Source organism: Mariniflexile sp., assembly GCF_041583155.1.
Lineage (GTDB): Bacteria > Bacteroidota > Bacteroidia > Flavobacteriales > Flavobacteriaceae > Mariniflexile.
The window spans coordinates 1-44,779 of the sequence record NZ_JBFHGK010000034.1 but is presented as its reverse complement, the minus strand read 5'-3'; the positions used below and the strand labels follow the sequence as shown (position 1 = coordinate 44,779).

Genomic DNA, 44,779 nt, shown 5'->3' with positions numbered 1-44,779 from the left:
GTCAAAGGTTTCTTTAGCCATGTCTGAAAATCCTCAATTTAGTTTAATATTAATTACTTGTTTTTTACTGTCTTTATAAGCTGTGCTCAGAGCCAACGACGGGATTTGAACCCGTGACCTCTTCCTTACCAAGGAAGCGCTCTACCCCTGAGCTACGTCGGCCTGGAGCATGCCAGGTTCACATCGCTTTCAGTACTCAATATTCACGATCCGTCTGACCGTGTAACTGAGCGGGCGACGAGGCTCGAACCCGCGACCTACAGCTTGGAAGGCTGTCGCTCTACCAACTGAGCTACACCCGCATCTAATGATCCATCACGTGGGGGGAGCAGGATTCGAACCTGCGAAGGTAAAACCAGCAGATTTACAGTCTGCCCTCGTTGGCCGCTTGAGTATCTCCCCAATTAACTTATATTTCACTCTTTTTAAAGAACTTGAAATGAAACATTAAAATTTCATTTCTTTAATTTTATTGAGCCGATGGAGGGACTCGAACCCACGACCTGCTGATTACAAATCAGCTGCTCTAGCCAGCTGAGCTACATCGGCGTTTTTTACTCTTTTTATGCATAAAAAAAGCCCGCTATTTCTAACGGACTGCAAATGTATAGAATTATTCTTTTAATCAAAACATTTTTTAATAAATTTTATTATAAATGTGCTCTTAATTTTTCTTTTCTCTTTTTTAATTGTCTTTCTAACGACGCTGCTGCCATATCTGCTCCTTCTTCAAAGCTTTTACATTGCTTTTTTACCACAAAACTATCTCCAGGCACACTTACCCTAGCTTCAAATATTTTATTTTCTTTATCACTTGTGTTTTCAACTTTCAAAAAAACATCCGACTGAATAACTTTGTCATAAAACATATCCAATTTATCCATTCGTTTTTGAATGAATTCTATTAACTTTTTGTCGGCATTAAAATTAACTGATTGCGTGATTACTTTCATACTTTGAAATTTTTGGTTAAACAATAACTGTTAATACTATTTTTTACTTCTTGGATGCGCCTTTACGTGCACCTTTTTCAACTCTACGATACTATTATGAGTATAAACCTGGGTTGCCGCTAAACTTGAATGACCTAGAAGCTCTTTAACAGCATTTAAATCGGCACCCTGATTAAGCAAATGAGTCGCAAAAGAATGCCTTAATATATGCGGGCTCTTTTTTACCTTGGTAGATGCATTACTAAAATACTCATTTATTATTCTATAAACAAGTGTTTCATATAATTTAACTCCTTTTTGGGTTAAAAACAAATAGTCAACGTCAGTAATCCTTTCTAAAGCATTTCGTTGTTTAATATATAGGTGTAATGTTTCTATCACAGTCCCCAGCAATGGAATAATACGTTCCTTATTTCGCTTACCTAATACTTTTAAAGTTTTATTTTCTAAATTAAAATTTAAAAGTTTCAGTTCTATTAATTCAATTCTTCTAATGCCTGTAGAATAAAAAAGCTCAATTATCAATTTGTTACGTATACCTTCAAAATCGTTTTCAAAATTGAAATCGTTTAAAACATGAGACACTTCAGCTTCTGAAAAAGGTATTTGTATTTTTTTACTTGTTTTCAGAGCTTTGTGTTTAACTAACGGATTTGCTTCAATAGATTTTGTTTTGAGAAGGAATTTATAATAGGAGTTTAAGGATGAAATTTTCCTGTTAATACTTCTATTAGAAATTCCACTTTCAACTAAATTAACAATCCATGTTCGAATTTGGGCATAGTTAACTTGGTTGATGTTTTCAACCTCATATTCAAGATTTATAAACTTTAAGAAACTTTCCAAATCTTTCTGATAGGCATTAACAGTTAATGCGGAATAATTTTTTTCCAACAATAGATAATCTGTAAATGATTTGAATGGCATAATAAGGGGATTAAAAGCTAAAGTTAAAAGTTAAAAAATGAAACTGCAACTTTAACTCATAAATTATGGCGCAAAAAAAATCCCGCTGGTTGCGGGATTTTAATTTTATATAAGTGACAGATTAGATATCTTCTGCGTCTCTTAAACCTTGAATGTATTGTGCTTTTTGTATTTGCGCTCTACGCTCTACTGAAGGCTTTGTGAATTGTTTACGAGTCTGTAATTGACGCTTAACGCCAGTCTTATCAAACTTTCTTTTAAAACGCTTTAGCGCTCTATCTATATTTTCTCCTTCTTTAATTGGTATTATTAACATAGTGTCTTAACCTCCTCTCTTTTAGATTTTGTGGCTGCAAAAATAAAAATAATTTTCAATTTGCAATTATCAATTAGCTTTTTTTTTAAGTTGACGGTTTGTATTCTTTTTTATCGATGATAATCTTCGCCAAAATCTCTCTTAAAATCTCTGAAGTCCCACCTCCAATAGGCCCTAACCTACTGTCGCGCAGCAATCGTGCCATAGGATATTCCTCCATATAACCATAGCCACCCAGAAATTGCAAACATTGGTAAATAACCTCATCGGCCATTTTTGTAGACTTTAACTTAGACATGGTAGCGTGTTTTACAGCATATTCACCTTTATTTAATCTATAAGCTACCGAATAATTAAACTCCTTACAAATTTCCATCTCGGTATACAGATCGGAAATAGTGTGCCTTAAAGCTTGAAATTTGTTAATTGATTTCCCGAATGCTTTACGTTCCGACATGTATTGCAAAGCATATTCCAAGGCATATTCTGCTCGGGCGTGTGCATTAATGCCCATAATTAAACGCTCGGAAGCAAAGTGCTGCATGATATAGGGAAAGCCCTTGTTTTCTTCACCTAATAGGTTACTAAGTGGAATTTTAACCTCATCAAATGCAATTTCTCCAGTATCGGATGCGCGCCAGCCTAACTTGTCTAATTTTGTAGCGGATATTCCTGGGGTTTCTCTATCTACAAGTAATATACTAATGCCTTTGTTACCCAACTCTGGTGCCGTTTTAGCTGCAACTAACAAATAATCGCTGTAAACACCATTGGTAATAAATGTTTTTGAACCATTAATAATATAGTGATCGCCCTTCTTAACTGCCGTTGTGCGCATGCCCGCCACATCACTACCTCCAAAAGGTTCCGTAATACATAAACATCCAATTTTATCACCCGTAATACTGGCGGTTAAATATTTTTGCTTAATTGATTCACTTCCTTCAGCATTTAAATGCGTCATTGCCAAATAAACATGTGCCCATATTGCGGCCGCAAAACCACCTGAATTTATTTTTTGTAGTTCTTCTAAAAGGATAACGGTATAAAACAAATCTAAATTTAATCCGCCATAAGCTTCCGGATAATTGATTCCAAAGAATCCCATTTCTCCAAACTTTTTCCAAATAAATCTATCTATAACACCTGTTTGTTCCCAAGCATCAATATGAGGAACAACTTCCTTTTTTAAAAAATCTTGTAGACTCTTTCTAAAAAGCTGATGTTCTTCAGTGAAGTACATACTATTCATTAATGTTTCTTTTTCAATAGAGGGACAAATATAATTTAATTATATCGATTTTATTTACCGGAAAGTCTTTTACTTTTTTTAAATCGTCTAAAGATTTAAAGCCATCTCTAAGTTGACGTTGTTCTACAATATTAAAAGCTAGTTTATAATCAATATGTTGCACGGTCACCAACTCATCGATTGTGGCGTTATTCAATATTATTTTTTTAAATGTTCGAGGCGTCTTTACTGCAAAATCTTCACTGATACGCTGCATAACTTCTGGAGTAATCCCATATACATCTTGCAATTGAACCATATCAATAAAGCCTCCAACAAATTTATTTCTATACTTTATGATTCTTTCAGAAAGCACCTCCCCAATACCATTAACGCTTTGTAGTTGTTGAGCTGTTGCGTTATTTAAATCTATTTTTTGTTCGAATGTTTTTGGCTTTTTATCGGAATAAAAATTTGTGGCAGGCTTTTGTTTTGCTTCCGTAACCCAATCCGGAAATTTAAACAAAGGGGCTAAGGCTGCCAAAAGGGAATCGGATATTTTAGTAACTTCCTGAAATTGTTTGGATGAATTTATCCATTTATTTTGCTTTCTAAACGCTAGTAATCTGTCAATTTCTTCATTAGTCATACCTAATGAAGCACCTTTAACATCGGTAATATAATTGGGATTGAATGGATATACTTTTGGTTTGCGTTCTTCTAATTGAATTAATCTGAGCGAATCCACTTCTTTTTGAAATTTTGCAAGTTCGACTTGGTTTACGTTAATTTCACTTGAAGACAGTTCAACATAAAAATACAATCCCTGAAAAATAATGATGAGTAGTATTAATAAAAAAATCCCATTCCGTTGGTTTTTAGAAAACTTGAAATGGGATTTCATATATATTTTGAGTTAGTTATTACATATGTTTAGTAAGATCTTCTGCTCCGTCCTCTAATGCTTCATGTTTAATGTTTATAGCCTTTAAATAACGTTTTAATTCTTTACTAATAACTGGAGATAAAATTACAACGCCAATAATGTTAGGAACTACCATTGCAAAAATCATAGCATCGGAGAAATCGATAACCGCACCAAGGCTGATAGACGATCCCACAATTACAAAAAATAAAAATAATATTTTATAAATTAAATCGCTAATTTTTCCTTTACCAAATAAAAACACCCAACCTTGCATACCGTAATAAGACCAAGAAATCATCGTTGAAAACGCAAATAGGATTACTGCGATTGTTAAAACAACCGAGAAATGAGGAATTACGGTATCAAAAGCAATAGCGGTTAATTCTACTCCTTCTTTAATTGGCACGCCGTATTCCATAAAATGACCATCAAAATTTGTAATTACAAGTACTAATGCTGTCATGGTACAAATTACAACCGTATCAACAAATGGTTCTAAAAGCGCTACGATACCTTCACTCGCAGGATATTTTGTTCTTACCGCTGAATGTGCAATAGCAGCACTACCTACACCAGCTTCATTAGAGAAAGCCCCTCTTCTAATACCCTGAATCATTACGCCAACCAATCCACCTGCAATTCCTAAACCAGAAAATGCACCGTAAAAAATAAGACTAAAAGCGTCATCAATTAAATTCCAATTAGCTACAAGAATAATTAAAGCAGCCAACACATAAATACCCGCCATAAAAGGCACAACTTTTTCCGTTACCGCTGCAATTCGTTTAATCCCACCAATTATAACAATAGCAACTATAATTGCCATCCCAATACCAAAATACATACCTGCATTGGAACTTTGAAAATCGAATAATTTCACAAACTGTGCTGCTGCTTGGTTTGCTTGGAACATATTACCACCTCCAAAAGAACCACCTATTACGAAAATGGCAAACAGCACTGCTAGTATTTTTCCGAAACCGCCCATGTTTTTTTCTTTGAAACCTTTGGTTAAGTAATACATCGGACCACCGTAAACCGTTCCATCTTTACCAACATCTCTATACTTAACACCCAAAGTACATTCGGCAAACTTGGAGGCCATACCTAACAGACCCGCAAGAATCATCCAGAAGGTCGCACCAGGTCCACCAATAGACAAGGCAACCGCTACACCTGCAATATTACCCAAACCTACAGTTGCCGACAAAGCAGCCGTTAAGGCTTGAAAATGAGATACTTCACCGTGCGCACCATCATCTCTTAATGTTTCAATGATATTATGTTCTTCATTCGGTGTCATATCACCATATAACGTATCAGCTCCATGTTTTTCTATATCTTCATATTTCCCTTGAACCACACGTAAAGCAGTTCTAAAACCAGTGAAGTTTATAAATTTAAAATAAAAGGTGAAAAATACCGCCCCTCCAATTAAGACAATAAGCACCCATGGAATTTTATAAGTTTCAGAAAATGGAATTTCATAAAATATGCCTTCCACAAACCATCCCGTATAGTCTTTAAAAACCCTATCGATTTTTTCAGAGGTTGATTCTTGAGCAAAAGTTAAAAATGGTGCTATTAATGTAAAAATTGAAAGAAGATATTTCTTCATAGGAGAATAGATTTGATTAGTTTTATTGAAGGATTCTTACTAAAAGTCGGCAAGATGCTAAAAAAAAATGGTTTTTTAAAACATACGTTGTAAAAAACAAAAAAAAAACTATTTTATATTATATTGAGAATTTAGAGATTCAATTTGCTCTGGTCTTCCTAAGACTATAATTTTAGAATTAGGCACTAGCAATAACTCCGCTTCTGGGTTCACGGTGTAATCCCCTTTTTCATCTTTGTAACCAATTATAGTACAACCTGTTTTTTTACGAAGGTCTAAATCTTTTATGGTTTTTAATTCACCACTACTAAATAGCTTTTCAACAGCCACTTCTTCAACATTTATATCTGATTTACCCACAATTGAAAGGTTATCTAAAAATTCCATAAGGCCTGGAACAACAACTAAAGACGCCATATGGTCTCCGCCAATTTTATCGGGTAAAATAACGTTATTGGCTCCTGCAAATTTCAATTTATCGTATGAAGATTCGTGGGAAGCACGGCTTATAATATTTATATTTTTATTTATTTGTCTTGTAGACAGTACAACAAACAAATTATCCGCATCATCTGGTAAGGCAGAAATAAAACTACTTGCTCGATTGATACCCGCTTGCAACAACACCTCATCTTCATTTGCATTTCCAATGACATAAGGCACCTCATCTAATTGCAAGCGTTCTTCCATCTCTCTGTTTTTATCGATTACTACAAATTCTTTATTATGAGCTAACAACTTTTTTGCTGCCTGTTTCCCATTTCTACCATAGCCACAAATAACCACATGGTTTTTAAAACTATCAATTTGTTTTTGCATTCTTCTATATTTTAATTCTTCAATGTTATTTTTGCTTAAAATATACTCTGTAATAATGGAAAGGGCATAACCCATAATTAAAACACTTCCCAATATTAAAATTATAGTAAATATTTTAGATCCCTGATCTAGAGGTACTACCTCACCAAAACCAACAGTGGTCATGGTTATAACGGTCATATAAATAGCATCCACCCAAGAATAGCCAGAAATTAACCTGTAGCCTACCACTCCAACTAATAATATAAAAACCATTAAAAAAACGGCCGTGTATATTTTGGTTCTAAAGAATCTTATTAGTGGGTTCATATATTATAAATCGAAAACAGAAGATCGTTTGGTGTAAACTAAATCTTTAATGCGCATCCAAAATGCTAAAAACAAGTATAGGGCAAAACCAAAACCAAGAGTTACAAAGGTTAGATACATGAACGTAGTTCTTACTACTTTTGCTCTAATACCCAAACGCTCGGCTATACGCTGGCATACGTAATAACCATGTTTTTGAAAAAATAATAGTGGTTTATAAATTCCGTTCATGCTGCAATTTAGTATTAAGTTTATTTGTTTAAAAGTTTATTTGTTCAAAAATTACATTAAATCGCTCGTTACTTAATTAGTTGTGCGCCAATTGCACACTGTAAGCACTTATTTTTATTACAATACTCATTTTTTAATTGAATTAATGCCTGAGAATGCAGTGAAGAGTCGGAAACTTTTTTTAGCCTTTTAAAGGCATCCACGATACTGTTTTTTTCTGAAGTAATTTTAGTGGCAATATTTAGAACAACACTATCAATTTCATATCCATTTTGCATCGCATAACTAAATTTTATTGGCAAAACCGTGTTAATTAATAATAAATCTATAAACGATTTGGTAAGCTTTTTGGAAGAGACTTTGGATGTTTTCCCAAAAGAAAAATGACTGTCCCAATAGATTGAAGCTGACACATTAAACAATGTATAAAATGTTTCTAAATCATTTGTTTCTATAAGCTTAGAGAATAAACTTTGATGGGTATTATATAAACGCCCTAATTGCGCCAGTCGGATGGTTGGGAAATTAGGTGGCCGTAACCTAAAAAACTGTGGCGAAATGACGTTTTTATTTTCTAAATTAAATTTTTGTTTTAAAAAACAATATTCTTTGTTTAACGCCAAATAATAGGTATCTTCTAAATCCTGTTGTAAAAACCCTGCCTGTCCAAAAAGCAAGGCTTCTAATGCTTGATTATTGGATTGTACTTTCCTTACTATTGAAAAATCTAAAGATTTAGCAATGCTAAAAAACGATTCTCCATTTACTTTTAATCCGAAATTTTTAGCAAGCATCATAAACAAAACGGCTTCCCAATCGTTTTTTGTGAATTCTAAGAGTTTTTGGATTTCAAAGGATTTTCGTTCTAATCGTTCAAAATAAAGACGTTCCAGCCAATTATTCATTAGAAAATCATCAACCTGGGCGAAATCAGTTTCGCAATTAATCCACTTTCCGTTTCTAGAAAACAGTTTTTCATAATTGTTTAATACCGTTTTGCAAACAAAATCTTTTAATGGCAAGGTTGAAATTGGGGTATTATCTTTTCTGAATACGTCTGTATCATGTTCCCAAACTACATGCAAAATCACACTATCATAAGCTTCATCCAATTCATGATTGTGCAAAAACCAGTCTGAAGATTTTACATGAATCTCTACATTACCCGCCCACAGTTGATTCCCAATTGTAAGTTGTGCATTAAAAAAATCGGGACCCGAATTAAAATTATGCTGACCAACATTTGAAACTAAAATAGCTTCACCTTGAGTTGTTCTTAAATTAGTAAGATCAAACTTTTTATGTTTCCATATGTAGTGTAGAAAATCTTCTTGCATACACCTAAAGTAAAAAATAAATTGAAACGAAATATACCTTAAAAAACTTTAAAGTTTTTAAATTTGATTAAACTGTAAAAAACAACTGCAAACTTTAGCATTTAATTTATTGAAGTTATTTTTTTAGCGATAGAGCTAAAATTGTATTTTGTTTGCACAGTGAAAATTTGCGATATTGCATTTAATGAATAATAAAAACAACAACATGATAATTGACGTTCACACACATATAAATAACTACCACGAAGACAGAGTCGTATCTTTAGATGATTGCCTAAACAAACTTACTGATACCATGTTGGAAAATAAGGTAGATTATTCTTTAGTGCTTACATCATATAAAGTAAATGAACACCGTCCGAGTACCAAAAAAGTAGTAGAAGCCATTAGCGGACGAAACAATTTAGGTGTGGTTGCTGGTATTAGTTACTTGAATTATAATCATCGTGATTTAAGGGAGATTAGTGAGTATCTGGAATCGGGATTAATAAAAGGATTAAAGTTTTACCCTGGTTATGAGCCATTTTATCCAAATGATATCCGCCTAAAGGTGGTTTACGAAATGGCCATTGAATACGATGTTCCTGTTATGTTTCATTCCGGAGATACCTATGCCCCTACAGGAAAGGTCAAGTTTTCTCATCCTATTCATATTGATGACCTGGCCGTAGATTACCCTGAATTAAAAATCGTGATTTGCCACGTTGGAAATCCTTGGATTAAAGATTGTATGGAAGTGGTTTATAAAAATGAGAACGTGCATGCCGATATTTCTGGATTGGTATTGGGTGATTTCACCGATAAGTTTGAACGTTATATGAAAACAGAAATTGAAGAAATGATTACCTATGTTGGCAACCCAAAGTATTTGCTGTATGGAACCGATTGGCCAATTAGTAACATGAAATCGTATTTGAAGTTTATGAGTCAAATAGACTTACCTCAAGAAAAAAAGGAATTAATTCTTTGGAAAAATGCCGCTGAATTATTTAAAATTGATGTTTCAAAACTTTAATAACGATTAATAAAAACCAAAAGGATTTTTAAAAGTTAAAAGCACAGCACAAAAAACATACACTCGACACTTAATAAGCAAATCAAAAAAAGGAGGGCATTACATGATTAAGTTTATAATTTAGGGGTTTGCTTATGCTTTTTTAATTTCATGTAACGGGATTGAATACCAATTAATGGGCCAGCAAGAATGGAAGACAGAAGAGCAGCAAATACGATTGCCACAAATATGGCCTGCCCTATCAACTGGAGTTCCAGAGCCAAAGTTGCAACTACAATTTCCATTGCGCCTCCTGGAATAAAAATCAGTCCCATTAAAACGGATGTTTTCTGAGATTTTTTACCCAAAACTGCCCCAAGCCAAGCCCCTATAAATTTACCAAAAATCGCAATAAGCGTAAATATGAGTGTCGGCCATAATTCCAGCCCTACTAAAAAATCAATTTTAAGACCGAGGGTAGCAAAAAAAAGAGGTACAAAGATGGCATGAAGGGTATCAGAAACACTATTGCGTAAATCCTTAGAAACACCTTTAGCACTTGCCACAATTATACCCGCTAGAAAGAAGCCAAGAATGGCATGAATTCCTAACCATTGTGTGATGGCTCCACAAAGCAATCCTACACTTACAATTAACGACATTGTCGCTGCCGGCTGCTTTAATGCCGTCGATTTAACGCGTTGTAATGCCACACCGAATACTTTAGCACCAAAAGTTACACTTAAAAAAACAAAACCAACTACACCTAAAGCAGCTCCAACCATTTCCACAACACTTGTGGTTTCTGAAGTAGCTAGTGAAATTACAAGTGTAAATAAAAGCCATCCAAACAAATCGTTAATAGCACAGGCTGAAAGTGCTAAAGAGGCCTGAGGTGTTTTAGCTATACCAAGATCACCAAGCGCACGAGCCACAACCGAAATCGCTGTAATTGAACTTGCAACCGCTAAAAATAAAGCGAAAGAGACTGACGTAGCTTTATCTCCCCAATAGGAAGCATCAAATAAATGGAATATAGGATAACCAATTGCTATAGGTACTAACACTCCAATAATTCCAATAAATAAGGCTGCACGACCACTGCGAATGGCATGGCCTATATTAACATGAAAACCCGAAGTAAGTAACAGAAAAAAAACACCTAACCAGGAAACTGTTTCCAACATGGTGGACTGAATTGTATCTACAGGAAATAACCAGACTTGGAAGTCTGGAACTATGCGACCAAGTAAGGTAGGACCTAAAATTACTCCAGCGACTATTTCACCTGCTATGGCAGGAATTTTAACCGATTCACAAATGGCACTTAAAGTTTTCGCTACACCAAGAAGCACAAGTACCTGTAAAAGAAAAATTAATATGTGACTCTCGTTTAAATAATGCATTTTATGATATAATTCCTTTTACCTAACAGCTTATATTCAAAACACTTTGCTAGGTACATCCCCCTAATTTAAGCAATTAAAAACCGAAAAGAAAATTTACCAGCATATATAGTTAGACAAACCAACTTTATTCCTTTTATGCAATATTGGCAAATGGCGTTTTATCGGCTGGTAAATTCAATTCTTTTAATGTTCTATTTAAGGCTTCGAGTGATTTTTCCTCAATCAACATGGTATTAATTTTCAATTTTTTGGACTCGGTAATTAATGTATAATCTCCGGCGTACTTTTTAATCCACTTTATGTCCTTCAAATGAATCTTCTTTCCAAATCCAAAAGGTCCATTTTTTTTAATTATTCCATTTTCAATAGTTAAATACTGATTCTTTAAATCAAATAAATATTGTCCTAGATAAAAAAGGCCTAATATTAAATATCCAAATTTTGACCATTTCAAATCATCTTCATCAACTATCATAAAAAGCCCCAATCCAATAAAGATTAGTCCGCCAACTAAAAAAGCATATAGTCTATTTTTCTTAAATCTAATTTTCATAATAAATCTGGTGTTGGTTCATTTGGCAATTACAAACTTTAAGTATGACACATGTATAGTTAAACAACAACAAAACACTTACTTTTTAATTTAAAGTAGCATTATAGTTACTCTCCGTTTCAGTCATTATTCTATTTACTACTTCTAAATCTGAAGTAGAAACCTGTAGTTCAACCTCAAAAGTTGGAATATAATTCATCAATTGCGTGGTAAACTCATTTTTTAAGTAGCATTTTATGCCTTCAGATTCTAAGCGGCTTTTAAGGACTAATAAATCTATTTCGGTACGGGATTTTTTGATGGTAACTAAATTCATGGCTTATTGTTTTTATTGAGATAAAATATGGTGATATTTTAGTTGTTTGAAGTTTAAAATTTAGCTCGAACTTGTTGAATGCTTTTATTTCAAATTTCGCTCTTTTAAAAGAGTTTCCAATGCTTTATTTTTAGCATTGTTCTTAAGAGCTATGGGCATATACACAAGCGGCAATAAGCTAAGCCAACCCAGACCATTTTTTGCGGCACTGTAAATTGCAATTCCAACTAACAGTCCAATAATAATGGCATCATAAAGCTTAGTGGATTTGTGTTTTCTTGCTTCTTTTAGTAATGCTTCGTCTGATAAATCAGCAAATTTAGGTTGCTCCATTTTAATCTTTTCAAAGTTATATTTTGTTTGATAATTTCAGTTTTGCCACAATTTCACCAATGCTTTATAAACGTTATAATTTCATCTTAGCATTACAGCCCCTAATGTAAGAAAAAATCACCTGACATAACAGTTAATCTGAAAACTGTGTAGGGCCTGTTGCCTAAACTGATGACTGCGTTAGCGATAGAAACGGTAGCTTTTGGCGAGTACGCGCAGCGAGCCAAAACTACTAGTGTATAGCGCGACCCCACGGGTAACGCCCTAAACATTTATTCGAACCTAATGGCTTTTACTGGCGAAATTTTTGTGATAATATACGAGGGTACTAAAAGCATAAGCAAACACAATATGAGCGTACCAACATTTAGTGCGATGATGTAGGTGAAACTGATATATACCGGAGCTTCGGTTACGTAATACACACTGGGATCGAGCGGGAACAATTTGAAATATTTTTGCGCCATTAAGATGCCCAAACCTATTAAATTCCCCCAAAAAAGACCTAATAAAATAAGGTAACCTGCATTGTACAAAAAGAGTTTTCGAATACTCCAGTTATTACTACCTAAGGCTTTTAAAATCCCAATCATTTGAGTACGTTCTAAAATTAGCACCAGAAGCGCAGTAATCATATTAATTCCTGCAACCAGAATCATGATACCAATAATTCCATAAATATTTTTATCAAAAATGCTTATCCACTCAAAGATAGAGGCATACTTTTCGGTTATAGTTTGGGTGTTTAATGTGGAAGGGGTGTTATGGTATATTTCGATACCTTTTTGCGGCAATTGGTCGTAATCACTTAAAAACACTTCAAAATTTCCAATTTGATCGTCTTCCCATTTATTAATACGTTGAATATGCCTAATATCGCCTAAAACATATTGCGCATCTAAATCTTGAAATCCAGAATTATAAATACCCACAATACTGTAAGTTATGATGTTAGGCAACTTTTCGGTATCTTCTTTAGGGAATACCATTTGAAATGTTTCACCCACTTTAAACTTAAGTCGGTTTGCTAAATATTGTGAAATTAAGACATCCTCATTTCTCTCTTTCGTATAATCAGGTAATCTGCCGGCTACTAAAAACTCCTTAAAATATTCCCAACTATAATCACCTCCAACACCTTTTAGGTAAGCACCTTCAAAATCGGTTTTAGTACGAATAACCCCAAATTTAGAGGCAACTGCTTGTACGTGTTTAACACCTTCCACAGCCGAAAATTTTGGGTAAAACTTTTGTTTTTTTGATATAGGTGTTATGCTTTCCTGCGATGCATTACTATCAAAATTCAAAATGGTAACATGTCCATTAAAGGCCACTACTTTGTCACGGATTTTCTGTTGCAAGCCAATGCCGGTAGCTATAGCCACCATCATCACCACTATACCAATAGCAATGGCTGCAATGCCAATTTTTATTATTGGTGCCGATATACTACTTTTATACGCTTTATTGCCTATAATACGTTTAGCTAAAAAAAACTCGTAATTCAAAATATACTATGCGGTTTAATGTTGTCAAAAATACAGTTTTATTATTTGTTTTAGGAATGATTTCTTGTGGAAACTTTTTTAAAGAAAAGACGGAAGATGAAAGCATGATTTCCAATATAGAAATTGAAGAATCAACGCTAAAGAACCAAGCGCCTCAAATAATTGTTGGCGCAAATCAAACGGAAGCCTATTTACCCTTGTTGAGAGGAAAACGCATTGGAATAGTTGCTAACCAAACCAGTGTTATTTTTAAGAACCTAGCACCAAGCACCAAGAGCGAGAACCTTAAATACACGCATTTAGTGGACTCCTTAATTGCATTAAAATTAAGCGTTAAAACCGTTTTTGCTCCAGAGCATGGTTTTAGAGGCACCGCAGACGCAGGTGAACATATTAAAGACGGTATTGACACTAAAACAGGTGTGCCCATTGTATCGCTTTATGGCGACAATAAAAAACCAAAACCAGAACAGCTTAAAAATATTGATATCATGATTTTTGATATTCAGGATGTAGGTGCCCGTTTTTACACCTACATTTCGTCGTTGCATTATGTTATGGAAGCTTGTGCCGAAGCAAAAATCCCTGTACTAATTTTTGATAGACCCAACCCAAACGGACATTATATTGATGGACCAGTATTGGAAATGGAACATAAAAGTTTTGTTGGAATGCACCCCATTCCGGTAGTTCATGGCATGACTATTGGTGAGTATGCTAAAATGATAAACGGTGAAAACTGGTTAAAAAACAGTATTCAGTGTGAATTAAAAATCATTGCTATTAAAAATTATTCGCATCAAATGTCCTACAGTTTACCCATTAAACCAAGTCCGAATTTACCTAATGATAAATCCATAAATTTATATGCTAGTTTATGTTTTTTTGAGGGCACAAATGTAAGTGTGGGTCGTGGTACCAATACGCAATTTCAAGTTTTTGGAAGTCCGTTTTTAGATAAAAACACATTTAATTACACATTTACACCAAAACCAAATGAAGGTGCTAAACAACCCTTATATCAAGACAAAATTTGTTATGGCATGAATTTGGAAGATGCTAAAAATTTAAAAAGTATAAATTTGAACTGGTTAATTTCAGCTTATAAAAACACTAAAAATAAAACAGATTTTTTCAATGCTTTTTTTACAAAATTGGCAGGCACTAAAAAATTACAACAACAAATTGAAACTGGTGTAACAGAGACTTTGATAAAAGCCTCATGGCAACAAGATTTAGAAACGTTTAAAAGAAACAGACAAACCTATCTAATTTACAAATAATACGATAAAGCACTCAGATTCCAAAATCGATACATAAAAGACTTTAATCGGAAAATTAAGGGTCTAAATAAAAATCATCACAATACCAACATGAAACAAATTATTGCTTCTATAATGCTTCTTTTAAGTGCTATAGGATTTACACAAACGGCCGAAAACCCTAACCAAGTAAAAATAAAGACTGCCAAAAAACTAGCAAAAAAATTTTTACGAAAAAACAGAATAATGGGCATGTCTATCTCTGTTTCTAAGCACGGAGAACTTATATGGTCCAAGGGATTTGGTTATTCCAATAAAAAACCAAAAACACGAGTAATTCCAGACACTACGGTTTTTAGGGTAGCTAGTATTTCCAAGTCTATTACCGCAGTGGCTTTAGCTAAATTAGTGGACGACAATGTTATTGAATTAGATTCTAGCATTTACAAATACGTTCCTAATTACCCCAAACAAGATTACGATATTACCGTGCGTCAACTTGGTGGTAATTTAGCGGGCATAAGACACTACAAAGATAATGTGGAGTATGCGTTAAATAAAAAAATGAGTATTACCGAAGGTTTGGATTTGTTTAAAAATGACTCGCTTTTATTTGAGCCTGGAACTCATTATAGCTATAGCTCTTTTGGGTTTGTGTTATTAAGTGAAGTGATGCAGAATGCATGCAACACTCCCTTCAACGACTATGTATGCAAGACCATTTTTGAACCTTTAAATATGACCTGTTCTTTAATGGATGTTTCGGATGCTGTGGTACCCAACTTAACACAATTTTACAAAAGTTCGGTGTTAAGACATCCCGTTATCGCTAAACCTGTTGCAAATGAATATAAAGTTGCTGGTGGCGGCTTTTTATCAACTTCAGAAGACATTGTTCGGTTTGGAAACGAGCTTATTTTTCCAAAAATCTTATCTAATGAAGCCATCGCTGAAATTACAACATCACAACGCCTAACTACAGGTGAAAAAACAGGTTATGGTATTGGATTTTCAACAGAAATTTCAAAAAATGGCACTCCTAAATATTATCATACAGGTGGTGGTGTTGGTGCCTCAACCATATTAATGATTTTTCCCAAAGAAGAAATTGTAATAACGGTTTTAACAAATTTAACAGGCGTATCTATGACAGATTTTGGAAAAGAACTGGAACATATTTTTGTCGATTAGGGTTTTTAACTTGCAAATATCTTAAAGGTGCCAAGTGAAAAAAATTGCAAACTGAAAAGTGAAACTCAATTTTACAACTTAATTCGTTTCTTCATTTCTTCAACAATATTGAAAGCCGCGGGGCACATGGCCACATTTTTCAAGGTTAAATTTGATATTTGTTGAAACTTTTTTCTGTCTGTATGAGGAAATTCACGGCAGGCTTTGGGTCGTACTTCATAAATAGAACAATAATTATCGGCCCCTAAAAACGTGCAAGGCACGGTTTGCAGCACATAATCATTATCTTCATCAATACGCAAATACTGACCAATAAACTGCTTGGATTTCATCTTAAAATGTTTTGCTATACGCTCAATATCCTTATCCGTAAACAAAGGCCCCGTGGTTTTACAGCAATTAGCACATTCCAAACAGTCCGTTTTTTTAAACTCGTTATCATGCAATTCTTGCATCACGTAGTCTAAATTTTTTGGCGGTTTACTTTTTAGCTTCGCGAAGAATTTTTTACTCTCGTTATCCTTATCTTTGGCGAGCTTTGGAAGGTTTTTCAGAAATTGTTCCAAAATATATTATTTCAGGTTTTAGGTATCTTGTTCAAAAATTATGGTCAAAAGTACAATTTTTTTAAACGATAAACTTTTTAATCCGGAAACGACTTAAAACCCTAAACATATTAAACATTAAACTTTTTTGTATTGAAAGATTTATTCGGAAAGGCGTTATTGGACTACCAAAACGGGAACTATACTGAAGATATTATAACATCAACCAACATATCGGAAGCGGATGATTTGCCTCTACCCTATTTGTTCCGTAACTTTAAAGACATGCCAAAACTAGAAAAAAGAGCATTAAAATTAGCAAATGGACGCGTTCTGGATGTTGGTTGTGGGGCTGGAAGCCATAGTCTATATTTACAAGAAAAAGGGCTTACTGTAAAGGCAATAGACATCTCTAAGGGCGCCATTGAAGTTGCCAAACTTCGTGGTGTTAAACAGGCTGAAGTTAAACCGCTTTTAGAGGAAACAGAAACCTTTGATACCATTTTACTATTAATGAATGGTACTGGTATTTTTCAAGAACTATCACAGGTTGCAACATACTTAAAACATTTAAAAAGTCTGTTGAATAAAAACGGACAAATTTTAATAGATTCTTCAGATATCAAATATATGTACGAAGATGAAGATGGTGGTTATTGGATGGATTTGAATGCAACTTACCACGGGGAACTCGATTATTTTTTGAGCTACAAAGGTGAAGATGAAAACCCAATGAAATGGCTGTATTTGGATTTTGAAAAACTTAAGTTAGCCTGTGAAACGGTGGGTTTAAAATGCGAATTAGTTGCTGAAGGGGAGCATTTTGATTATTTAGCCAGATTAATTTCTATATAGACAAGAACCTCTTTTCAAATTTATTATTCATTTGATGAGATTCCTGTCTTTACAGAAAATCAGAAATCAAATTTATAAGTAGCACCCGCTAAAAACTGAGCCGATTGTACTGGGAAATTTTGCCATTTTTGGTAGCCTTCATTTGCAATATTATTGGCTTTTGCAAATATGGACAATTGCTCTGTTACATGATAGCCTACATGTGCATTAGCATCAAAATAACTATCTAAAGTTACTGTAGTTGGGGTTGTCGCACTTAAAAAGAATTGATCTTTACGCTCACCCACAAACATTAAATTAGCTCCAGCAAACCACTTTTCGTTTATTTGATAATCTAAAAACAAGGACGCTTTAAAATCTGGTAAATTCCACGCTTCAGATTCATTTTCAACAGCATATTTAAAGGTTTCCGCTTTTAAATTTAATTTAAAATTTCGGTTCACATCTACATTTACTTCACCTGCCAGACCCAAGGTCTTCACATCGTCGTAAACAATACCGAAGGAGTTTCCATAAGAGAAGTCCTGGGAAGTTTGCGTAATTTCATTGTTTCTAAACAAGGCTTTACTTCTATCGGACAAATAACGGCCACTAATGTTGTAACTAACATTTGTTGTAATTTTTCCCTTTAAGCCCACGTAGGCATTATAAAGTTGATTTGTTGGAGTAATAAACAAAGTTGGCGATACAAACGGATTTTCGTTTGCAAAACCATGGTAAGAGTTCTGAATTAAATCCCCTTGAAGGCCACCATATGCAATTAATACATCGTTTGCCAATCTGTAGGTTGCTGTTACATTTGGGTATAAATAAATTTTACTATCATTGGCTTCATTATCTTTCATATAAAACAAAGACACGCCTAGATTTAAAGTTAAATCATCTTCAATTAACTGATACGTTGGTGAAATACCTAATTGAAAATTTCCGTAATTTAATTCCCCAATAGCATTATAATCCGTGTCAAAACCACCACTTAAGTAGTCGAAAATAACATCCGTAGAAATCTCATAATCGTTGATTGGCACATCTACCTTTCCTGTAAACTTAAATCTATTTTCTGCAGATCCTTGATTATCACCAAAGCGTCTGAACAACAAACTTGCTGAATTTATATAGGTGTCTTCAAAAGTTATATCACCCCCCAAATGAGCATCAAAAAATGAATGATCTACTTGAATATTGTTTGATTGTGAAACAGCAATTTGCGATTCTGGAACCCCGTACCAATTATAACGCTGGTAACCGACACCGCCCTCTACATTCCACGACACATCTCGCAACCGTGATGCGTAATTAACATTAGCTTTTGAATCTAGAAAATCATCATCATAGGTCAATCCTTCAATGCCACCTCCAGAGGAATGATGACTCACGTAACCACCAACACTCTCAGTACGGCTTATAGCGTGATTTAAGTAAACTTCACCTAAAATAGTGGTATACGTTCCAACACCTAATGTGGCGTAATTGTCAAATAACTTTATAGGTTTCGCTTTATCAACGGTAGCCGCTTTTCCCTTTGCAGGTGTAAATGTGGAAGCTACTGGAAAAGAAAAGATATTGTATTTAATTTCCTTTTTGGCTTGTGTAATTTCATCATTTAATGACGGTACTTCTTTCACTTTAAAGGCATCCGATATGGTTGGTGTATATGGTTTTACGACGTCTATGACACCTGTAGTAATAGTGTCTCCAGATTTTTTTTGAGAAAACCCATTAAATACACTCAATGAAAAAATGAATACTATGATGTTTTGTATGTGCTTGCGCATATGCTTTTATTTACGATTTTAAACAATTGATAATTTCTAATTGACTATTGTCAATTTGAATCTAATTTCCACCAGCTCGAATGGACGAATTGGTTTTAGCTTCTTCTGTTTTAATTTTACTTAACTCTGCCTTGGCTTCTGTAACAACATCATTAAATTCTGTAAAGTTTTGAATTACACTTTCCAAAATATAGGTAGCTTGAAACGCATCTTTTAAAGCATAAAAATTCTTTGCCATAAGCACCAAACCTTTTGCGCTATAATATTTGTATCCTGAAAAATCTTTAGCTAATTTCTGAACCGTAGTGTTGGATGCCTCAAATTTTCCTTCCTTATTTTTAAAATAAGCATTATAGTACAATGCCTCGGCTGCAGTTTCACCACTTGCAACTGGCTCTACTTTAGCATAAGCTTCTTTCGCTTTGGTTTCATTACCTGTTTTTATAGCAGAACGCGCAATAATAACATTGGCATCTGCTTTTATTTTAGTATCAATAGTGGCACTAGCTAATACTTTTTCAGCATAGGCTACCGCTTTACTATAATTTTCTAATTGATAGTTTGCTTTCATTAAATTAGATTGTGCAAACACAACGTTTTGAGGAAAATTAGCTTCATCTTCCAAACGCTCTAATACAGGAATGGCTTTATTCCAGCTTTTACTTTCTAAATAAAATTGTGACAAACGTGATAAAGCCTCTTCAGTAAACTCACTTCTTGAAGTATCTACTACATACTTATAATGTGGAGCAGCATTTTCCATCAGTCCTTTTTTATAATACATTTGAGCTAGATAGAAATGCGATTGTAAGGTATGTAATCCACTAGGAAATTGATTTAAGTACCCATTAAACTGTGTAATGGCTTTATCCGTATTATTATCCAAATATTGTTTTTCAGCAGCTTGGTAAGTAGCGTTGTCTAAATCGGCATCCGTTACCTCAACATATTTTAAGGTTTTTACCCAAGACGCATATTCATTAACGCGGCCTAAATCAATATAAATTAAACGTGCCGTAGCAACCGCCTGAACCGCTTCGGGTGTTTCAGGATATGCACTCGCTACTTGCTTAAATTTTGTTAAGGCCTGCTCGTTTTTACTCGCATTATAATAGATAAGACCTTGTCGTAAATGTGCTTTAGGCACAAACGAACTCATTTTATATTCAGAATTTAAACGATTGTACATTTGAATGGCCTTCTCTGTATCCCCATTTTTTACATAGGTATTACCCAATTCGTACATGGCATCATCACGAAGTTTTGATTTTTGATATTGCCCTATAAACTGTTCTAATTCTTTTATTTTTTTTGAGTCTTGACCAATATAACCTGCGCTTATGGCCTTTTGGAAAAAGGCATAATCCGCATCACTTACATTTAATTTGATAGCACTTTCATAGGCATTGATTGCATTTTTATAATCGCTAGATACAAAATAGGCATCACCCAAACGCAAATAGGCGTCATGCAATCTTACATTGTCCGTTTTTTTGTTAGACGCTATAAATTGATTGAAATACTGTGCCGTTTGAGCGTAGTTCTTCAATTTAAAATACGTATAAGCTAAATTATAATCAATGTTTTTGTTTTCTGGAGTTGATGCTGCTGCCGATTGTTGCTGAAATTGTTTAAATCCAATTAAGGCTTCTTGATAATTACTTAAATTATAGTCGGTTTCTGCTTTCCAAAAGGTAGCTCTTGCTGTAAAACCAGCATCCCGAGGCTCTTTTAAGGAAGCCTCAAAAAGTGATTTTGCTTCAATAAAATTATTTTCATTATAAACTTCTAAACCTCTATAAAAAGCAACTTTTTGGTAAGCCGATTTGCTCTCAAAACTCTTTTTACCTTCTAACAGTTTAAGTGCTTCCTTATAATTTTTTGATGTAATATATGAATCGATTAATAGGGTTTCCAACTCCTCTTTCTGGGTCGTTTTCGGATACTTTTCCAAATAAGCAGCTAAAACCTGCGGAGCAGATTGGTAAGGGTTACCAATATCATAGCTAATTTTAGCATAATTTAAATAAGCATCTTCCTGAATTTTTAGGTCGAAATCCATTTCTGAGGCATTTTTAAAAGCATTTAGAGCCTCTTGTTTTTTACCTAGTTTTATATAACTTTCCCCTAAATGATAATAGGCATTTTGAGCAATTGAATTAGTGCCTCCAATAATTTTATTAAACTCTGAAATGGCTTTTTCATACTGGCCTTGTTTGTAATGTGCGTAACCAAGTTGATAAAAATCGGTGTTATTCCACTTTCCTTTCACCCCCTTGTATGCTTGCAGATACGGAATGGCTTCGTTATACTTTTTTAAGTTAAAATAACTTTCTCCAATTATTTTTGATAGTTCGGAAACCTCATTGGCATCACTACTTTTCAATTTTGCTTTTGCTAATTCAATGGCTTTTTCAAAATTTCCTAATTTGAAATTCAAATCGGCTTGATAATATGATAATTTCTCTTTGTACTGTTCCTGATTACTAACCTGATCAAAATATTTATTAGCGTTTTCATAATCATCGCCTTCATAAGCCATGTAACCAATATAATATTTGGCTTGCGAACCATATTCTTTTGAATTTTCAACACGAGACAAGTACTGATTTGCCTCTTTGTATTGCTTGCTCGAAAATGCAGAATAGCCATTATTGAAATAAAATTTTTCTTTTTCACTTCTTCCTAATCCACTTTCATCAACTTTATCATACCATTTTCTAGCATGTGCATATTGTCCGTTGGCAAAGTAATAATCTGCCACATCCACAAATGCTGTATTTCGTTTGGTACTGGTTGGAAAATCATTCACGAAATTCTCAACCAATTGATCGGCATTTTGCTGGTTTAATCGCACTGCACAATTGGCTATGTAATAGGCACAATCGGATAATAGAACATTTTCTTTGGTATCTTTTTTTACACTTCTGAATAAAGATTGCGCTGCTAGATACTGCTGATTATTATAAAGCGACAGAGCTTTTTGATATTCAACCAAATTACTCGTATACGTTGCGGATTTCTGTGCCCATATTTGAAAACTAAAACTTATGGCAACCAAAAGGGAAACACTCTTTTTTATAGTCATTAACGGTTTGTTTTTAATTTTAAATCAAAGATAATTTAATCTATTTCCTATAACGCAACAATCGTGCTATAATTATAAACCGACTTATTAAAAATTTCAAATAAAGTGGTAGCAGCTATTTATGTTGTAACCTAAATTAAAGATGCCTGAAACCTTTAAAAACTCAAAAAACTTTTAACTTTTCAACATTTATATAATACTTTTACAGCACAATAATTTATATAACTTATGCCAACTCCTATTTTACAATTAAAAGACGTCTCTATTTATCAGGGTAATAATTTGGTACTTTCCAATGTTAATGTTGAAATTAATAAAGGTGATTTTGTTTATTTAATAGGTAAAACAGGTACCGGGAAAAGTAGTTTTATGAAAACGCTCTATGGCGATTTACCTTTAACCGAAGGAGAAGGGCATATTGTAGATTTCGATTTAAAAACCTTAAAGGAGAAGGACATCCCCTATTTAAGACGTAAGTTAGGCGTTGTATTTCAAGACTTCAAACTACTTCCAGACAGTACCATTAATGGCAATTTACTATTTGTTTTAAGAGCTACCGGCTGGAAAGATAAATTGGAAATGGACAAGCGTGTTGAAGAAGTTCTTAATAAAGTTGGCATGAAAACTATGGGCTACAAATACCCACATGAACTTTCTGGTGGCGAGCAGCAGCGAGTTGCCATTGCCAGAGCCCTACTTAATAACCCAGAACTGATATTGGCGGATGAGCCTACTGGAAACCTAGACCCACAAACTAGTATTGAAGTAATGGAGGTTTTGCAAGAAATAAACAAAAACGGCAATACTATTTTAATGGCCACTCACGATTATGCCCTGCTTTTAAAATACCCTAGCAAAACTTTAAAATGTGAAGACAGTCAGGTTTTTGAGGTCGTACAGAGAAAGGCTTAATTAATTTTCCAGCAGAGTTTGCCATTGCTTACCTATATCCTCCATGGTTAAATGAGCTATAGATTTTTTCGCATTGGCCTTACACTGATTATAACGTATTTCATTTTCAACAAAAGCATTCATACCTTCTGTTAACTTTCGTTTGTTTTGCGCAGGTATCAACAGGCCATTTTTTTCATGTTCAATAATTTCACTTGGTCCAGTCGGACAATCATATGAAATAACGGGCGTACCGCAAGCCAAAGCTTCTAAAACAACTAACGGAAACCCTTCAAACTTGCTAGACAACACAAAGAATTTGGCCTGATGCATGTATTTATAGGGGTTGTCTTGGAATCCTGCAAAATGGATTTTATCACCGTTTGGAAGTGTTTTTTGAAAATCTTCAAGTACAGATTGATACTGACCTTTCCCCAGTATCACCAAATGAATATGCTTTTCTGGAAGTACCGAATTGGAATAAGCTTCCATTAAATGATCGAATTGTTTAATATTATCATCCATTCGGCCTACCCCGATTATGTATTCAAAATCGAACAACTTTTCACTGTCAATCTTATCTTCAATAAATTTAAAATCTATCGGATTTAGTATCACTTGGGTGTTTTCCAGACCAATTTCCTCTGTTTTCTGTTTAATTCCTTTAGAAACACATACTATCTTTTCTGCTTTATTATAAATACTCCGAAATAAAAACCAAGGTTTAGGGATATACTTATCCATCAAAGGCAAGTGAAAGGTATAAATCATGATATCCAATCTAGGAACTACAAAGTAGGTAAACACCAATTCGGTAAGAAAGCGTCTTCGGGACCTAAAATCTATAATAGCATCAAAATTGTGGCGTTTAATATGCCTTCTAAGCTTTATAAATCCAAAAAACTGGTACACAAAGCTAAACCTGGTTGCTTTAGGCACCTGAAGGCAATAAAACTGCCCCCCTACTTTAAAGTCTTTTAAAGTATAGGCAGCAATGAAGTGTACTTCATAATTCAAGTTTTCTAGCATTAACGATAATAATGTCGATGCTTTTTCAGCACCTCCATTACCTGCCGAAGGTGAAATAATAGCTATTTTTTTTTGTTTCATTAATCCGAAACCACAATAAAATGTGATATAAAAAAGTTTAAATTGGCTTGGGCAAGATAAAAATAATTACAAGCTTAGTTAACAATTTGTTTCTAAAATTTGCTTCCAATTTTCAGCAATTAAGGTCATGTCAAATTTTTCAACGCTGGTTAATGCGTTTTTTTTACAATGGTCATAAAGTTCTGAATTTGATACCAGCCTATTAATGGCCTTTATCAATTTATCAAAGTCTTGATTTTCAACCAACAACCCATTGCATTCGTTCTGAATCATTTCCCTAGGCCCGGTTTCACAATCAAATGAAACTACGGGTGTGCCACAAGCTAGCGTTTCCAAGATAACATAAGGAAAACCCTCCATTTTACTACATAAAACTAAAAACTTAGCTCTAGCCATGTATTTATATGGGTTTTCTTGAAAGGATAAAAAATGAATATCTTCAGATAGTCCTCTAGATTTCACTTCGTGTTTCATCGTTTCTTTAAGAGAACCATCACCCATTATAAATAATTTGATTTGCTTTTCTTTTAAACTCGTTTTAGGGTAACAATCTATTAATTTTTTAATTTGTTTAATATCATCATCCATTCTTCCTACTATTAAAATAAAATCTTCAAGTTCACTAATGGTCTCTTGTTTTAGTTTTTGAATGCTTTCAATATCAATAGCATTATAAATTAAAGCTGTATTTTTTAAAATATACGAATGCTTTACAAGCTCTCTTATCGCATTAGAAACCGTGACTATTTTTAAGGCTTCTGCATAGTTTTTTTTAACTAAAAAAAATGGTTTTGGTATGTACAAATACAGCTGTGGTAAATGAATAGTGAAAACTACATTTTTAATTTTTTTATAAATAAATTTATAAATTAATAATTCTCTTAAAATGGAGTTTCGCGTTCTAAAATCTATAACATAATCAAAATGATTTTGTGTTACATAATTTCTAAAATTAATGAAGAAGGAAAATCTGGTTTTAAAATTCTTCTTAATTTTTTCTCTGTTTAGTACATAACACGTACCGTAATATTCATAACTAATTTTATTATCTAATATAACTAAAGTTACATCATAATTAAACGGCTTTAACATTAATGAAAGTATAGCTGCAGCACGTTCGGACCCGCCTTCGCTTAAACTTTTAGCAACTATTAATACATTTTTTTTATTCATTTTTGAACAGAAAACACTGGTTTTAATTTACTAAGTGTTTTAATTTGAATGGTAATCATCAAAAATACACGTTTATTTTAATAATACGGATTCTACTATGTCATTTCAAATATAAAAATTACATTTAAAAACACTTTTTCTATTACCTTATGATTGAATTATCGGTACATCTTATAACGTTTAATAATGCTAAACATATTGAAGCAACCCTGCAATCCATTCTATCGCAAAAAGTGAATTTTGATTTTGAAATTGTGGTTGGCGATGATTGCTCAACAGATAACACGTTAGAAATCATTAATCGTTACAAAGAAAAACAGCCTGCCCTTTTTAATGTTAAAAAAAACACTTCGCAATTAGGCATTTTGAAAAACTTTAAGGCGACTTTAGACAGATGTCAAGGCACTTATATTTTTGATATTGCTGGTGATGATTTATTTAAAGGTGAGGATACATTACAAAAAATGGTTGATACCCTAAAAACTGATGAAAGTTTGGGTTTTGTGGATTCTGGCTATGATTTGTATTTAGAAACAAAAAATAAATCGGTGAATTTTGATAATGCGCACTTAATTAATATTTCAAAAGAAGCATATAAAACCAATATTTTACTCGGAAAAGTAGCTCCCGTAGGTGTTTGTTACAATAGAAGTTTTTTATATAAGTATGTCGATTTTGAAAAATACATGCACATGAACGTTACTATTGAAGATTACCCGATTTTGGTGGATTTAGTAATGCATACTAATTTTGAAACCATTAATGAATCGTTACATATTTACAGAGTTCATGATGCTTCTTGCTCGCATCAAAAACGTTTTGATCGTCAATTATTTTTGTTAAATCAAATGCATCTATTGTTTACCTATTTTTCAAAGAAATACCATATTTCAGAAACGATAAGAGAGACTTTTGAAATCAATCATAACAAACAATTACTTTATTATGCTGGCTATTTTGAGAAAAAAGACATAGGCAAAATAGCTTTCAAAAAGATAGCTTCTAAAAATTTAAAGGACTATATCCATTATTATGCCAGTCAAATTCCATTTTTCAGGAAGTTGATTTCCATTTTTTAAATGTTATAAAATCTCGGATATAATCAGCTTCAAAATAAACATCAGAAGCTACAACTAAACAAACAGCACCTGATGAAAAGTTTTCCAGTTCCCTCCAGATACCTGGCAATATTAATAATCCTTTAGATGGATCGTTCAGTGTTTCTACAACCACGTCTTCACCATCTTTTAAAACAACATCAAAACTACCACTCAATGCAATAAGAAACTGACTTAATGCCTTATGTGCATGCCCGCCTCTTTTAGATTTACTTGGCACATCAAACAAATAGTAAACCCGTTTTATTTCAAATGGGATAACCTCCTTTTCAATCACGGCAAGGTTTCCTCGGCGTTCTTTAACTATAGGGATATCAAGAATTTTTATATCGTGAATGGATGTTTTCATCGGGTGGTTCTAGGTTTTTTATAAAAATTTTTAAGTAAAAATAGAATCATAAATAAATATACAACATATCTTAAAAAATGAGCAAAAACAATACCTTCAACACCCATTTTATTAACAAAATAAACCCCAAAGAAGTACAGTAATAAAAACGAAATCACTTCGGTGATAACAAATAACTTCCATAATTTCTGAGCAATAAATTGGTAAGCCATTATAGCGGCTATTATTTTCACCAAATCACCTAGTAATTGCCACTTGAATAAATTCTGCATCGGCAAAAACTCAGATGTATATAATAAATGAATTATAAATTCTCTGAATACATAAATACCTAAAAACATAATTAAAAATATTGGAATTATGATTTTGTAAATGTGAATCAATTCTAATTTAAACATTTTCAGGTCGCTAATCTTAGAAAACCTTGGTAGTACATATAAGGAATAAACGCCTGTTAAAAATGACAAATAATAGTTTGAAAGACTTGTAATGGAAGTCCAATAACCTGCATCTGCTATAGATAGTTTTCTAATTAAATAACTCCTTAGCTCAAGTTCAACAATATTATTTAAAACTACCGCAGCCAATGACATTATTATAAACACAAAAAGTTTATTTTTAAAAAAGTTATGAAATTTTGCCCTTACAGCATAAAATAAATGCAGTTCTTTCTTAGCAAATAAAAAAAGGCCAATTAACTGAACTAATGGTGTTAAGGTAACTGCTAATAAGGCGCCTGGTAATTGGTAATAAACCACCATTACAATAACTAATATGGTAACCACAGTATAGGTGGAAAAGGAAAGTAAAGTGGCTTTTTTATAATTGGATTGTCCGTTTACAATAGCAAAACACAAATTATACAGGGCTGTGAAAGGTAAGGTAAAGGCCAAAATAATAAACAAATAGTTGTAGGTTTCTGTGTTAAACAGATAATTACTCCAAACAGAAGCTCCAAAAAACAATAAAAAGAAAACAAGCAAACTACCTACAACAGTGTATGCTATGGAAGTATCGTAAAGCTTTTTAATTTTAACAGGGTTACCTTCGAATTCCGCTTGGTATTTTAGAACACCTTGATCAACAGCACTCGTAGCTCCAAGACCGAATAACGTTAAGGCATTTCTCATATTTCCAACGAAAGCAACACCATCTGGACCCAAATAAATAGCAATTAATTTTTGAGAAATTAAACCCAAAACAGAACGCAGTCCAATACCTAAAGAATTTACTGAAAATAGTTTTACAAGGAATAAGTCTTTATTTTTATTAAAAAAATTCACTGAAAGGCATTTATTAAAGAGGCAATTTTCTTCACTTCTGCCGTTGCTAAAGATGAATTTAAAGGCAAGCTTAAAATTTCACGGTGTAAACGTTCTGTAATGGGTAAACTTAAGGAATTATATTCCTTGTAAGCCAGTTGTTTATGAATGGCGACAGGATAATGTATGAGCGTTTCAACACCGTTTTTTAGCAAATAATTTTTCAGTTCATCTCTTTGACTACTTTTAATAACAAACAAATGAAAAACATGTTGGTTCAAGTTCTCACACTTGGGTGTTATAATGTTACTGTTTTTAAACGCTTTGATATAAAAATCAGCAATTTCCTTACGTTTATTGTTCTCCTTGTTTAAATGCGTCAACTTAATTCTTAGAAAAGCTGCTTGTAACGCATCTAATCTGCAATTGAAACCTTTTATATCATTCGTGTAAGTGCCTGATCTTCCGTAATTCCTCAGTTTGTATAGTACCCGAGCAAGCTCCTCATTATTGGTTGTGATAGCACCAGCATCGCCTAAAGCTCCCAAATTTTTTCCTGGTTAAAAACTAAAAGCGGCTGCATCCGAAACATTTCCTGCTTTTCTGCCATCCGTATTTTCAGCGCCATGTGCTTGGGCAGCATCTTCAATTAACAGCAAATTGTGTTGTTTTGAAATAGCTTCTAAGGCTTCCACATCATATAATTGACCGTATAGATGAACACCCAAAATAGCCTTGGTTTTACTAGAAATTACTTTTAAAATTTCTTCTGGCTTGATATTAAATGTTTCCACATCGGAATCCACCAATACTGGCTTTAAACTTGAGTTACTAATAGCTAACACTGTTGCTATGTACGTATTAGCAGGTACTATAATTTCGTCACCAGCTTTTAAAATCCCGAGCGCTTTATAGCCTTCAAGTATTAAATGTAAAGCATCTAACCCAGAATTTACGCCTATACAATAGGTTGTTCCACAATAACCAGCAAACTCTTTTTCAAAATCCTCAACTTGTGACCCTAAAATATAAGTGCCTGAATTTAAAAATGCATTAAACTCTTTTTTAAATTCGTTATGGTATTGGGCATTTAGCTTTTTTAAATCTAAAAACTTTATCATATGAACACGGTTTTTAGAAGTTCCCAATTACCAACATCAACTTTATAAAATTCCTGAGTAACCGTTTTAGCACCAAAACCTTCTTTCCAATACAAAAGTCCCTTATTTACATGTAAGCCGTTATTCTCATTTGAACAACCAAAATCAAAATATGTCTTTTCCTGAAATACATTTTTAATTAAATGAAAATGTAAAAAATCCAAGCTTCCAAGTAAATTTTTGTCTTGATTTCCAGAAATATACTGAGAGTGGGCTACCAAATGAGTTTCAAAAATGGTAGTTCCTGCAACAATCTTATCTTTATCATAAACATTGAACTGTCTGATATGTTTTGGAAACCGGCTTTTTAACAGGGTTATTTCTTCTAGGCTATGTACCGGTTTTGTTTTATGCTTATTTCTTAAGTTTTTTATGAGAATTTGATTCCAGAAGGATTCCATTTCATCTACCTCCTTTACAACTAAATGATGTTTTAATGCCCTTTTGTAACCATCCAGCCTGTCTTTTGAGACAATAAAATCAGCCTTTAAATTTATAACCGAAAGTATGTCTTTTATAACTAACTCCGCCTTCAAAATAAAAAACAGGTAGTTTAATTCCTCGGTAAAAACTTTTGAATAAATAGATGGAATTTGCTTTATATATAGGGTTTTAAACTGCTGCCCCATTAAATATTGAAGTAAACTTATAACTATAGCTGTAACAGCTTCAAATTTAATGGTATCTGAAAGAATCAGTCCTCCATAAGTTAAACCTTGATGAGAATACAATGCTTCTCCTAATTTGTTTGCTGGAAAAACGGCCAGCAGCTTATCCTTTTTGAATACCATAAGTGAACAATCTTCAAACCTATCACTATGATAATCCATATAATGTCTATCAAATAAAAAGGTACCGTTTTTTGATTTCTCTACAAAAGCATTCCATGCATCAAAGTCTTCGTTTGAATACCTTCTAACTCTATATGCTTCCGATTTACTAATCATTTACAATTTCAACAGACATTTATATTATTTACTCGCTTTCACTAACCACTCCGAAAAGCGAACTCCCAAATATGAGCAAAATAATACCATAATACATGATATAACTTACAAAATGTGCTATAACTGCTCCTTTTACATGATCATATAAATCAATAAAATAAACACTCGTAGTATATAAAATGATTACTAAAAAGGCTTCGGTTAATATATAATGCCAGAACATCTTTTTAGCCAAAAACTGGTATGCTATAACCATGGATAATACTTTTACGAAATCCCCCAACAGCTGCCAAATAAACAAATCTTCCACAGGTTGAAAGTCTTCCGAAAAAATGATTGTAACAATATAGGCCCGTAAAAAATACATGACCAATAAACCAACAACCAAGATAGGCGTAACAATTTTGTAGAAGTTAAACACTTCCTTTCTAAACTCTTTTACATCATCAATTTCCGAAAATCTTGGCAAAATATACAAGGCCATTAGGGAACTTGCAAACATTAAATAGTATTTGGATATACGCGTCATGGCTTCCCAAAAGCCAGCATCTTTATACCCAATGTTATTAATAATATACGATCGAATAGCAATGGCAATTAATGGCATGATAACCGATGAAAATAACGCCATTAAAGAGTAGTTGGTCATTTTTTTAATAAAACCTAAACTTATCTTATCCACTTTTATTAGAGGAACAAGGGTACGCCTGTTTGCAATTCCAACAAGCGTTATTAAGAATATTAAAGATTCGGCTATAACTACCGATATTAATGCCCCATTAATTTTATTCTGATAAATTAATAACAGTGCAATAGACACGCCTAAAATTTGACCAATAATATTAATTATGATAAGAATTTTATACTTTGAAAAGCCATTCATTATGGAAAATGAAAACATATTTAAAGCGTAAAAAGGCAATACAATGGCAAATATTTCGATTACATAAGCGTAATTATTGTATACAGGAAATATGATATTATTAATAACATCTGAGAAAATATAGCTGAAAAACGAGACCAGAATCGTTGACACAAAACCGACATAAAAAATAGTAGAAATGGTTTTACTTAACTCTACAACATCATTTTTAAAATCTGAAATATACTTTACAGCCCCATTGTAAAACCCAAGAACAGCAATTGTTTGAAAAGAACTTACAAAGTTGCGCAGATTCCCTATCAGTGCCAAACCTGTTGGCCCTATAAATACCGCAATGGCTTTGGATGTTAACATACCAGCAATTATTCGGGTGAGAACCGATGCCGCTTGTAATGAAGTAACTTTAACTAAAACCCTGGTATTTATATAGTCTATTAATTTTCTCAATTAATATATCAGTTTACATGTTGGTTAAAAAGGCTAGAGTAACAAATTACATTATAATAACTAAAATTTGACTGCTTTATTATATTCTGTTTTTTATGAAACCAAATATACAAAATGATTTAACTTTTAAACAGCAATTCTATTTTAAAATGTAAGACATTACACGCAAGAATATCTTTGCTTATTTTTTAAATAAATAATACATATTAATACAGAAAATGGCCGCATTTGTTATTATGATTGGTTTAGACATCGGCGTTAGCAATATCCCATAAATTACAAACAGAAAACATCCAAAAGAATTTACGATTCGCAAATTTTTAACCGATTTCATTAAAAAGGATATTAATACCGTTGCCATAGCTGCATAACCTACCCATTCTACAATCGAAATTCCTAGTAGTTCCATATCTTTTATTATTGTTAATTAATTTTTTTCTAACCGAAGCAATGCTTGATTTATCAATTTGGTTAATTTCTCAGCACCTTTGGCATTTACATGGTCGCCATCAAAAAAATCAGCATCGGTAAACATAGAACTTTTTAATAAATTATAATACCTGCAATTATCATATTTTTTTTCCATCATTTCACCGATATGTTGCATGGGTTTTAATTGTTCATCATCTAAATTCGAAAAGTAACTTTTATGGGTAGGTGTTGTTACCAAAACCACTTGAATATTACGTGTATTACAATAGTTTACAATAGTTTCCAGATTCTTTACGTTTTCGGTATAAAATGATTTATCCTGTATGGTATGCTTCTTGGCGGCATACAAACCACTTTCATTTAAAGTTAAATTAGTTTTAGAAGTAATCCCCCAACCATGTTCATTTGTATTCAATTCAAAACTATCAAAAAAATAATACTGCAATACGCGTTCAATATTAGTATCTAGTTTAACACTTAAAACTTCAAATTGATGCTTTATACTCCAATCCAGACGCATTGAAGTATACAGATTGTAATCCTTCAGCCTCCAACTTTCATTAGAATTGCCTAACTGCTCATACAATGTTGCATATGACAATCTAATAATCACATATTTTAAATTAGGCAAACTAGGGGCAAAATGTTCCAAAAGTTGATAATCAATATCAATAGTTTGAGACACGTTGGCAAAATTTATTGCCTTATTTGATAGAAAAACAGGATTCACTCCATAAAACGCATGAGAACTTCCCAAAATTAAAGTCTCTATTGATTTATTATTTGCTTCCAAGAAATCCGATTTCACTTTATAAGGGTTTGGTATGCCACGTAGCAATAATTCCAAAACAAGCATAATTGCTAAAATTGGAATCATAAACCGAAATACTATTTTGAGGAAACTGCGCATCTAAAATTGGAAATAAATAAATTGTTGTTGTTCCCCTACAAAATAAAACAACATAAAAACAATTACATAATAAAATGCCCACCTATAAGCCGGTTTCGATTTCAAAAACATGTTTTCAATAGCATATTCGTTAGCTCTACCAAACCATTCTATTAAGAAAAAAAAGAAAATTAGAGCACACACTATCATTGCCTCCTTTCTATTTCCAAAATTAGGTATGGAAAAAATGGACATTGAAAATATTTTGGATAAATAGGCTACTGCTTCATTTAAATCATTTGCTCTAAAAAAAACCCGTACTAATACTAAAAACAAAAAAGTTTTAATCATCCCATACGATTCTTTTAAATTTGGAAACACACGGTTATGGGCAACACTATTTTGGAATTTTTCACTTCTTCCACTAATAATACCCGGCAAAAAGTGCAAACCATTAATGAAACCATAAACAATAAATTTCCATTGTGCACCATGCCAAAAGCCAATAATTACGAAAATAAAAAGGGTATTTCTAATTTGTATTGCTTTGCTTCCTCTACTACCTCCTATGGGTATATACACATAATCCTTAAACCAAGTTGTTAATGAAATATGCCAACGTCTCCAAAATTCTTTTATGTTTCTTGAAAAATAAGGAAACGAAAAATTTTTCATCAAATCAAAACCAAAAAGCCTAGAAGTTCCTATGGCTATATCCGAATAGCCTGAGAAGTCGCAATAAATTTGAACGGTAAAAAAAAAGGCGCCTAACATTAAGGTACTTCCATTGTATTCAGAATGGTTTTTAAAAAAATCATCAACAAACAAACCACAATTATCTGCAATTACCATTTTTTTAAAGAGCCCCCACAAAACTTGTCTCAAACCATCAATGGCTTTATCATAATGAAAATGCCTTGTCTGAATAAATTGCGGTAACAAATTCCTTGCGCGCTCTATGGGGCCCGCTACTAATTGCGGAAAAAAAGCCACAAACGCCGCAAACGAAACAAAGTCTTCTGTAGGTTTTATTTCCCTTCTAAAGAGGTCGATGGTATAACTCATGGTTTGGAAGGTGTAGAAACTTATTCCTACTGGTAAAATGATATTTAAAGTAGCTATTTCTAAGTCTTTTCCAAACAAGGTAAATGCCGAAACAAAATTCTCAACAAAGAAGTTATAGTATTTAAAAAAACCTAAAAGCCCTAAATTTACCGTTACACTTAAAACTAGCAGCGCCTTTCTTATGCGCTTACGCTCCTGTTTGTGTAGCAATAACCCAACAAAATAATCAACAACGGTACTTACAAATATTAAACTTACAAAGCGCCAATCCCAATAGGCGTAAAAAAAATAACTGGACAGTAAAACAAAACTGTTTTGAAGTTTTAAGTTTCTATTAAAAACAAACCAATAAAGAAGAAATACCAGAGGTAAAAAAAGCGCAAAATCTATGGAATTAAATAACATAAGGTTCTAATTAGTTTAACTAGTTTAAAAACTTATTATTAATGGAAGATTTATTTGTCATATAAAAAATAACTTTAAAACAAATATAGGTTCAAAATTCTGCTAATTAAAAGTATAAAACAAAAAAAAGGAGAAACCCATTTTGCAATAGCGTTTCTCCTTTTATTTACTTGTTAAAGATATAAATTAAATCGATTTATTTCTTTTTCTATCTACTTCCGATAAATAAATTTTACGGATACGTAAGTGGTTTGGCGTTACCTCAACATACTCATCTTTCTGAATATACTCTAACGCTTCTTCTAACGAAAATTTTATTGCTGGAATAATTCTAGCTTTATCATCGGCACCAGAAGAACGTACGTTACTTAACTTTTTAGTTTTTGTTACGTTAACGGTCATATCATCACCACGTGAGTTTTCACCAATCACTTGTCCTTCGTAAATATCTTCACCCGGATCAACAAAAAACTTACCTCTATCTTGTAATTTATCAATAGAATAAGGTATTGCTTGTCCTTTTTCCATAGATACTAACGACCCATTTTGACGCTCTGGAATACCACCTTTTAAGGGTTGGTATTCTTTAAAACGGTGTGCCATAATAGCCTCACCAGCAGTAGCCGTTAATAATTGATTTCTTAATCCTATAATACCTCGAGATGGAATCATGAATTGGCAAACCATACGATCGCCTTTTGCTTCCATACTTAACATTTCACCTTTACGCATGGTAACCATTTCAATAGCTTTACCAGAAACATTTTCAGGTAAATCAATCGTCATTTCCTCAACTGGCTCACATTTTACACCATCAATTTCTTTGATAATTACCTGTGGCTGACCAATTTGTAACTCATAACCTTCACGACGCATGGTTTCTATTAAAACCGATAAGTGTAATACCCCACGACCAAAAACCATGAATTTATCTGCACTATCTGTTTCTTGCACACGTAACGCTAAGTTTTTCTCAAGTTCTTTAGTTAAACGTTCTTTTATATGACGGGATGTTACAAACTTTCCATCTTTTCCAAAGAAAGGCGAATCATTAATTGTGAATAACATACTCATGGTAGGCTCATCAATTGCAATGGTTTTTAAACCTTCCGGATTTTCAAAATCGGCAACGGTATCACCAATTTCAAAACCTTCAAGACCAACAATAGCACAGATATCTCCTGTTTGAACTTGGTCAACCTTTACACGTCCAAGACCTTCAAAAACATGAAGTTCTTTAATTTTATTTTTAACAACCTTACCATCTCTTTTTACTAAAGAAATGTTTTGTCCAACTTTTAATTCACCACGCGTTAAACGCCCGATAGCAATACGTCCGGTAAACGATGAAAAATCCAACGATGTAATTAGCATTTGTGTATTACCTTCTGGAATTTTTGGTGCTGGAATGTGCTCAATAACCATATCTAGTAATGGCTCAATGTTTTCTGTTTGGACTTTCCAGTCATCACTCATCCAGTTATTTTTTGCCGAACCATAAACGGTTGGAAAATCTAACTGCCACTCTTCAGCACCCAATTCAAACATTAAATCAAACACTTTTTCATGCACCTCTTCTGGCGTACAGTTTTCTTTATCAACTTTATTTACAACCACACATGGTTTTAAACCTAAATCAATTGCTTTTTGTAATACAAAACGGGTTTGTGGCATTGGCCCTTCAAAGGCATCCACTAACAACAAAACACCATCTGCCATGTTTAATACACGCTCCACTTCACCTCCAAAATCCGCGTGACCAGGCGTATCAATAATGTTAATTTTAGTATCTTTATAAATAACAGAAACGTTCTTAGACGTAATTGTAATACCTCGTTCTCTTTCTAAATCATTATTATCCAGAATTAAATCACCAGTATTTTCATTTTCACGGAATAACTGACAGTGGTACATGATTTTATCAACCAACGTCGTTTTACCGTGGTCAACGTGTGCTATAATTGCAATGTTTTTAATATTAGCCATATAAGGTCTCTTATTTTTGAGGGTGCAAATGTAACTATAAAATTTTAAATAAAATCCACAATATATTTTTTTTGGGCATTACCCCTTGTGGCATGGCGTGTTTTACTAAAAAATAAACGTAAGTAACTAAGCCACAAAGGGTCGCGCTATCCATTATAGCTTTTTCTTTGCGCTTTAGGGCGCCCAAAAAAGGCTGCCATTTCTATCGCTAATGCATTTATCAGCAAGGGCCATTCAATTCGGTGGTAAAACTACCTATTTATATGAGGCATTAATATTATCTTTGCATCATTAAATTTTTAAGAAATGAAGCTTCAAGATATCCCAAAAATAAAACATACAAACGCTAACAATTTTTTCCTTTTATGTGGCCCTTGTGCGATTGAAGGTGAAGATATGTCACTACGCATTGCTGAAAAAGTAGTAACCATTACCAATAAATTAGAAATACCTTATATTTTTAAAGGGAGTTTTAAAAAAGCAAACCGCAGCCGTGTTGATAGTTTTACAGGCATCGGTGACGAAAAAGCTTTAAAAATTCTTAAAAAAGTGTCCGATACGTTTGATGTGCCTACAGTAACCGATATTCACGAAATATCGGACGCGCAATTAGCAGCACAATATGTTGATGTCTTACAAATACCGGCATTTTTGGTGCGTCAAACTGATTTAGTTGTAGCAGCTGCCAACACCGGAAAGGTTGTTAACTTGAAAAAAGGACAATTTATGAGTCCGGAGTCCATGAAACACGCCGTACAAAAAGTATATGATTCTGGTAACCAAAAAGCATGGATTACCGATCGCGGCACCATGTTTGGCTACCAAGATATGATTGTAGATTTTAGAGGTATCCCAACCATGCGTCAATATGCACCAACGGTTTTAGATGTTACACACTCCTTACAACAACCCAACCAAGTTGCTGGTGTTACTGGTGGCAGGCCCGACATGATTGAAACCATTGCCCGTGCAGGTATTGTTAATAATGTAGATGGTTTATTTATTGAAACCCATTTCGATCCAGCAAATGCCAAAAGCGATGGCGCCAATATGCTACATTTAGATAATTTGGAAAAACTACTAACAAATCTTGTTGCTATTAGAAAAGTAGTAAACACACTATAATTCAAATAAACCAAGCTTTTTTACTTTTACCAAGCACATTGCAAGCTTCATGAAGCAAGGCCACAAAATTATCGTGGTCTAATTCTTCAAGTGTTTTTAGTTGAACCGAGCGTACCTGTTTTCTGTTATTGTCGTTTTTCAATATAGGAAACTGTTTTTCTAATAGAATACCCTGTACAAAAGCCACATCAACATAGTTGGTGCCTTTCAATACATTTAAATAAATCATTGGCTTTTTGTGGCAATTATAAAAGGGAATTTTATAACTAAACCGCTCTTCCACTTCTGGTAATGTTTTTAAAATCACACTGCGCACATAAAGCATGATGGATTGGTAAGGTTCTTTTTGATTTAAAAAATAAACTTCAACGGGTTTCATAATTTTTCTTTCAAAATTACAAAACATTAAAAATTGAAATTAAATAATACTATGCTTTCTTTTTATTTCTAGGTAACACTTCTTCAGGAAACGGAAACAGAATCGTTGAATTCTTTTCTGCTGCAATATTAGACAAGGTTTGGTACAATCTTAATTTTATCGCAGATGGCGACTGATCTATAAGTTTACCTGCTTCCAATAATTTTCCTGCGGCCTGCTCTTCGGCTAAAGCCAAAATAATACGAGCCCTTCTCGAACGTTCGGCTTCTGCTTGATTCGCCATCATCCGCTTCATATTTTCAGGCAATTGAATATCTTTAATTTTTACATCAATAATTTCAATACCCCAACCCTTGGTTTCTTCTTCAACAATGTTCTTAATATTTTTACCCATCTCTTCCCGTTTGGACAAAATGGTATCTAATTCCACTTTACCACATACATCACGCAATGCTGCTTGAGACAACTGGGTAATGGCAAAATTATATTCTTCAACTTCAAGAACCGCCATTTCCGGATCAACCACTTTAAAAAATACCACACCATCAATACTACAGGGCACATTATCTTCAGTCATCACTTCCTGAGACACAATATTGATAGTAATAACCCGAATATCCACAACTTGAATGGAATCTACCATTGGGATAATCCATCGAAAGCCAGGTTTTAAAGTACTTGTGTATTTTCCGAATCTAAATTTTAAAGCCCGTTTATATTCAAAAATTATTCTAATACCCGACAACAAAAACAAAATAAGTATACCAGCAAAAATAAATGTAGGATTCATAACATATATATTATTAAATTAATATTCCACTAATACCCAATAAGATACGTAATTTTTTTATTATAAAAGATGACATTTATCACCAATCGCAATCGGTTGTGCTCCGAGTTTAAGAATAAAAGTAGGTCAATAAAACTAATGACGGTTTTTTTCCTGAATTTTTCTAACAATAGATGCTGCGGCATTTCTAGAAACTATTCGAGGCACAATAGCTAAAAACTTATTGAATTTTCCGGGAATCGCATAGGTTTTACCGTTATGCATCGATTTATAGCCATAGGCCGCCACAGCTTTTGCCGACGCCATATTAAAAGTGATTTTATTATCGCTACTTTCTGAAGAAACCGTTTTTTGGAAAGCTGTTTTTGTAGGCCCCGGACACAAAGCTGTAACGGTAACTCCGGTGCCCTTTAGTTCATTTGCAATCGCTTCCGAAAATGACAACATATAACCTTTGGAAGCATAATAAATGGCCATGAGTGGTCCTGGCTGAAACGCTGCTAAAGAAGACATATTCAAAATTCTACCGTAACCGCGTTTTACCATGCCTTCTAAAACGAGTTTCGTTAAATGCGTAGTGGTTAAAATGTGAACGTGTAACATTTTAGACTCGCGTTCCCAATCCGTATCTACAAACGAGCCAAACAAACCAAAACCTGCGTTATTAATTAAAACATCTATAGGCGCATGAGCGATATCTGCCATAATTTCTTCGGCAATGCCCTGCGTACTTAAATCCTTTACAAGGGTTACAATTTCCACTTTATAATCAGATTCAAGTGCTGTTTTAACTTTGGCAAGACTTGAGGCATCTATGTCAATTAAAATTAATTTATAGGCATCCTGCGCCAATAAAATGGCAAGCTCATAACCTAATCCAGAAGCTGCCCCTGTAACTAAAGCGGTTTTTGTCATTAATTTAAAGTCGTTTGTAATAGAATTGCCTGCAAATCTATTGTTTTTAAGCCAAAAAACATCCAAAATGAAGCAAATTGGCGGGGATACTCGAAAAAAAATATTTTTTCTCCATACGCAGTTAGCCCTTCTGGAAAAAACGGAATAGTTTTTGCAATCTTAGAATTGGTATGGAAGGTTTTTTTAATACCTTTGCAGCCCGCATTGGGTACTAGGGCATATTTCGAATTTTGTAATCATGAATTCTTGAATGCACTTTCACTTGAAGCGAGTTCTTTTTACTTTTTGTAAAAGATGTGGTATGGACGCTCCCTTTTAGGCATGGGTCTTTATAACTATTACTTTTTCAATGTATATAATTTCTGTTTTGGCAGAAAATTGGGGTCGACTGGTTTTGACAGCGAGATTAATTGAACAGTAAGCACGTCGTGTAATGACTTTGAAACACGTAAAAGGCTAGGTCAAAACTTTAAACGGCGAGAATAACTACGCTTTAGCTGCTTAATCTGAATAAAGTAAGATAAGCCTCGGCACACAAGGTGTGCAAGCTAAATGTCTCCGGAAAGCCTTGGTTAACGGCGTTCTTTTTTGAGGCATCGTAAATGTTAACATAGATTGGGTAGTGCTTTGATGCCCTTTCGAAACTAAAAAAGCTAAGTAGTAACTAGGTTGTCTTTAACCAGGTTACCATCGAAAACCCAAGAAAAGAATAAACGTGTAGAAAGCTCTTTGGTTACTTGTTTGGACCCGAGTTCGAATCTCGGCGACTCCACAACAAAAGCCCTCATACAACCTATGTTTATGAGGGTTTTTAAATTTAGTTGATAATTTTATCCGTTTCCAAAGTTTTTTCTTTTTGAACTCATCTTGACTTTTTGTGTTTAACCGAAAATGAGATAAAATTTATACAGGTGAGGTGCTTTTTGAAAGTCATAGCATTGCTACGCATAAAAAAAGTAACGAAAAGCGGGCGAATTTTAGCCGTTTTTTAGGAAATAGAAAAAGTCAAGATGAGTTCTTTTACTAGATCAATCAAATCTTTGGTTTTTATGAGAAATTCTTCTAACCAAATTTTTATTAAGTGCCAGTTCTAGCCTAAAATCCCCGTAATTTTCTGAAATGCTTTCTAATATTTGTTTATTTAAGTATTTTTAATCACTTTCCTTTAAACCGAATAAAAAATATTTAGCTTTAAAAGCAACATCATTATTCGATTTATAAAAACCGTATTGATTCATAAAACTTTTGAATTTCTACATTTGCCGCCCTTTCCAATAAATTCCCCGGTTCTATTTTATACTACATAATAAAAATGTATCGCTAATATTTGAGTTTTTCAAGTTAAAGTAACCCCTCGGCATTAAGGAGTCATTTTTTAACCTAAGATTAAATTAATCAAATTACTTTGAAAATATTACATATCCTACTCTAATTAATTATTAAAATTAAGTCTTAAAAATTATCATTTCTAATATATTACAATGTCTTGTTGGGAATTTGACAAATCTATACTCCATACTCATTAGTTAATTAAGAATTATTTAAATTTAGTAAAAATTTAAATACATTAAAAAACGTAAAAACCTAAAAAACAACAGATTAAATTCTTAATAAAACAAAAAAAGCAAATACGTTTTTTTAAAAAATAGTAATTCAACGATTTTAATTACTTTGCATAGGAAATTTAATATAAAACAATTGTTATCTGATATATTTGCTGATAGTATTCATATCTTTTTAGCATCCATTATAGCCCCTAACAATTAATTAGTTTAGTAAAAATTTTTAGAAATAATGACACCTACTTATAACATAAAAGGCCTAATAAACCCCTACCCAAAATCAACATTACACCAACTATTAGAACAACAGGCATTTGCATATCCAGACGCTATTGCGCTCGAATTTAACGAAGAAAAAGTAAGTTATGGTGATTTACAGAAAAGGATAAACAAAACAGCTCATTTTTTATACGACAAAGGAATTCGCCCAGGTCAGATCATAGCAATTTCATTAGACAGAACGCCAGACCTCATCGTGGCTATGTTTGCCGTGCTGCAATGTGGAGCAGCTTATGTGCCAATTGACACCGGTTATCCAAAAAAGAGACTTGAAATGATAATGGCTGACTCCAAAGCCAGCTATCTTATTTGTAATGCAACTAAAAATGGCATTTCAGATAACTCAAAAACCATATGTATTGAAAATATAAAGGACGAACTTCACAGGTTGCCTTCTAAGCCTATAAATTTAAACGTCGAACCAAAATCCGTTGCCTATATCATTTACACATCAGGTTCTACGGGCACACCAAAAGGAGTTCAAGTGTCCCACTTAAACACTATCAATCTTATTTATTCCATGGGTAAAGAGCCAGGAATTAGTAAAGATGACAAAATTTTTGCGGTTACAACCATTTCATTTGATGCCATGGTTATGGAAACATTCCTGCCTTTAATACACGGCGCATGCATAGTACTGGTAGATGAAGCAACAAGACTTGATGGACAAATATTACTGGAAAAAGCAGTTAAGGATAAGATTACCATGATGTGGGGAACGCCAAGTATCTGGCAAATACTTTTAGATTCCGATTGGAAAAAACCATTAAAAATCAAAGCCTTAATAGGAGGTGAACCCGTCCCTTTAACACTTGCGCATAAGCTTTTAGATCTTTGTGATGAATTGTGGAACATTTACGGCCCCACCGAAACCACGGTGTGCGCTTTTCTTACTAAAATTTCTAAGGATGACAACCCGATTGCCATTGGTAAACCTATAGCCAATACCCACGCCTATTTATTGGATGACAACGGCAAGCATGTAGCTCATGGCGACATAGGCGAAATCGCTATTGGCGGCGATGGTGTGTCCTTAGGCTATTTAAATAAACCAGAACTCACTAATAAAAGCTTTATTGAAGACCCATTCATTACAAATAAAAAGATGTACTTATCAGGTGATCTCGGAAAACTATTACCAAATGGACAGATGCAATGTCTTGGACGTAGAGATCAACAGGTTAAAGTGAGAGGACATCGTATCGAATTAGGTGAGATTGAAAAAGTTATTGACGCGTTGCCTAATATTAAAAAAAATGCTGTTGTAGTTAGTAATTTAAGTACAGGGCAACCTGGATTAGTTGCTTATTTGCAATCTGAGGGATCCGATAAAGATACGAATGCACTAAGAAGTCAACTTGAAGACATGCTCCCTGACTTTATGATTCCTTCAATTTTCATGTGGGTAAATGAATTTCCAATTACACCAAATGGCAAAATTGACTTAAAAAAACTACCTCAACCTGAGTATGTAAGACCCGATTCAGCACCTATTCTAAAAAAGCCTCAGACCGTTTTAGAAAAAAATTTGGCTTCCATTTGGAGCGAATATCTTCAAATACCTGAAATTGGAATTGATGACAACTTTTTTGATCTAGGAGGCACATCCCTCTTAACACAAAAAGTTGCGACTGCCATGAAACAGCGCTTTAATCTAAAAGTACCAGTAACAAAACTTTACGAACATCCTACTATTTCAGCAATATCTGAATACATTGAAGGAAATAAAAAAACAGAACCTTTTATAGATTATTCAAAACCAAATAAAAAGAAAGCAGCTAATGATGTTGCGATTATCGCCATGGCTGGCAGGTTTCCAGGAGCTAATTCTATTGACGCATTGTGGAACATTCTTAAAAATGGTGAGGAAACCATTTCCTTCTTTGCACCTGAAGAACTTGATAAAACCATTCCGGAATCATTACGCAATAACCCCCTTTATGTAAAAGCAAGAGGCATTGTTCCTTCTGCAAAAGAATTTGACGCCAAGTTTTTTGATCTCAACCCAAAACTTGCTGAAGCCATGGACCCACAACATCGTCTGTTTTTAGAAATTGCTTGGGAAGCGCTTGAACAATCTGGCCATCTTCCAAAGCATTATAATGGCAGTATCGGTGTTTATGCAGGGACAGGGACAAACACGTATTATATAAATAATGTCCTCCCAAACCAGGAGCTTCTTAATCAAATTGGAATGCTGCAAGTAAACACTGTTAACGAAAAAGACTACATAGCTTCCAGAACTGCCTACCATTTAAATCTTAAAGGCCCTGCTGTAAGTGTACATTCGGCATGCTCCACCTCGCTTCTTGCAATTGCTGAAGCCGTAGAAGCCATAAGAAACAACCAATGTGATGTGGCCCTAGCTGGCGGATCCAGTTTAACCGCCCCAATATATAGCGGGCACCTATATCAAGAGGGGTCTATGTTAAGTCCGGACGGGCATTGCCGTTCTTTTGATGCGAATGGTAAAGGAACCGTTTTTAGTGATGGTGCAGGTGTTATTCTACTAAAAAGTTTAGAAAATGCGAAAAAAGATGGCGATTATATTTATGGCGTAATCAAAGGCATCGGAATAAATAATGATGGTGGTGGCAAAGGCAGCTTTACCGCTCCTAGCGCTGAAGGTCAGGCAAATGCAATATCAAAAGCCATTCAAGATGCCCAAATAACACCAAATAAAATTAGCTACATAGAAACCCATGGCACCGCAACCCCTATAGGGGATCCTATAGAAATGGAAGGCCTTATTAAGGCATTTGGCCCTCAAAATGAAAAAGGCTATTGTGCTATTGGTTCTATAAAAAGCAATATGGGACACCTTACTGCTGCTGCTGGTGTAGCTGGATTGATAAAAACAACACTGGCTCTGAATCACAAACAAATACCACCGTCTTTAGGGTATGAAACACCTAACCCTGCTATCGATTTTAACAACAGTCCTTTTTTTGTTGCTAATACTTTAAGGGATTGGCATGTCGATGGTCCCAGACTCGCAGGCGTAAGTGCTTTTGGCGTTGGTGGCACTAACGTTCATGTTATTCTTGAATCGTATGAAATGGAACCTGTACCAGCTGTTTCAAGTAAACCAACTCACATACTTACATGGTCGGC

At 33.7% G+C, this 44,779-nt stretch carries 38 protein-coding genes, 4 tRNA genes, 1 other RNA gene and 1 pseudogene; 9 read left to right on the top strand and 35 right to left on the bottom strand.

Features of this window, described 5'->3' with window-relative positions; genetic code table 11:
- Positions 1-90 precede the first annotated feature (90 nt).
- The 13 genes from ABYI63_RS12650 to ABYI63_RS12590 all read right to left on the bottom strand — a co-directional run bounded on the left by ABYI63_RS12650 (position 91) and on the right by ABYI63_RS12590 (position 8,669).
- A tRNA-Thr gene (locus tag ABYI63_RS12650) sits at positions 91-162 on the bottom strand.
- Positions 163-229: 67 nt separating this feature from the next.
- A tRNA-Gly gene (locus ABYI63_RS12645) sits at positions 230-302 on the bottom strand.
- Between the two features lie 18 nt (positions 303-320).
- Positions 321-402 (bottom strand) — tRNA-Tyr (locus ABYI63_RS12640).
- 73 nt (positions 403-475) lie between these two features.
- Positions 476-549, bottom strand: a tRNA-Thr gene (locus ABYI63_RS12635).
- 101 nt (positions 550-650) lie between these two features.
- Positions 651-953: a ribosome hibernation-promoting factor, HPF/YfiA family gene (gene hpf / locus ABYI63_RS12630; RefSeq protein WP_372756715.1), complete on the bottom strand. Its 303-nt coding sequence runs from the start codon at positions 951-953 to the stop codon at positions 651-653.
- 36 nt (positions 954-989) lie between these two features.
- Positions 990-1,880: a tyrosine-type recombinase/integrase gene (locus ABYI63_RS12625; protein WP_372756714.1), complete on the bottom strand. Its 891-nt coding sequence runs from the start codon at positions 1,878-1,880 to the stop codon at positions 990-992.
- 121 nt (positions 1,881-2,001) lie between these two features.
- Positions 2,002-2,196, bottom strand: coding sequence for a 30S ribosomal protein S21 (gene rpsU, locus ABYI63_RS12620; RefSeq protein WP_372756713.1), 195 nt, complete (start codon positions 2,194-2,196; stop codon positions 2,002-2,004).
- 85 nt (positions 2,197-2,281) lie between these two features.
- Positions 2,282-3,448 carry an acyl-CoA dehydrogenase family protein gene (locus tag ABYI63_RS12615; protein ID WP_372756712.1) on the bottom strand — a complete coding sequence of 389 codons (1,167 nt, stop codon included), beginning with the start codon at positions 3,446-3,448 and terminating at the stop codon, positions 2,282-2,284.
- A 13-nt stretch (positions 3,449-3,461) separates the two neighbouring features.
- Positions 3,462-4,331: a ComEA family DNA-binding protein gene (locus ABYI63_RS12610; protein WP_372756711.1), complete on the bottom strand. Its 870-nt coding sequence runs from the start codon at positions 4,329-4,331 to the stop codon at positions 3,462-3,464.
- A gap of 19 nt (positions 4,332-4,350) precedes the next feature.
- A complete protein-coding gene (locus tag ABYI63_RS12605; protein WP_372756710.1) occupies positions 4,351-5,973 on the bottom strand; it encodes an alanine/glycine:cation symporter family protein in 1,623 nt (540 codons plus the stop codon).
- Positions 5,974-6,081: 108 nt separating this feature from the next.
- Positions 6,082-7,101 (bottom strand): TrkA family potassium uptake protein, encoded by a 1,020-nt coding sequence (locus ABYI63_RS12600; protein ID WP_372756709.1) that lies wholly within the window; start codon positions 7,099-7,101, stop codon positions 6,082-6,084.
- A 3-nt stretch (positions 7,102-7,104) separates the two neighbouring features.
- The gene (locus ABYI63_RS12595; protein WP_132216658.1) at positions 7,105-7,332 is read right to left on the bottom strand and encodes a PspC domain-containing protein; all 228 of its coding nucleotides are present in this window, start codon (positions 7,330-7,332) and stop codon (positions 7,105-7,107) included.
- A 68-nt stretch (positions 7,333-7,400) separates the two neighbouring features.
- Positions 7,401-8,669: a DUF2851 family protein gene (locus tag ABYI63_RS12590; RefSeq protein WP_372756708.1), complete on the bottom strand. Its 1,269-nt coding sequence runs from the start codon at positions 8,667-8,669 to the stop codon at positions 7,401-7,403.
- A gap of 205 nt (positions 8,670-8,874) precedes the next feature.
- On the opposite strand from ABYI63_RS12590, the gene ABYI63_RS12585 reads away from it, so the two are divergent.
- Entirely contained in the window at positions 8,875-9,684 is an 810-nt protein-coding gene (locus ABYI63_RS12585) for an amidohydrolase family protein (protein WP_372756707.1), read from the top strand.
- Between the two features lie 113 nt (positions 9,685-9,797).
- Here the strand turns inward: ABYI63_RS12585 and ABYI63_RS12580 are convergent, their stop codons facing one another.
- The 5 genes from ABYI63_RS12580 to ABYI63_RS12560 all read right to left on the bottom strand — a co-directional run bounded on the left by ABYI63_RS12580 (position 9,798) and on the right by ABYI63_RS12560 (position 13,782).
- Complete coding sequence (locus tag ABYI63_RS12580) at positions 9,798-11,069, bottom strand: cation:proton antiporter (protein WP_372756706.1); 1,272 nt, start codon at positions 11,067-11,069, stop codon at positions 9,798-9,800.
- A 136-nt stretch (positions 11,070-11,205) separates the two neighbouring features.
- Positions 11,206-11,625, bottom strand: a complete 420-nt coding sequence (locus ABYI63_RS12575; protein WP_372756705.1) for a hypothetical protein — start codon at positions 11,623-11,625, stop codon at positions 11,206-11,208.
- Positions 11,626-11,710: 85 nt separating this feature from the next.
- Positions 11,711-11,941, bottom strand: coding sequence for a DUF2007 domain-containing protein (locus ABYI63_RS12570; RefSeq protein WP_372756704.1), 231 nt, complete (start codon positions 11,939-11,941; stop codon positions 11,711-11,713).
- An 84-nt stretch (positions 11,942-12,025) separates the two neighbouring features.
- On the bottom strand, positions 12,026-12,274 hold the full coding sequence (locus ABYI63_RS12565) for an FUSC family protein (RefSeq protein ID WP_372756703.1): 249 nt from the start codon (positions 12,272-12,274) through the stop codon (positions 12,026-12,028).
- 272 nt (positions 12,275-12,546) lie between these two features.
- On the bottom strand, positions 12,547-13,782 hold the full coding sequence (locus ABYI63_RS12560; protein WP_372756702.1) for an ABC transporter permease: 1,236 nt from the start codon (positions 13,780-13,782) through the stop codon (positions 12,547-12,549).
- 8 nt (positions 13,783-13,790) lie between these two features.
- On the opposite strand from ABYI63_RS12560, the gene ABYI63_RS12555 reads away from it, so the two are divergent.
- Together ABYI63_RS12555 and ABYI63_RS12550 are read left to right on the top strand one after the other, a co-directional pair.
- Positions 13,791-15,065, top strand: a complete 1,275-nt coding sequence (locus ABYI63_RS12555) for an exo-beta-N-acetylmuramidase NamZ domain-containing protein (RefSeq protein WP_372756701.1) — start codon at positions 13,791-13,793, stop codon at positions 15,063-15,065.
- Between the two features lie 90 nt (positions 15,066-15,155).
- The gene (locus ABYI63_RS12550) at positions 15,156-16,235 is read left to right on the top strand and encodes a serine hydrolase domain-containing protein (protein WP_372756700.1); all 1,080 of its coding nucleotides are present in this window, start codon (positions 15,156-15,158) and stop codon (positions 16,233-16,235) included.
- 71 nt (positions 16,236-16,306) lie between these two features.
- On the opposite strand, the gene ABYI63_RS12545 is transcribed toward ABYI63_RS12550, so the two are convergent.
- Complete coding sequence (locus tag ABYI63_RS12545; RefSeq protein ID WP_372756699.1) at positions 16,307-16,801, bottom strand: YkgJ family cysteine cluster protein; 495 nt, start codon at positions 16,799-16,801, stop codon at positions 16,307-16,309.
- 132 nt (positions 16,802-16,933) lie between these two features.
- Between ABYI63_RS12545 and ABYI63_RS12540 the strand changes: the two genes are divergently transcribed.
- The gene (locus tag ABYI63_RS12540) at positions 16,934-17,635 is read left to right on the top strand and encodes a class I SAM-dependent methyltransferase (protein WP_372756698.1); all 702 of its coding nucleotides are present in this window, start codon (positions 16,934-16,936) and stop codon (positions 17,633-17,635) included.
- A gap of 59 nt (positions 17,636-17,694) precedes the next feature.
- Here the strand turns inward: ABYI63_RS12540 and ABYI63_RS12535 are convergent, their stop codons facing one another.
- Complete coding sequence (locus ABYI63_RS12535) at positions 17,695-19,410, bottom strand: TonB-dependent receptor (protein WP_372756697.1); 1,716 nt, start codon at positions 19,408-19,410, stop codon at positions 17,695-17,697.
- Positions 19,411-19,471: 61 nt separating this feature from the next.
- Positions 19,472-22,498, bottom strand: a complete 3,027-nt coding sequence (locus ABYI63_RS12530) for a tetratricopeptide repeat protein (protein WP_372756696.1) — start codon at positions 22,496-22,498, stop codon at positions 19,472-19,474.
- Between the two features lie 228 nt (positions 22,499-22,726).
- On the opposite strand from ABYI63_RS12530, the gene ABYI63_RS12525 reads away from it, so the two are divergent.
- Positions 22,727-23,410 (top strand): cell division ATP-binding protein FtsE, encoded by a 684-nt coding sequence (locus tag ABYI63_RS12525; RefSeq protein WP_372756695.1) that lies wholly within the window; start codon positions 22,727-22,729, stop codon positions 23,408-23,410.
- On the opposite strand, the gene ABYI63_RS12520 is transcribed toward ABYI63_RS12525, so the two are convergent.
- Together ABYI63_RS12520 and ABYI63_RS12515 are read right to left on the bottom strand one after the other, a co-directional pair.
- Positions 23,411-24,499, bottom strand: a complete 1,089-nt coding sequence (locus tag ABYI63_RS12520) for a glycosyltransferase (RefSeq protein WP_372756694.1) — start codon at positions 24,497-24,499, stop codon at positions 23,411-23,413.
- 78 nt (positions 24,500-24,577) lie between these two features.
- Positions 24,578-25,672 (bottom strand): glycosyltransferase, encoded by a 1,095-nt coding sequence (locus ABYI63_RS12515; protein ID WP_372756693.1) that lies wholly within the window; start codon positions 25,670-25,672, stop codon positions 24,578-24,580.
- 149 nt (positions 25,673-25,821) lie between these two features.
- On the opposite strand from ABYI63_RS12515, the gene ABYI63_RS12510 reads away from it, so the two are divergent.
- Positions 25,822-26,751 (top strand): glycosyltransferase family 2 protein, encoded by a 930-nt coding sequence (locus ABYI63_RS12510; RefSeq protein ID WP_372756692.1) that lies wholly within the window; start codon positions 25,822-25,824, stop codon positions 26,749-26,751.
- Here the strand turns inward: ABYI63_RS12510 and ABYI63_RS12505 are convergent.
- The 9 genes and pseudogenes from ABYI63_RS12505 to typA all read right to left on the bottom strand — a co-directional run bounded on the left by ABYI63_RS12505 (position 26,726) and on the right by typA (position 36,615).
- On the bottom strand, positions 26,726-27,139 hold the full coding sequence (locus ABYI63_RS12505; protein WP_372756691.1) for an FdtA/QdtA family cupin domain-containing protein: 414 nt from the start codon (positions 27,137-27,139) through the stop codon (positions 26,726-26,728). The two genes, ABYI63_RS12510 and ABYI63_RS12505, sit on opposite strands and share 26 nt — an antisense overlap.
- Positions 27,136-28,422 (bottom strand): O-antigen translocase, encoded by a 1,287-nt coding sequence (locus tag ABYI63_RS12500; protein WP_372756690.1) that lies wholly within the window; start codon positions 28,420-28,422, stop codon positions 27,136-27,138. The genes ABYI63_RS12505 and ABYI63_RS12500 overlap by 4 nt, the downstream gene beginning before the upstream one ends.
- A pseudogene (locus tag ABYI63_RS12495) lies at positions 28,419-29,522 on the bottom strand (DegT/DnrJ/EryC1/StrS family aminotransferase). The gene ABYI63_RS12500 and the pseudogene ABYI63_RS12495 overlap by 4 nt, the downstream one beginning before the upstream one ends.
- The gene (locus ABYI63_RS12490; protein ID WP_372756689.1) at positions 29,519-30,508 is read right to left on the bottom strand and encodes a GNAT family N-acetyltransferase; all 990 of its coding nucleotides are present in this window, start codon (positions 30,506-30,508) and stop codon (positions 29,519-29,521) included. Before ABYI63_RS12490 ends, ABYI63_RS12495 begins: the two are co-directional and overlap by 4 nt.
- A gap of 28 nt (positions 30,509-30,536) precedes the next feature.
- Positions 30,537-31,838: an O-antigen translocase gene (locus ABYI63_RS12485; RefSeq protein ID WP_372756688.1), complete on the bottom strand. Its 1,302-nt coding sequence runs from the start codon at positions 31,836-31,838 to the stop codon at positions 30,537-30,539.
- Between the two features lie 181 nt (positions 31,839-32,019).
- The gene (locus ABYI63_RS12480) at positions 32,020-32,247 is read right to left on the bottom strand and encodes a uroporphyrinogen decarboxylase (protein ID WP_372756687.1); all 228 of its coding nucleotides are present in this window, start codon (positions 32,245-32,247) and stop codon (positions 32,020-32,022) included.
- Positions 32,248-32,265: 18 nt separating this feature from the next.
- Positions 32,266-33,147, bottom strand: coding sequence for a family 20 glycosylhydrolase (locus ABYI63_RS12475; RefSeq protein ID WP_372756686.1), 882 nt, complete (start codon positions 33,145-33,147; stop codon positions 32,266-32,268).
- A gap of 33 nt (positions 33,148-33,180) precedes the next feature.
- Positions 33,181-34,629 (bottom strand): MBOAT family protein, encoded by a 1,449-nt coding sequence (locus tag ABYI63_RS12470; RefSeq protein ID WP_372756685.1) that lies wholly within the window; start codon positions 34,627-34,629, stop codon positions 33,181-33,183.
- A 186-nt stretch (positions 34,630-34,815) separates the two neighbouring features.
- Positions 34,816-36,615, bottom strand: coding sequence for a translational GTPase TypA (gene typA / locus ABYI63_RS12465; RefSeq protein WP_372756684.1), 1,800 nt, complete (start codon positions 36,613-36,615; stop codon positions 34,816-34,818).
- Between the two features lie 306 nt (positions 36,616-36,921).
- Here typA and kdsA point away from each other — a divergent pair, with 306 nt between their 5' ends.
- Positions 36,922-37,740 carry a 3-deoxy-8-phosphooctulonate synthase gene (kdsA, locus tag ABYI63_RS12460; RefSeq protein ID WP_372756683.1) on the top strand — a complete coding sequence of 273 codons (819 nt, stop codon included), beginning with the start codon at positions 36,922-36,924 and terminating at the stop codon, positions 37,738-37,740.
- Position 37,741: 1 nt separating this feature from the next.
- Here the strand turns inward: kdsA and ABYI63_RS12455 are convergent, their stop codons facing one another.
- The 3 genes from ABYI63_RS12455 to ABYI63_RS12445 all read right to left on the bottom strand — a co-directional run bounded on the left by ABYI63_RS12455 (position 37,742) and on the right by ABYI63_RS12445 (position 39,824).
- Positions 37,742-38,119: a DUF1801 domain-containing protein gene (locus ABYI63_RS12455; protein ID WP_372756682.1), complete on the bottom strand. Its 378-nt coding sequence runs from the start codon at positions 38,117-38,119 to the stop codon at positions 37,742-37,744.
- Between the two features lie 49 nt (positions 38,120-38,168).
- Entirely contained in the window at positions 38,169-38,909 is a 741-nt protein-coding gene (locus ABYI63_RS12450) for a slipin family protein (protein ID WP_372756681.1), read from the bottom strand.
- Positions 38,910-39,044: 135 nt separating this feature from the next.
- Positions 39,045-39,824: an SDR family NAD(P)-dependent oxidoreductase gene (locus ABYI63_RS12445; RefSeq protein WP_372756680.1), complete on the bottom strand. Its 780-nt coding sequence runs from the start codon at positions 39,822-39,824 to the stop codon at positions 39,045-39,047.
- 380 nt (positions 39,825-40,204) lie between these two features.
- On the opposite strand from ABYI63_RS12445, the gene ssrA reads away from it, so the two are divergent.
- Together ssrA and ABYI63_RS12435 are read left to right on the top strand one after the other, a co-directional pair.
- Positions 40,205-40,599, top strand: a transfer-messenger RNA (tmRNA) gene (gene ssrA, locus ABYI63_RS12440).
- A 1,019-nt stretch (positions 40,600-41,618) separates the two neighbouring features.
- Positions 41,619-44,779: amino acid adenylation domain-containing protein (locus tag ABYI63_RS12435; protein WP_372756679.1), on the top strand; the 3,161-nt coding region annotated here is incomplete at its 3' end.

Excerpts from the sequence above, each read along its gene's own strand:
- hpf (WP_372756715.1), bottom strand. The coding sequence starts at position 953 with ATGAAAGTAATCACGCAATCAGTTAATTTTAATGCCGACAAAAAGTTA.
- ABYI63_RS12625 (WP_372756714.1), bottom strand. The coding sequence starts at position 1,880 with ATGCCATTCAAATCATTTACAGATTATCTATTGTTGGAAAAAAATTAT.
- rpsU (WP_372756713.1), bottom strand. The coding sequence starts at position 2,196 with ATGTTAATAATACCAATTAAAGAAGGAGAAAATATAGATAGAGCGCTA.
- ABYI63_RS12615 (WP_372756712.1), bottom strand. The coding sequence starts at position 3,448 with ATGAATAGTATGTACTTCACTGAAGAACATCAGCTTTTTAGAAAGAGT.
- ABYI63_RS12610 (WP_372756711.1), bottom strand. The coding sequence starts at position 4,331 with ATGAAATCCCATTTCAAGTTTTCTAAAAACCAACGGAATGGGATTTTT.
- ABYI63_RS12605 (WP_372756710.1), bottom strand. The coding sequence starts at position 5,973 with ATGAAGAAATATCTTCTTTCAATTTTTACATTAATAGCACCATTTTTA.
- ABYI63_RS12600 (WP_372756709.1), bottom strand. The coding sequence starts at position 7,101 with ATGAACCCACTAATAAGATTCTTTAGAACCAAAATATACACGGCCGTT.
- ABYI63_RS12595 (WP_132216658.1), bottom strand. The coding sequence starts at position 7,332 with ATGAACGGAATTTATAAACCACTATTATTTTTTCAAAAACATGGTTAT.
- ABYI63_RS12590 (WP_372756708.1), bottom strand. The coding sequence starts at position 8,669 with ATGCAAGAAGATTTTCTACACTACATATGGAAACATAAAAAGTTTGAT.
- ABYI63_RS12585 (WP_372756707.1), top strand. The coding sequence starts at position 8,875 with ATGATAATTGACGTTCACACACATATAAATAACTACCACGAAGACAGA.
- ABYI63_RS12580 (WP_372756706.1), bottom strand. The coding sequence starts at position 11,069 with ATGCATTATTTAAACGAGAGTCACATATTAATTTTTCTTTTACAGGTA.
- ABYI63_RS12575 (WP_372756705.1), bottom strand. The coding sequence starts at position 11,625 with ATGAAAATTAGATTTAAGAAAAATAGACTATATGCTTTTTTAGTTGGC.
- ABYI63_RS12570 (WP_372756704.1), bottom strand. The coding sequence starts at position 11,941 with ATGAATTTAGTTACCATCAAAAAATCCCGTACCGAAATAGATTTATTA.
- ABYI63_RS12565 (WP_372756703.1), bottom strand. The coding sequence starts at position 12,274 with ATGGAGCAACCTAAATTTGCTGATTTATCAGACGAAGCATTACTAAAA.
- ABYI63_RS12555 (WP_372756701.1), top strand. The coding sequence starts at position 13,791 with ATGCGGTTTAATGTTGTCAAAAATACAGTTTTATTATTTGTTTTAGGA.
- ABYI63_RS12550 (WP_372756700.1), top strand. The coding sequence starts at position 15,156 with ATGAAACAAATTATTGCTTCTATAATGCTTCTTTTAAGTGCTATAGGA.
- ABYI63_RS12535 (WP_372756697.1), bottom strand. The coding sequence starts at position 19,410 with ATGCGCAAGCACATACAAAACATCATAGTATTCATTTTTTCATTGAGT.
- ABYI63_RS12530 (WP_372756696.1), bottom strand. The coding sequence starts at position 22,498 with ATGACTATAAAAAAGAGTGTTTCCCTTTTGGTTGCCATAAGTTTTAGT.
- ABYI63_RS12525 (WP_372756695.1), top strand. The coding sequence starts at position 22,727 with ATGCCAACTCCTATTTTACAATTAAAAGACGTCTCTATTTATCAGGGT.
- ABYI63_RS12520 (WP_372756694.1), bottom strand. The coding sequence starts at position 24,499 with ATGAAACAAAAAAAAATAGCTATTATTTCACCTTCGGCAGGTAATGGA.
- ABYI63_RS12515 (WP_372756693.1), bottom strand. The coding sequence starts at position 25,672 with ATGAATAAAAAAAATGTATTAATAGTTGCTAAAAGTTTAAGCGAAGGC.
- ABYI63_RS12510 (WP_372756692.1), top strand. The coding sequence starts at position 25,822 with ATGATTGAATTATCGGTACATCTTATAACGTTTAATAATGCTAAACAT.
- ABYI63_RS12505 (WP_372756691.1), bottom strand. The coding sequence starts at position 27,139 with ATGAAAACATCCATTCACGATATAAAAATTCTTGATATCCCTATAGTT.
- ABYI63_RS12490 (WP_372756689.1), bottom strand. The coding sequence starts at position 30,508 with ATGATTAGTAAATCGGAAGCATATAGAGTTAGAAGGTATTCAAACGAA.
- ABYI63_RS12480 (WP_372756687.1), bottom strand. The coding sequence starts at position 32,247 with ATGGAACTACTAGGAATTTCGATTGTAGAATGGGTAGGTTATGCAGCT.
- ABYI63_RS12475 (WP_372756686.1), bottom strand. The coding sequence starts at position 33,147 with ATGATTCCAATTTTAGCAATTATGCTTGTTTTGGAATTATTGCTACGT.
- ABYI63_RS12470 (WP_372756685.1), bottom strand. The coding sequence starts at position 34,629 with ATGTTATTTAATTCCATAGATTTTGCGCTTTTTTTACCTCTGGTATTT.
- typA (WP_372756684.1), bottom strand. The coding sequence starts at position 36,615 with ATGGCTAATATTAAAAACATTGCAATTATAGCACACGTTGACCACGGT.
- kdsA (WP_372756683.1), top strand. The coding sequence starts at position 36,922 with ATGAAGCTTCAAGATATCCCAAAAATAAAACATACAAACGCTAACAAT.
- ABYI63_RS12455 (WP_372756682.1), bottom strand. The coding sequence starts at position 38,119 with ATGAAACCCGTTGAAGTTTATTTTTTAAATCAAAAAGAACCTTACCAA.
- ABYI63_RS12450 (WP_372756681.1), bottom strand. The coding sequence starts at position 38,909 with ATGAATCCTACATTTATTTTTGCTGGTATACTTATTTTGTTTTTGTTG.
- ABYI63_RS12445 (WP_372756680.1), bottom strand. The coding sequence starts at position 39,824 with ATGACAAAAACCGCTTTAGTTACAGGGGCAGCTTCTGGATTAGGTTAT.